Annotated in this window: 56 protein-coding genes (2 of these 56 only partly in view); 26 read left to right on the top strand and 30 right to left on the bottom strand. The window is 66.1% G+C overall.

The features are described 5' to 3' along the window. The 6 genes from FIV02_RS20550 to FIV02_RS20525 all read right to left on the bottom strand — a co-directional run. Window positions 1–366 carry the 5' end (the start) of a DUF932 domain-containing protein gene (locus FIV02_RS20550; RefSeq protein WP_037051478.1) on the bottom strand. The gene continues 603 nt to the left of window position 1, outside the view, so the window shows 366 of its 969 coding nt (coding positions 1–366); the start codon lies at window positions 364–366; the stop codon falls past the left edge of the window. A 90-nt stretch (window positions 367–456) separates the two neighbouring features. Next, window positions 457–786: a hypothetical protein gene (locus tag FIV02_RS20545; protein WP_037051480.1), complete on the bottom strand. Its 330-nt coding sequence runs from the start codon at window positions 784–786 to the stop codon at window positions 457–459. Window positions 787–980: 194 nt separating this feature from the next. After that, a complete protein-coding gene (locus FIV02_RS20540) occupies window positions 981–1,448 on the bottom strand; it encodes a hypothetical protein (protein WP_141239066.1) in 468 nt (155 codons plus the stop codon). A 301-nt stretch (window positions 1,449–1,749) separates the two neighbouring features. After that, the gene (locus FIV02_RS20535) at window positions 1,750–2,955 is read right to left on the bottom strand and encodes an integrase arm-type DNA-binding domain-containing protein (RefSeq protein ID WP_037051483.1); all 1,206 of its coding nucleotides are present in this window, start codon (window positions 2,953–2,955) and stop codon (window positions 1,750–1,752) included. A 203-nt stretch (window positions 2,956–3,158) separates the two neighbouring features. After that, complete coding sequence (ppa, locus tag FIV02_RS20530) at window positions 3,159–3,686, bottom strand: inorganic diphosphatase (RefSeq protein ID WP_013717208.1); 528 nt, start codon at window positions 3,684–3,686, stop codon at window positions 3,159–3,161. 77 nt (window positions 3,687–3,763) lie between these two features. Next, on the bottom strand, window positions 3,764–4,591 hold the full coding sequence (locus tag FIV02_RS20525) for a zinc-dependent peptidase (protein WP_134675779.1): 828 nt from the start codon (window positions 4,589–4,591) through the stop codon (window positions 3,764–3,766). Between the two features lie 114 nt (window positions 4,592–4,705). On the opposite strand from FIV02_RS20525, the gene FIV02_RS20520 reads away from it, so the two are divergent. Beyond that, window positions 4,706–6,289, top strand: coding sequence for a protein kinase (locus FIV02_RS20520; RefSeq protein WP_152489662.1), 1,584 nt, complete (start codon window positions 4,706–4,708; stop codon window positions 6,287–6,289). Between the two features lie 3 nt (window positions 6,290–6,292). Here the strand turns inward: FIV02_RS20520 and FIV02_RS20515 are convergent, their stop codons facing one another. The 4 genes from FIV02_RS20515 to FIV02_RS20500 all read right to left on the bottom strand — a co-directional run bounded on the left by FIV02_RS20515 (window position 6,293) and on the right by FIV02_RS20500 (window position 9,790). Next, window positions 6,293–6,748, bottom strand: coding sequence for a GNAT family N-acetyltransferase (locus FIV02_RS20515; RefSeq protein WP_047591094.1), 456 nt, complete (start codon window positions 6,746–6,748; stop codon window positions 6,293–6,295). A gap of 135 nt (window positions 6,749–6,883) precedes the next feature. After that, window positions 6,884–7,585 carry a GntR family transcriptional regulator gene (locus tag FIV02_RS20510; protein ID WP_256663009.1) on the bottom strand — a complete coding sequence of 234 codons (702 nt, stop codon included), beginning with the start codon at window positions 7,583–7,585 and terminating at the stop codon, window positions 6,884–6,886. Between the two features lie 85 nt (window positions 7,586–7,670). Then, a complete protein-coding gene (locus FIV02_RS20505; protein ID WP_134675776.1) occupies window positions 7,671–8,369 on the bottom strand; it encodes a FadR/GntR family transcriptional regulator in 699 nt (232 codons plus the stop codon). 47 nt (window positions 8,370–8,416) lie between these two features. Further along, window positions 8,417–9,790 carry a C4-dicarboxylate transporter DctA gene (locus FIV02_RS20500; RefSeq protein ID WP_371923190.1) on the bottom strand — a complete coding sequence of 458 codons (1,374 nt, stop codon included), beginning with the start codon at window positions 9,788–9,790 and terminating at the stop codon, window positions 8,417–8,419. 244 nt (window positions 9,791–10,034) lie between these two features. Here FIV02_RS20500 and mpl point away from each other — a divergent pair, with 244 nt between their 5' ends. The 3 genes from mpl to FIV02_RS24855 all read left to right on the top strand — a co-directional run bounded on the left by mpl (window position 10,035) and on the right by FIV02_RS24855 (window position 12,382). Then, the gene (mpl, locus tag FIV02_RS20495) at window positions 10,035–11,387 is read left to right on the top strand and encodes a UDP-N-acetylmuramate:L-alanyl-gamma-D-glutamyl-meso-diaminopimelate ligase (protein WP_152489659.1); all 1,353 of its coding nucleotides are present in this window, start codon (window positions 10,035–10,037) and stop codon (window positions 11,385–11,387) included. Window positions 11,388–11,466: 79 nt separating this feature from the next. After that, window positions 11,467–12,096 carry a flavin prenyltransferase UbiX gene (gene ubiX, locus FIV02_RS20490; RefSeq protein WP_037051506.1) on the top strand — a complete coding sequence of 210 codons (630 nt, stop codon included), beginning with the start codon at window positions 11,467–11,469 and terminating at the stop codon, window positions 12,094–12,096. Window positions 12,097–12,133: 37 nt separating this feature from the next. Further along, the gene (locus FIV02_RS24855; RefSeq protein ID WP_172979230.1) at window positions 12,134–12,382 is read left to right on the top strand and encodes a YceK/YidQ family lipoprotein; all 249 of its coding nucleotides are present in this window, start codon (window positions 12,134–12,136) and stop codon (window positions 12,380–12,382) included. Between the two features lie 13 nt (window positions 12,383–12,395). Here FIV02_RS24855 and FIV02_RS20480 read toward each other — a convergent pair whose 3' ends face one another. From FIV02_RS20480 to FIV02_RS20455, 6 genes are all read right to left on the bottom strand, one after another. Further along, window positions 12,396–12,875: a YbaK/EbsC family protein gene (locus FIV02_RS20480; RefSeq protein WP_152489657.1), complete on the bottom strand. Its 480-nt coding sequence runs from the start codon at window positions 12,873–12,875 to the stop codon at window positions 12,396–12,398. Between the two features lie 163 nt (window positions 12,876–13,038). After that, complete coding sequence (locus tag FIV02_RS20475) at window positions 13,039–13,908, bottom strand: MBL fold metallo-hydrolase (RefSeq protein WP_152489656.1); 870 nt, start codon at window positions 13,906–13,908, stop codon at window positions 13,039–13,041. 116 nt (window positions 13,909–14,024) lie between these two features. Further along, complete coding sequence (locus tag FIV02_RS20470) at window positions 14,025–15,203, bottom strand: acetyl-CoA C-acetyltransferase (protein ID WP_152489655.1); 1,179 nt, start codon at window positions 15,201–15,203, stop codon at window positions 14,025–14,027. A gap of 82 nt (window positions 15,204–15,285) precedes the next feature. Further along, entirely contained in the window at window positions 15,286–17,058 is a 1,773-nt protein-coding gene (locus FIV02_RS20465; protein WP_152489654.1) for an acyl-CoA dehydrogenase C-terminal domain-containing protein, read from the bottom strand. Window positions 17,059–17,262: 204 nt separating this feature from the next. Continuing rightward, complete coding sequence (locus tag FIV02_RS20460) at window positions 17,263–18,636, bottom strand: solute carrier family 23 protein (RefSeq protein ID WP_152489653.1); 1,374 nt, start codon at window positions 18,634–18,636, stop codon at window positions 17,263–17,265. A gap of 102 nt (window positions 18,637–18,738) precedes the next feature. Further along, window positions 18,739–20,358: an acyl-CoA synthetase gene (locus FIV02_RS20455; RefSeq protein ID WP_047591075.1), complete on the bottom strand. Its 1,620-nt coding sequence runs from the start codon at window positions 20,356–20,358 to the stop codon at window positions 18,739–18,741. Window positions 20,359–20,499: 141 nt separating this feature from the next. Between FIV02_RS20455 and FIV02_RS20450 the strand changes: the two genes are divergently transcribed. Both FIV02_RS20450 and FIV02_RS20445 read left to right on the top strand, forming a co-directional pair. Continuing rightward, complete coding sequence (locus tag FIV02_RS20450) at window positions 20,500–22,791, top strand: PAS domain S-box protein (protein ID WP_152489652.1); 2,292 nt, start codon at window positions 20,500–20,502, stop codon at window positions 22,789–22,791. Window positions 22,792–22,878: 87 nt separating this feature from the next. After that, window positions 22,879–23,505, top strand: coding sequence for a response regulator transcription factor (locus tag FIV02_RS20445; protein WP_037051523.1), 627 nt, complete (start codon window positions 22,879–22,881; stop codon window positions 23,503–23,505). Here the strand turns inward: FIV02_RS20445 and FIV02_RS20440 are convergent. Continuing rightward, complete coding sequence (locus FIV02_RS20440) at window positions 23,502–24,224, bottom strand: response regulator transcription factor (protein WP_152489651.1); 723 nt, start codon at window positions 24,222–24,224, stop codon at window positions 23,502–23,504. The genes FIV02_RS20445 and FIV02_RS20440 overlap by 4 nt on opposite strands. Before the next feature lie 235 nt (window positions 24,225–24,459). Between FIV02_RS20440 and FIV02_RS20435 the strand changes: the two genes are divergently transcribed. From FIV02_RS20435 to FIV02_RS20415, 5 genes are all read left to right on the top strand, one after another. Further along, window positions 24,460–24,645 (top strand): hypothetical protein, encoded by a 186-nt coding sequence (locus tag FIV02_RS20435; protein ID WP_150606650.1) that lies wholly within the window; start codon window positions 24,460–24,462, stop codon window positions 24,643–24,645. 217 nt (window positions 24,646–24,862) lie between these two features. After that, the gene (gene aqpZ, locus FIV02_RS20430; RefSeq protein ID WP_047584719.1) at window positions 24,863–25,537 is read left to right on the top strand and encodes an aquaporin Z; all 675 of its coding nucleotides are present in this window, start codon (window positions 24,863–24,865) and stop codon (window positions 25,535–25,537) included. A gap of 20 nt (window positions 25,538–25,557) precedes the next feature. Beyond that, window positions 25,558–26,256, top strand: a complete 699-nt coding sequence (locus FIV02_RS20425; protein ID WP_256663007.1) for a GGDEF domain-containing protein — start codon at window positions 25,558–25,560, stop codon at window positions 26,254–26,256. Between the two features lie 96 nt (window positions 26,257–26,352). Beyond that, the gene (locus tag FIV02_RS20420; protein WP_371923189.1) at window positions 26,353–27,204 is read left to right on the top strand and encodes a FecR domain-containing protein; all 852 of its coding nucleotides are present in this window, start codon (window positions 26,353–26,355) and stop codon (window positions 27,202–27,204) included. Beyond that, on the top strand, window positions 27,194–29,479 hold the full coding sequence (locus FIV02_RS20415; RefSeq protein ID WP_152489648.1) for a CHASE2 domain-containing protein: 2,286 nt from the start codon (window positions 27,194–27,196) through the stop codon (window positions 29,477–29,479). The genes FIV02_RS20420 and FIV02_RS20415 overlap by 11 nt, the downstream gene beginning before the upstream one ends. Window positions 29,480–29,483: 4 nt before the next feature. Here the strand turns inward: FIV02_RS20415 and FIV02_RS20410 are convergent, their stop codons facing one another. The 5 genes from FIV02_RS20410 to FIV02_RS20390 form a co-directional block, all read right to left on the bottom strand. Beyond that, a complete protein-coding gene (locus FIV02_RS20410) occupies window positions 29,484–30,095 on the bottom strand; it encodes a class I SAM-dependent methyltransferase (protein WP_134675760.1) in 612 nt (203 codons plus the stop codon). A 3-nt stretch (window positions 30,096–30,098) separates the two neighbouring features. Beyond that, a complete protein-coding gene (locus tag FIV02_RS20405) occupies window positions 30,099–30,434 on the bottom strand; it encodes a DUF5629 family protein (protein ID WP_152489647.1) in 336 nt (111 codons plus the stop codon). Window positions 30,435–30,450: 16 nt separating this feature from the next. Further along, window positions 30,451–31,092, bottom strand: a complete 642-nt coding sequence (locus tag FIV02_RS20400) for an oxidoreductase (protein WP_152489646.1) — start codon at window positions 31,090–31,092, stop codon at window positions 30,451–30,453. 30 nt (window positions 31,093–31,122) lie between these two features. After that, window positions 31,123–32,847: a C13 family peptidase gene (locus tag FIV02_RS20395; RefSeq protein ID WP_152489645.1), complete on the bottom strand. Its 1,725-nt coding sequence runs from the start codon at window positions 32,845–32,847 to the stop codon at window positions 31,123–31,125. Window positions 32,848–32,992: 145 nt separating this feature from the next. Next, window positions 32,993–33,448 carry a MaoC family dehydratase gene (locus FIV02_RS20390; RefSeq protein WP_047584648.1) on the bottom strand — a complete coding sequence of 152 codons (456 nt, stop codon included), beginning with the start codon at window positions 33,446–33,448 and terminating at the stop codon, window positions 32,993–32,995. A 254-nt stretch (window positions 33,449–33,702) separates the two neighbouring features. On the opposite strand from FIV02_RS20390, the gene FIV02_RS20385 reads away from it, so the two are divergent. The 3 genes from FIV02_RS20385 (at window position 33,703) to FIV02_RS20375 (ending at window position 35,421) form a co-directional block, all read left to right on the top strand. Then, window positions 33,703–34,062, top strand: a complete 360-nt coding sequence (locus tag FIV02_RS20385; protein WP_037051546.1) for a CidA/LrgA family protein — start codon at window positions 33,703–33,705, stop codon at window positions 34,060–34,062. Continuing rightward, entirely contained in the window at window positions 34,059–34,775 is a 717-nt protein-coding gene (locus tag FIV02_RS20380; RefSeq protein WP_037051549.1) for an LrgB family protein, read from the top strand. Before FIV02_RS20385 ends, FIV02_RS20380 begins: the two co-directional genes overlap by 4 nt. Window positions 34,776–34,836: 61 nt before the next feature. Next, window positions 34,837–35,421: an LON peptidase substrate-binding domain-containing protein gene (locus FIV02_RS20375; RefSeq protein ID WP_037051551.1), complete on the top strand. Its 585-nt coding sequence runs from the start codon at window positions 34,837–34,839 to the stop codon at window positions 35,419–35,421. A gap of 3 nt (window positions 35,422–35,424) precedes the next feature. Here the strand turns inward: FIV02_RS20375 and FIV02_RS20370 are convergent, their stop codons facing one another. Together FIV02_RS20370 and FIV02_RS20365 are read right to left on the bottom strand one after the other, a co-directional pair. After that, window positions 35,425–36,741, bottom strand: a complete 1,317-nt coding sequence (locus FIV02_RS20370; RefSeq protein ID WP_152489644.1) for a bifunctional DedA family/phosphatase PAP2 family protein — start codon at window positions 36,739–36,741, stop codon at window positions 35,425–35,427. After that, window positions 36,738–37,454: a DNA-3-methyladenine glycosylase gene (locus FIV02_RS20365; protein WP_152489643.1), complete on the bottom strand. Its 717-nt coding sequence runs from the start codon at window positions 37,452–37,454 to the stop codon at window positions 36,738–36,740. The genes FIV02_RS20370 and FIV02_RS20365 overlap by 4 nt, the downstream gene beginning before the upstream one ends. Window positions 37,455–37,520: 66 nt before the next feature. Here FIV02_RS20365 and FIV02_RS20360 point away from each other — a divergent pair, with 66 nt between their 5' ends. Further along, complete coding sequence (locus FIV02_RS20360; protein WP_152489642.1) at window positions 37,521–38,375, top strand: class I SAM-dependent methyltransferase; 855 nt, start codon at window positions 37,521–37,523, stop codon at window positions 38,373–38,375. A 22-nt stretch (window positions 38,376–38,397) separates the two neighbouring features. On the opposite strand, the gene FIV02_RS20355 is transcribed toward FIV02_RS20360, so the two are convergent. Continuing rightward, complete coding sequence (locus FIV02_RS20355) at window positions 38,398–39,627, bottom strand: alpha/beta fold hydrolase (RefSeq protein WP_152490149.1); 1,230 nt, start codon at window positions 39,625–39,627, stop codon at window positions 38,398–38,400. Between the two features lie 300 nt (window positions 39,628–39,927). Between FIV02_RS20355 and FIV02_RS20350 the strand changes: the two genes are divergently transcribed. The 11 genes from FIV02_RS20350 (at window position 39,928) to lipB (ending at window position 50,134) form a co-directional block, all read left to right on the top strand. Continuing rightward, complete coding sequence (locus FIV02_RS20350) at window positions 39,928–41,193, top strand: glutamate-5-semialdehyde dehydrogenase (protein ID WP_134675754.1); 1,266 nt, start codon at window positions 39,928–39,930, stop codon at window positions 41,191–41,193. Further along, window positions 41,194–41,853, top strand: coding sequence for a nicotinate-nucleotide adenylyltransferase (nadD, locus tag FIV02_RS20345; protein ID WP_152489641.1), 660 nt, complete (start codon window positions 41,194–41,196; stop codon window positions 41,851–41,853). It abuts the gene before it with no gap. A gap of 66 nt (window positions 41,854–41,919) precedes the next feature. Continuing rightward, a complete protein-coding gene (gene rsfS, locus FIV02_RS20340; protein ID WP_037051781.1) occupies window positions 41,920–42,273 on the top strand; it encodes a ribosome silencing factor in 354 nt (117 codons plus the stop codon). Further along, window positions 42,273–42,740, top strand: coding sequence for a 23S rRNA (pseudouridine(1915)-N(3))-methyltransferase RlmH (gene rlmH, locus FIV02_RS20335; protein WP_152489640.1), 468 nt, complete (start codon window positions 42,273–42,275; stop codon window positions 42,738–42,740). Before rsfS ends, rlmH begins: the two co-directional genes overlap by 1 nt. A 13-nt stretch (window positions 42,741–42,753) precedes the next feature. Continuing rightward, window positions 42,754–44,655, top strand: a complete 1,902-nt coding sequence (gene mrdA, locus FIV02_RS20330; RefSeq protein WP_152489639.1) for a penicillin-binding protein 2 — start codon at window positions 42,754–42,756, stop codon at window positions 44,653–44,655. Window positions 44,656–44,686: 31 nt separating this feature from the next. Further along, complete coding sequence (gene rodA, locus FIV02_RS20325) at window positions 44,687–45,790, top strand: rod shape-determining protein RodA (RefSeq protein ID WP_172979229.1); 1,104 nt, start codon at window positions 44,687–44,689, stop codon at window positions 45,788–45,790. 17 nt (window positions 45,791–45,807) lie between these two features. Then, window positions 45,808–46,815, top strand: coding sequence for a lytic murein transglycosylase B (gene mltB / locus FIV02_RS20320; RefSeq protein WP_047584666.1), 1,008 nt, complete (start codon window positions 45,808–45,810; stop codon window positions 46,813–46,815). Next, the gene (locus FIV02_RS20315) at window positions 46,815–47,825 is read left to right on the top strand and encodes a septal ring lytic transglycosylase RlpA family protein (RefSeq protein ID WP_152489638.1); all 1,011 of its coding nucleotides are present in this window, start codon (window positions 46,815–46,817) and stop codon (window positions 47,823–47,825) included. Before mltB ends, FIV02_RS20315 begins: the two co-directional genes overlap by 1 nt. Before the next feature lie 165 nt (window positions 47,826–47,990). Beyond that, complete coding sequence (locus FIV02_RS20310; protein ID WP_172979185.1) at window positions 47,991–49,166, top strand: D-alanyl-D-alanine carboxypeptidase family protein; 1,176 nt, start codon at window positions 47,991–47,993, stop codon at window positions 49,164–49,166. Window positions 49,167–49,226: 60 nt separating this feature from the next. Further along, the gene (locus FIV02_RS20305) at window positions 49,227–49,505 is read left to right on the top strand and encodes a DUF493 domain-containing protein (protein WP_047584670.1); all 279 of its coding nucleotides are present in this window, start codon (window positions 49,227–49,229) and stop codon (window positions 49,503–49,505) included. A 5-nt stretch (window positions 49,506–49,510) separates the two neighbouring features. After that, on the top strand, window positions 49,511–50,134 hold the full coding sequence (gene lipB / locus FIV02_RS20300) for a lipoyl(octanoyl) transferase LipB (RefSeq protein WP_152489636.1): 624 nt from the start codon (window positions 49,511–49,513) through the stop codon (window positions 50,132–50,134). A 60-nt stretch (window positions 50,135–50,194) separates the two neighbouring features. Here lipB and lipA read toward each other — a convergent pair whose 3' ends face one another. The 5 genes from lipA to lptE all read right to left on the bottom strand — a co-directional run. Further along, window positions 50,195–51,247 (bottom strand): lipoyl synthase, encoded by a 1,053-nt coding sequence (gene lipA / locus FIV02_RS20295; RefSeq protein ID WP_047584674.1) that lies wholly within the window; start codon window positions 51,245–51,247, stop codon window positions 50,195–50,197. Between the two features lie 136 nt (window positions 51,248–51,383). Beyond that, complete coding sequence (locus FIV02_RS20290; RefSeq protein WP_152489635.1) at window positions 51,384–52,640, bottom strand: lytic murein transglycosylase; 1,257 nt, start codon at window positions 52,638–52,640, stop codon at window positions 51,384–51,386. A gap of 42 nt (window positions 52,641–52,682) precedes the next feature. Then, window positions 52,683–52,868, bottom strand: coding sequence for an alternative ribosome rescue factor ArfA (arfA, locus tag FIV02_RS20285; protein WP_047584678.1), 186 nt, complete (start codon window positions 52,866–52,868; stop codon window positions 52,683–52,685). Between the two features lie 96 nt (window positions 52,869–52,964). Then, window positions 52,965–53,993 carry a DNA polymerase III subunit delta gene (gene holA / locus FIV02_RS20280; protein ID WP_152489634.1) on the bottom strand — a complete coding sequence of 343 codons (1,029 nt, stop codon included), beginning with the start codon at window positions 53,991–53,993 and terminating at the stop codon, window positions 52,965–52,967. Between the two features lie 57 nt (window positions 53,994–54,050). Next, window positions 54,051–54,221, bottom strand: partial view of an LPS assembly lipoprotein LptE gene (gene lptE / locus FIV02_RS20275; RefSeq protein ID WP_152489633.1) — the 3' end only. The gene runs 441 nt beyond the window's last position; 171 of the gene's 612 nt are visible here — the last part of the coding sequence; its start codon lies off the right edge, out of view; the stop codon is at window positions 54,051–54,053.

Below are 54,221 nucleotides of genomic sequence, written 5' to 3'. Positions count from 1 at the left end.
CGCCCAGAACTTGCGACCGCCCTTGAGCACTCCAGCGGTTTCCAGCTCGTAGCCGGAGACCTCGGTCAGGTCCCGGTAGAACTCCAGCACATCCTTGGGCTGCACGGTGTGGTAGCGGTGCGAGACCACCGACAGCGGTGCCTTGGTGTCCGAACGATAGAGCACCTTCTGTTCGGGGAAAGAATGGATCGCGCCCAGGTGGCCGATGGCGTCCGACTTGAAGTGCACGGGGCTTTCCAGGATCTGCCAGTCCATACCGGCTTCGCGCTGCCAGACTTCGATGGGTTGTTTCTGAGTGAGCTGATTGCCCAGGCCGTGCCACGGGGTGGCGCCAGCGTAGGCCATGGTTTCGACGAGATGTGCCATGTGAGGGATTCCTTTGGATGCAAGCCGGCATAAAGCGCCGCGCGAGGCGCAGCACCGTCCGGACGACTGAGATGAGAGAAGAGGGGGCGATCAGGTCGGGAGGTTGAAGCGATGACCGCAGAGCAGGCAGAGGTTGTGGGCCAGAACGTGGCGGTCGAGTGACTCACCGAGCTGAGCACCGAGAGCGCAGCCCGCGACACCTCCCGCCAGGCCGGCGAGGATGGCGCCTGATACGGAACCGAGGGTAATGCCGACCGGGCCGGCGAATGCGCCGATAACTGCGCCAGCCTGGCCGCCAGCCAGGGCAGCGCTGACGCCACGCGCAACACCGCCTACCGTGCCGATGGTGGCACCAGTTTTCATGGCGTGATGAAAGGAAGCAACTTTGGGGGAGTGACAGCGAGGGCACTGCAATGACATGGGGCGAACCTCATTGGTGTGATGTCATTGCAGTAATGTGTGGCTGAGATTTTTTTGAATCGAATGGCTGTTTTGCAGCTGCGAAACCAAGGGTGCCACTAGCTTTTATCGGTCAGCCAGTCAGCATTTAGTTTTGGTTGGCTGCTTCAGGCTGTAGCCGGCCATGGGTGTGCAGATCCGGCGTCGCCCTCAGATTATGGGTGTTTCCCGCTTGCACACCAGTCATTCCATTCATTGAGTTGTTCGTTCACGATTAGTGCTTCTTCACCCGCCTCTTTCCTAAAGGCAGCAATCCAGGCGTCCACGCAACTTTCGGGTGCTGGATTTCCTGCCTGTACAGGACCTAGAGCTTCGAGGCGAGTGGCCAGAGCATTGTTACGATTGACCAGGGCTATATAGCCGCAGCGTGAGTCACGGCAGCTCGCATCCATGAGCCCCGCCCAGTTTTGATGGTCGAATTCAAGTTGCTGTAGTGCCTCTTGGGTTGTGGCTGGGTGGTTTCGTATTTTTTCATAGAGGCCTTTCATCTTTTGTACTTCTGGAAGGGCTATAGCGTCGTAGCACTGCATTACTGCACGGGGAGTGTCCCGGCTTTCACAATAGCCATTTGCAATTGATGATGTCGAATACAGGGTCGCCAAGACTAATATGGCTGCTCTCATTATTGGTCTCCTTGCTGGTTTTTTGTTCTATTGCTTCATGGATATCGGTTAGGCGTCATGCTTGGCGTGCTCATGATTTATTAGCTTTACGCTGTACTCATTGCTGGTGCTGCCAAAGAAAAAGTCACGCTGAAAGTATGTGTAGCTGAGAAGCTACGCATGCTGACGATTAACCTGGCCTTGAGTCATGAGCCATGGGACTTCGTTGCGCTATGGGGGGCGAAAGCCCACCCCTGAATCGGCTCTCACTTAACAGAGTAGGTCGTTTCAGGGGTGTTGCTTTAGGGGTGATTGAAAACGGTCACTGTTGGCTCGTGCAGAATTCGGCCCAGTCAGTCATTAGTGCCCTGCGTTTTTCCAAGAGGTCCGAGCGTGAATAGGCCGCCTCGGTCTGGTCGCGTTCGTCATGGGCAAGCGCAAGCTCGCACACCTCTCGCGGGTAGTTGGTGCATTCGTTTGCCCAGTCCCGGAAGGTGGATCGAAAGCCATGTCTCGTGATGTCTGCATACCCCAGCTTGTGCAGCAGGTTGCGTACGGCGTTGCCATGCATGACACCAGTCTTCCCTTGCCCAGGGAAAAGATATATTGAATGAGTCTTATTCATGCTTTTCAGCATCTCGACCACCGGGGGCGATAGAGGAATGACGAAAGGTTTTCGCATCTTCATGCGCTCAGCCGGCAGTGCCCAAGTGCCAGCTTCGAGGTCAAACTCGGGCCATTGAGCATGTTGGATCATGTGGTAACGAGCGCCGGTCAGAATCAGCAGCCTGGCTGCGATGGCGTCACGTGTATCGATTTTTGCTAGAGCGGCTATCAGCTTCGGGGTGTCTTTCCATTGCAGTGCTGGAAAGTGCTGGCGCTGCCTGGCCTTCTTTTTCTCTGCCTTGCTCAGCAAGTTGTCCAGGTGTCCGCGCCAGCGGGCAGGATTGTCCCCTTCGCGTAAGCGCCTGGCCTTGGCTGCATCCAGTATTTGCTCGATCTGGCCTCTGATTTCATCAGCAGTCCGGGTCTTGGTTACCCAGATGGGTTGCAATGCAGCAAGCACATGCTCGGTGCTGATGATGTCAGCCGACAACTTGCCCATGGTCGGGAAAGCGTAGAGCTCCAGTTTGCGCAGCCAGCCTTTTCGCCACTTCTCAGACCAACTGCCGCCATGTGCCTGTTGGTATTCGCGAGCGAGATCCTCGAACGTCGTGCGACGCGCTGCAGCCTGGCGTTCGGCCTCGCGCTTGGCTTCCTTTGCCGCATCGCGGGTTGCCAGTGGGTCGCTTCCGGAGGCGAGGAGCTTGCGTTGGTCGGCGGCCAACTGCCGGGCTTGGCTGAGTGTGATGGCGGGGAAGGGGCCTAGCCCCATTTCGCGGCTGCGGCCATCCAGCTTGTAGCGGAAGATCCAGCTGGTGCCGCCGCTCTTGGATACCTGGAAGTACAGGCCATCGCCATCATTGGTTTTTCCTGGCGTTGCAGCCTTGGCTATCGACTCTACGGTCTTGCTGGTCAGCTTGCCCATTACTCGCTCCTACTCCAACCCACACCCCTCAACCCACACTCTGACCCACACCTTGGTTGCGGATTTTATGGATGGCTACGGGATGTCTTGGGACGGATGCTAAGCTGTAAGGCGCGTATTTGCTAGGGCTGTAGGATCTTGCTGGATTTCTTCGGGCAATAAAAAAGCCGGCTTGTGGCCGGCTTTTCGGAGGTGGTCAGGGCTTATTTTTGATAAGCCGCGACTGCCTTGTTGATCAGGCCGCGGGCTTCTTCAGCGCCGCCCCAGCCTTCTACCTTGACCCACTTGCCCTTCTCGAGATCTTTGTAGTTCTCGAAGAAGTGCTTGATCTGTTCGATCAGCAGCGCGGGCAGGTCGGTGTATTCCTGAACGTCCTTGTACAGAACGGTCAGTTTGTCGTGCGGTACGGCAACCAGCTTGGCGTCGCCGCCGGCTTCGTCGCTCATGTGCAGTACGCCGACCGGACGCGCGCGGATCACCGAACCCGGAGCGACCGGGTAGGGGGTCACGACCAGCACGTCGAGGGGGTCGCCGTCGTCAGCCAGGGTGTGCGGGATGAAACCGTAGTTGGCCGGGTAGAACATCGGGGTGGCCATGAAACGGTCGACCATCAGGCAATCGGTGTCGTGGTCGATTTCGTATTTGATCGGCGCGTGATTGGCCGGGATCTCGATGGCGACGTAGATGTCGTTCGGCAGGTCTTTGCCAGCCGGGATCTTGCTGTAGCTCATGGGGGAACTCCCAGGGAGGGCCAAAAAAGTGGGGCGCATTATAGGCGTATTCGCATGGCGTTACTACGTTGGCCTACTCAGCCATTGGTCGCGTTTTCGACCTCCCTGTAATCGGGGTGTTCCGCCTGCAGGCGCTGCAGCCTGGCCAGGGTGTCCTGGCGGTAGAACAGCGACAGCTGCCGGTAGACCTCGGGAAAGGCCGCTGCCAGCAGGTCCGGGGCGGTGAAGAAGTATTCGCTGGTCACGGCGAAGAACTCCGCCGGGTCTTCGGCGGCATAGGGGTCGATGGCCGTGTGGGCCTCGGGGTCGGCATCCAGTTCGGCATTCATCCGTTCATAGGCCGTCTGCATGGCATTGGCCCAATCGAGCACGCGCATGTCCCGGTGCAGGGGCGGCAGGCCGTTGGCGGTGCCATCGAGCATGTCCAGCTTGTGCGCCAGCTCGTGGATGACCAGGTTGTAGCCCTCCCAGCCGCCGCTGGCCACGACGCCGGGCCAGGCCAGGATCACCGGACCCTGTTGCCAGGCCTCGCCGCTGCGGGCGTCATCCCACTCGTGCTCGATGCCGCTGGCGTCGCGATGGCGCTGCGGGCTGAGGAAATCATCCGGGTACAGCACGATTTCGTGAAAGCCGCGATACCACTCCAGTTCGCCCAGGTGCAGCAACGGCAGTTGCGCCTGCACGGCCAGCAGCAGGCGCTCGACCGGACCGAGCGCGAGGCCGGACAGCGTGGTCAGGTGCTTGTCGTGCAGGAACAGCACCGCGCGTTCGCGCAGCAGTTGCTCTTCCTCTTCATCGAGGCCGTCGAGAATGGGCAGGTGCCTGCGCACCTCGGCCCACTGGGCGGGATCGACGGGGTTGTGTTCGAGGGTGCGGCGGCGGCGCCAGGCCTTGAAGGACCACATGCAGACAGGCTCATGGAAAAGACCCGTTCACCATAAGTGCGGGCGGCCTTTGCCACAAGTCGGCACAAAGGCTGCAACGCTGGCAGTGACATCGCTGCTACAGGAGGGCGGGGTATGGCGTTGCAACTGCTCGAACATCCCGGCGTCAGTCTGGCGTCCGGCGCGGGACTGGACTTGCCGCAGCAGGCTGCGCGCACGCGGGCCATGTGGCTGGCGGGCCGGCAGCAGCGCCCGCCGCTGCTGCTGGTGATGCTCCTTTGGGCGCGCCACTGCCCCGATGTGGTGCAGTACCTGGAGCGCCACCTCGATGCCTTGTTCGCCGATTTCCGCTGCACCCCGCAAAGCTGGAGCGAGACCCAGGCCGCGCGCCAGGTGCTGGCGGCGTTGAACCTGCAGCTGTTTCGCCGGCGCCAGAGCGGGCAGGGCGTGGCCGAGCTGCATGCCGGCATGCTGTTGATCCAGGGCGAGGAACTGCAGTTTCTGCAGGCGGGCAGCGTCGGCCTGACGCGGGTTCGCTGCGGCGCGTCGAGCACCCTGGTCGGGCGTGACGGTCAGGCTCTGGGCGGGCAGGCGGAGCTGGCCCTGGTGCAGCACAGTCTGCTGTTGCAGCGTGACGAGCGGGTGTTGCTGGCGCCGCAGCCGTTGCTCGACGTCAGCGATCTGCAGGCATTGTGCGGTCAGCTCGACGCGTCCCCAGGCGAGCTGCTCCAGCCTCTGCTGCAGGCCCCCGGGGCGGCGGTGCTGCTGCGTGCCGGAGCGGGCGAGGAGTGGCCGGTGCTGGCACCCGTGGCGAGCTGCCCGGCATTGGCCGAGGTGGCGTGCGGTCAGCGGATCGACGGTTGGACGCTGCGCCGCGACTGCGCCTATGGGCCTGCCGGGCGGATGTTCCTCGCCCGTGACGAGGCGGGAAGAGACGCGCTGCTGTGGTTTGCCGAAGAGGCCGCCGACGAGGCGTTCTGGCAGCGTGAGTGGGCGTTGCGGCGCAGCACGCACCAGGCGTTGCCGCAGGTGCTGTCGTCGCTGCGTGCCCGCACGCGGGCCTACCTGGTGTTGGCCGCGCCGCCCCGTGGCATGCGCAATCTGGTCGACTGGGTGGCCGCTCAGGGGGCGCCCGATGCGCAAACGCTGCTGAGCGTGCTGGCGCAACTGATCGGCGCCGTGCGCTCGTTGCAGCGCCGGGGCATGCAGGGGCTGTGGCTCAACCCGAGGCAGATCCTGCTGGGCGATGACGGCCGGGTGCTGTTGCTGCCCGGCGCCGCAGCGATTCTGCCCGCCGTAGCGCGTCAGCCGTTGCCCGAGCATGCGCTGCCGCTGGCGCCGGAACTGCGCAGCGGGCGTGCCCTGGATGGCCGCGCCGACCAGTTCGCGCTGGCGGCGCTGGCGTACTGGCTGTTGTGTGGGCAATGGCCCGAGGCAGCGCGAGCGGATGTCGGTCCCGGACATTGCTACGTGCCCCTGGCCAACTTCGCCGTGCGCGCCCCCCAGGGCTGGGATGGCGTGCTGGCGCGGGCACTGGCCCCGCAGCCGCAGGCGCGCTTCGAGGCGCTGTCGGAGTTTCAACTGGCCTTGCAACAGCCGTTGCAGCAGCGCCGCAGCCGGGCCTTGCAGCGGCCTTCGCTGCAGCCTGCGCGGCTGCTGACCCTGGCTGCGCTCGTGCTGCCGCTGTTGCTGGGCCTGCTGCTGAGCCTGGGCGGGTGAGGCTCAGTCGCTGTTGATCGGCAGCACGTAGTTCTTGAACTGCTCGTCTTCGACGAAGCCGATGGACTCGTAGACCTTCTGCGCGACTTCATTGTCACGGCTGGTGGCCACGCGCATGCGCACCGCGTGGGTGTCCTTGGCCATCTGCTTGGCGGTATGCAGCAGGCGGTCGGCTACCAGCTGGCGGCGAGCGTCTTCGGCGACATAGATGTCGTTGAGGATCCACACGCGTTTGAGCGACAGCGAGGAGTAGCTGGGGTACAGCTGGCAGAATCCGAGCAGCTTGTCTTCGTCGTCGGCCAGGGCGAGGTAGATCACCGACTCCTTGCGGCGCAGGCGTTTTTCGAGAAACTTGCGCGAGGACTCCGGGTACGGCAGTTCGTTATAGAACTCGCGGTATTTGACGAACAGCGGGTTCAACAGGTCCAGGTGCTCCAGGGTGGCTTGGACGATGCGCATGGTGGGCCTCGGCTTCTGTCTGTGATGGGGCAGGCGTGACGATGCAGCTGTTGTGCCAGTCGCCCGAACGATGCTGCCTCAAAGCCAGTTGAAAGCGCAATCCAAGCAAGCGTTTGATTCTGTTCGGCTGCGAACCTAGCGTCGGATTCGTGCCGTGGCTCTGCTTGCCAACCTGCCGGCAAAGGCGGCGTGCAGGTCGGTGGTGGGCGGCGGGATGAAGCGCAGGCGGGCGAACAGGTTGCGCAGGTGATGCTCCATCAGGGTTTCAGCACCGGCGTTGTCACCTTCGGTCAGCCGCTCGATCAGTCGCTGCTGCTCATCGCAGGCGCTTGCATCGTAGGGCTGGGTGCGGCTGAGCGCGACATGCAGGGCGGTCTGGCGCAGGAGCCTGGCGAGAAAATCCCGGAGCCAGGGGTTGTCCGCCAGCGTTGCCAGCTGAAGGTGCACGCCGTTCACGGCTTCGATCAGGCCCGCGTGGTCGCGTCGTTGCAGGCAGTCACGCTGGCGTTGTACCTGCCCGCAGAGGCTTTCGAGTTCGGCCTGTTCCAGGCGGGCAGGGAGCAACCTGAGGATCTGCGTCTCGAGCGACAGGCGGGCCTGCAGCAACTTGCCGGCGCGTTTTGCGCAGGGGCGCGTCACCCGTGCGGGTTGGTTGGCTGGCAGTTCCACGGCGCCATCCTGCGCCAGACGTTGCAGCGCTCGCTGCACGGCGTTGCTGCTCAGGCCGAACAATTGGCCGAGCGTCGCCTTGTCCAGCGCTGCCGCCGGTGCCAGGCGGCGTTGCAGTATGGCGCCCTGCAGTGCCTCGTAGAGCGTCTGTTCCGGTGGTCTGCTCATGCCCTGCGGAGGCTGCTGCTGCGCGGGCCTTGGGCCGGGGGTGATGACTCGCATCGCTGAGGATCTCCGAGGGCACGAGCCGCGTTCAGGTTTCTGGCAGTTGCAGCTGCAGGTCGAGACGGCTGCCTTCGTTGAGGATGTGCTGGCGCATGGCGCGGCTGGCCAGCTCGCTGTCACGGCGGCGAATGGCGCGCAGGATGGTTTCGTGCTCTTCGAGAACCTGCTCGGCGTGTTCAGGCTCGCGCAGGGTCGGGCCGTCGCTTTGCTCCAGTGCGCCAGCGGTCTGCTGGGACACGCTGAGGAAGATCGGGTTGGAGGTGATTGCCACCAGCTTGCGATGGAAGGCCGAGTAGGCCGTGCCCAGCGCCTGCGGATTGCGTTCCTCCACCGCTTCGCGCATGTCCAGAACGAGCAGGCGCAGTTGGCTTAGCGCGCTGTCGTCGATCGACTGCGCCACCAGGCCGGCGATGAATGGCTCCAGGGCATAGCGCAACTGCAGCACGTTCTCCAGGGTGGCCGAGCGAGGAATCGCTTGCCGGGCCGCGCCGTCGCGTTGCTGCGGCGAGCTGTCCAGCACCTGCACGCCCTTACCTGGCAGGGAGCGCAGGACGCCCAGCGTTTCCAGCACGGTGATGGCTTCACGCAGGCTGGGGCGGCTGATCTGGAGTTGCTCGGCCAGCTCTCGTTGTCCTGGCAGCATCTGGCCCACGGCCCATTGTCCGCGCTCTATGGGCTCAAGGAGCTTCTGAACGATCGAATCGACTCGTTTGGATGAGGCGAACATTGAGCCTTCCCCTATGGTTGAAATCGTCTGTGGGCCGCCGTCATCCCTCAGGCGTCTGTCTTGCCGGGGCGAGCCAGTGGCGCGTGTGGGCTGCCGGAGGGCTCGGCGTTGCGCGCTTGTGCATGCTCGGCGATGCAGTGCTGGGCCCGAGTGAGGTCCATGTCGTTCTCCCAGCGGGCGATGGCGACGGTCGCGACGCAGTTGCCGGTCAGGTTGGTCAATGCCCGACCGATGCCCATGAACCAGTCGACCGAGAGTACCAGCACCAGCCCGGCTGCGGGGATGGCGGGAACGGCCGTCAGGGTGGCTGCGAGGATCACCAGGGCCGAGCCGGGAATGCCATGGGCGCCCTTGGAGGTGACCAGCGACACCAGCAGAATGGTCAGCAGATCACCTGCCGAGAGCGCGGTACCCGTGGCATGAGCGATGAACACCACGGCCAGCGTGAGATAGATCGAGAAACCGTCCAGGTTGAAGGAGTAGCCCGTGGGGATCACCAGGCCGACGGTGGAGCTGCGAATGCCCATGCGTTCCAGCTTGCGCATCACCTGAGGCAGCACGGCATCGGAGGAGGCGGTGCCGAAGACGATCACCAGTTCTTCACGGAAGTAACGCAGAAACGGCAGCAGCGGCAGGCCGCAGACACGCAGGACGCTACCGAGCACCAGCACCACGAAGAGGATGCAGGTGAGGTAGAAGACGGCGACCAGGGCGCCCAGGTGGCTCAGGGATTCCAGGCCGTAGCGGCTGGTGGTGAAGGCCACCGCGCCGAACACCCCGATGGGGGCCAGGCGCACGATCATGCCCATGATGCGGAAGATCACGTGGCTGACCTCGCCGATCAGCTTCGACACCCCGGCCGCCTGCTCGCCCACCAGGTTCAGGGCGCTGCCGAACAGCACGGCGAACAGCAGCACCTGGAGGATGTTGTTTTCGGCGAAGGCACTGAATACCGAGCTGGGAATCAGGCCGAGGATGAACTCCACCGGGCCGTGCAGGTGGGTTCCCGAGCTGAGGGCCGCTGCCTCGCTGCCGGACAGGCTGGCCAGGTCGATGTTGGCGCCCGAGCCAAGACCCAGGCCGTAGGCGACGCTCAGGCCGATGACCAGGGCGACCGTGGTCAGTACCTCGAAGTAGATCACCGATTTCAGGCCGATACGGCCGACCTTCTTCAGGTCGCCCGCACCGGAAATGCCGTTGACCACGACGCAGAAGACGATCAGCGCGATGAGCATCTTGATCAGTTTGATGAAGCCATCGCCGAGCGGCTTGAGTTGCGCCGACAGTTCCGGCAGCGCAACGCCGGCAAGGATGCCGAGAATCAGGCCGATGATGACTTGCAGAAATATCGAGCGGGAGCAGAGCTTGAGTAGCATGGCGGGGGTCTCCGTTCGGCGCGCTCGCGGTGCCTCTGGCGGCATGGGTGGCGAGCGCTATTCATTATTGTGGTATTACCGGTCAGACCAGTTGAGCCTACTGCCAAGACTTGCCGGTTGGCAAGCGCCGTTTGTCCTGCATGCCGTGCGCAGAATTCTGCGATGTGCCGTGATCTTTTCTGCGCGCGCGGGTCAAACGGCTGCTGCGTCGGGCATGGGGTTGGCCTGGGCGCTGTGCTAACCTGCGGCAAGCTTTCCGGGCTGAAGCGGCCCGTTCTTGAGGTCATCCATGCATATCCACGTTCTCGGCATCTGCGGCACCTTCATGGGGTCGCTGGCCGTCCTGGCCAAGGAACTTGGCCACCGCGTCACCGGCTCCGACGCCAATGTCTATCCGCCCATGAGCACCCAGCTCGAAGCCCAGGGCATCGAGTTGCTGCAGGGCTATGATCCGGCGCACCTGCAGCCAGCACCCGATCTGGTGGTGGTGGGCAACGCCATGAGCCGGGGCAACCCCGCCGTCGAGTATGTGCTGAACCAGGGCCTGCCTTACGTCTCCGGCCCGCAGTGGCTGGCTGACCACGTGCTGCAGGGGCGCTGGGTGCTGGCGGTGGCGGGCACCCACGGCAAGACCAGCAGTTCGAGCATGCTGGCCTGGGTACTGGAGCATGCCGGCATGAGCCCGGGCTTCCTGATCGGTGGCGTGCCGCAGAATTTCGGCATCTCCGCGCGCCTGGGCGGGACGCCGTTCTTCGTGGTCGAGGCCGACGAGTACGACAGCGCCTTCTTCGACAAGCGCAGCAAGTTCGTGCATTACCGTCCGCGCACGGCGATCCTCAACAACCTGGAGTTCGACCACGCCGATATCTTCCCGGACCTGGCGGCCATCGAGCGGCAGTTCCATCATCTGGTGCGTACCGTGCCGGGTGAGGGGCTGGTGATCCATCCGGCCAGTGAAACGGCGCTGGCGCGGGTGATCGAGATGGGCTGCTGGACGCCCGTGCAGACCACCGGCGACGGCGGCCAGTGGCAGGCGCGGCTGCTCGCTGCCGACGGCTCGCGCTTCGAGGTGAGCTTCGCGGGCAAGGTCGAAGGCACCGTGGAGTGGAACCTGACCGGCCAGCACAACGTCGCCAATGCCCTGGCCGTCCTGGCTGCGGCGCGCCATGTCGGCGTGGTGCCGGCCCTCGGCATCGAGGCGCTGGGCCGTTTCGTCAATGCCAAGCGGCGCATGGAAAAGGTCGCCGAGGTGAACGGCATCACCGTCTTCGACGATTTCGCCCATCACCCGACGGCCATCGCCACCACCCTGGATGGTCTGCGCAAGCGCGTGGGTGACGACACGCAGGTGATCGCGGTGATCGAGCCACGCTCCAATTCCATGAAGCTCGGCGCGCACCGTGATGGCCTGGCCGAATCGGCGGTGCAGGCCGACGCGGTGTTCTGGTATGCGCCGGCGAACCTCGGCTGGGACCTGGCCGCCACCGTTGCCGGGGCGAGCAACCCGACCCGCGTGTGCGATTCGCTGGAGGCGATCATCGATGGGGTGAAGGCGCTGGCGCGACCGGGCACCCAGGTGGTGATCATGAGCAATGGCGGTTTTGGCGGCCTGCACGGCAAGCTGGCGCAGGCCCTGGCCTGAGACGCATAACCCGGTGACAGGGCGGGGCAGCCCGCCACCCAGATGAACCGGCGGGGCACACCCGCCCAGTGGAGCATCCATGAGCGGTCCTGAACGCATTACTCTGGCCATGACCGGCGCCTCCGGCGCGCAGTACGGCCTGCGCCTGCTCGACTGCCTGGTGCAGGAAGATCGTGAAGTGCACTTCCTGATCTCCAAGGCGGCGCAACTGGTGATGGCGACCGAAACCGACGTCGCGCTGCCGAGCAAGCCGCAGGCCATGGCGCAGTTCCTCACCGAGTACACCGGTGCTGCGCCGGGGCAGGTGCGGGTCTACGGCAAGGAAGACTGGATGGCGCCGGCGGCATCCGGTTCGGGGGCGCCGACCGCCATGGTGGTGGTGCCGTGCAGCACCGGGACCCTGTCAGCGATTGCCAGCGGTGCCTGCAACAACCTGATCGAACGCGCCGCCGACGTGGCGCTGAAGGAGCGCCGCCAGTTGATCCTGGTGCCGCGCGAGGCGCCCTATTCGAGCATCCACCTGGAGAACATGCTCAAGCTGTCGAACCTGGGGGTGACCATCCTGCCGGCCTCGCCGGGCTTCTATCACCAGCCGCAGACGCTGGATGACCTGGTGGACTTCGTTGTCGCGCGCATCCTCAACTGCCTGGGCATTCCCCAGGACATGCTGCCGCGCTGGGGCGAACATCACATGGTCTCGGACGACTGACGTGCGCCTCGCCGCCCTGGCGCTGGTGATCCTGGCCATGCAAGGCTGCGCCACGGTGCGTACGCTGGATGCGGCCAAGGCCGACGCGCCGGTGGTGTACGCGGGGACGCGGCTGGACTGGTATGCGCTGAACGGTGGCTGTTGCCCACTGGAACGCTTCGGCACCGAGGCGCCACGCTATCCGGGGCTGGACCTGCCGGGCAGTGCGCTGCTCGACACCCTGCTGCTGCCGTTCTCCCTGGCCGCTGCGCTGGGCGTGAGCCTGGGTGTCAGCGGCGGCCTCTAGCTTACGCGGGCGTTCAGCAGGCTTCGGTTTCCACTGCCTGGCAGACATCGACCCATTCGGCATCGACCAGCTCGGCCATGCGCTGCGGCGCGATGCGCACCGCGCTGTGGGTAGCGCCGGCCGCCGGCAGCACTTCATCGAAAGCCAGCAGCGAGCGGTCGCAATAGACGCTCAGTGGCGTGGCCAGGCCGAACGGACAGACGCCGCCGACCGGATGGCTGGTCAGCTCGATCACGGTCTGTGCGTCGAGCATCTTGGCCTTGGCGCCGAAGCACTCCTTCATCTTGCGGTTGTCGATACGCGCATCGCCACGGGCGACGATCAGCAGGTCGCGTTCGGCGATGCGGAAGGCCAGGGTCTTGGCGATCTGTCCCGGCGAAACACCATGGGCTTCGGCGGCCAGTGCCACGGTGGCGGTACTGGACTGCAGCTCGATGATCGAAATGTCGGGCGCCTTGGCGGCGAAGAAGGCGCGTACAGAGGCCAGGCTCATGAAGCGGTTCCCCAGGGCTGTCGAGGTGGACACGGCACCACGGCCAGTCTTCCGCTGACCAGGCGCGAACCCCTCCCTGGGGCGCCGGTGTGGTTGCGACCACGGCTGAAAAACAAGCGGCCATGCTCGCGCTGCATGACCGCTACGTCAAGGCCCGGTGGCGTCAGTTTGCCAGCAGATGCACCGTTTTTACCGCCTCATCGAGACCATAACGGCCTTTTTCATCGCGGCTTACCCGGCCCATGGCGGTGTCCGGGTCATGGGTGAACACCAGCCGGCCGCCACGGCCGAACAGGTCGGCGAGCAGGGCTTCCTTCTCTTCGATCAGGCCTTCGGGAAAGCGGTCGTAGCCCATGGTGATCGGCAGGTGAACCCAGGGCGCGCCGGGAATCAGGTCGCCGGGGAACACCACCGGCCCACCTGGCATGGCCACCTCCGGCAGCAGCTGGCCCGGGGTGTGGCCATCGCTCCAGTGCAGGCGCCAGTCGGCGCCGAGCAGGTCGCAGTGGGTCGCGCCTGCGTCGATCAGTTGCAGGCGGCCACTGGCTTCGAGCAGGTCCAGCAGCTCCGGGATGTACGACGCACGATCACGCGCATGGGGCTGGCGCGCACGCTGCCATTGCTGGCGACCGGTGACGAACTGCGCGTGAGGGAACAGCAGGCGCGGCGGCTGGTCGTCCTGCCAGGCGGCGAGGAGGCCGCCGGCGTGGTCGAAGTGCAGGTGGGTGAGCACCACGATGTCGATGTCGGCGTCGCTCAGGCCCAGCGCGGCCAGGCTGTCGAGCAGCACGTGGCGATCTTCCTGCACGCCGAAGCGCTGTTTCAGCTCCGGGCTGAAGAAGGCGCCGATGCCGGTTTCCACCAGGATGTTGCGCTCCTCTTCCTGCACCAGCAGGGCGCGGCAGCCGAGGTCGATGCGATTCAGTTCGTCGGCGGGCATCCAGCGTTGCCAGAGGGCCTTGGGGGCGTTGCCGAACATGGCTCCACCGTCGAGTTTCTGGCTGTTGCCGGTCAGGGTCGTCAGGGTTCGCATGGGATTCTCTTGTTCTTGTCCGGGATTGCAGGGTGGGGCGGTGCTGCCTGAGCCACCCTGCGAGCGATGCAGGCGCAGGGTGGATGGCGCTTTTTACCGCCACCGGCCCCTTTGTTCTAGCGTTCGAGAGCCAGGGCCACGCCCTGGCCGCCGCCGATGCACAGGGTGGCCAGGCCACGGCGTGCCTCGCGGCGCTGCATCTCGTGGACCAGGCTGACCAGGATACGGCAACCCGAGGCGCCGATGGGGTGGCCGAGGGCGATGGCGCCGCCGTTGACGTTGACCTTGGCGCTGTCCCAGTGCAGCTCGCGGCCCACGGCGATGGCCTGGGCGGCGAAGGCTTCGTTGGCCTCGATCAGGTCGAGCTGTTCCAGGCTCCAGCCGGCGCGCTCCAGCGCCTTGCAGCTGGCGAACACCGGGCCGATGCCCATCACGGCCGGGTCGACCCCGGCGCTGGCGTGGGCCGCGATGCGCGCCAGCACCGGCAGGCGCAGTTCGGCGGCTTTCTCGGCACTCATCAGCAGTACCGCGGCGGCGCCGTCGTTGAGGGTCGAGGCATTGCCGGCGGTCACCGTGCCGTCGCTCTTGAAGGCCGCCCGCAACTTGCCCAGGCCCTCCAGGCTGGCGTCGGCGCGTGGCTGCTCATCACGCTCGACGATCAGTGCTTCGGCACCACGGCGGGGTACGGCGACCGGGACGATCTCGGCGCTGAAGCGCCCGGCCTGGATGGCCGCCTGCGCGCGTTGCTGCGAGCGCAGGGCGAACGCGTCCTGTTCGGCGCGGCTGATGCCGTACTGCTCGGCCAGGTTCTCGGCGGTGATGCCCATGTGATAGTCGTTGAACGCGTCCCACAGGCCATCCTGGATCATCGTGTCGAGCAGTTGCGCATGCCCCATGCGCAGGCCCGTGCGCGCACCGGGCATGACGTAGGGGGCCTGGCTCATGTTCTCCTGGCCGCCAGCGACGATGATCTCGGCGTCGCCACCACGAATGGCCTGGGCACCGAGGATCACCGCCTTGAGGCCGGAGCCGCAGACCTTGTTCAGGGTCATGGCCGGCACCGTGTGTGGCAGACCGGCGAGCAGGGCGCTCTGCCGCGCGGGGTTCTGCCCGCTGCCGGCAGTGAGCACCTGGCCCAGGATGACCTCGTCCACCTGGGCCTCGTCCACGCCGCTGCGGGCCAGCAGCTCGCGGATCACCATCGCACCCAGCTCCGGTGCCGGGATGCGGCTCAGCGCCCCCTGGAAACTGCCGATGGCGGTACGGCAGGCAGCGACTATCACGACTTCACGCATAAGGAGTCCTTGGCGGAGGCCTGTGCTGCCTCCGCTGCTGAATAAAAAAGCGCGGCGCAAGGCCGCGCAACACGCTCAACCTTCAGAATTGCTCGGCGGCCAGGTTGTACAGCGGCTGGCTGCCGGCGCGAATGCTCGCTTCCAGACTCAGGGTGCGCGGCAGCAGGCGGCTGAAGAAGAATTCGGCAGTGGCCAGCTTGGCGCTGCAGAAGGCTTCGTCCCCGTCCTGCTTGCGCTGCGCCACGGCGGCCATGCGCGCCCACATGTAGGCGTAGGCGACGTAGCCGAACAGGTGCAGATACTCCACCGAGGCGGCGCCCACCGAGTTGGGGTCGGCCTTGGCCTGCTCCAGCACCCAGCCACTGACCGCCTCCAGGCGCTCCAGTGCTTCGACCAGACGCTCGCCATGGGGCGACGCGTTGGCGTGGGCGAAAGCACGCACTTCACTGGCGAACAGGCGCAGTGCGGCGCCGCCGTTGGCCACCACCTTGCGCCCGAGCAGGTCGAGGGCCTGGATACCGTTGGTGCCTTCGTAGATCTGCGCGATGCGCACGTCGCGCACCAGCTGTTCCTGGCCCCACTCGCGGATGTAACCGTGGCCGCCGAACACCTGCTGGCCATGCACGCAGCTTTCCAGGCCGGTGTCGGTGAAGAAGGCCTTGGCCACCGGTGTGAGCAGCGCGACCAGGGCTTCGGCGTTCTGCCGCTCGCCGGCATCCTCGGCGAACTTGGCCAGGTCCAGCTGCTGGCCGACGTAACAGGCAAAGGCGCGGCCGCCTTCGTTGAGCGCCTTCATGGTCAGCAGCATGCGGCGCACGTCGGCATGCACGATGATCGGGTCGGCGACCTTGTCCTGATTGACCGGGCCGGTGGCGGCGCGGCTCTGGATGCGCTCGCGGGCATAGTCCACCGCCGACTGGTAGGAGGCCTCGGCGCAGCCGATGCCCTGGATACCGATAGACAGGCGTTCGTAGTTCATCATGGTGAACATCGCCGCCAGGCCCTTGTTGACCTCGCCGATCAGGTAGCCGGTGGCGCCGTCGAAGTTCATCACGCAGGTGGCCGAGGCCTTGATGCCCATCTTGTGCTCGATGGAGCCGCAGCTCACCGCATTGCGCGCGCCCAGGCTGCCGTCGGCGTTCACCATCACCTTGGGCACCAGCAGCAGCGAGATGCCTTTCGGGCCTGCAGGTGCGTCCGGCAGCTTGGCCAGCACCAGATGGATGATGTTCTCGGTCAGGTCCTGCTCGCCGCCGGTGATGAAGATCTTGCTGCCGGTGACCTTGTAGCTGCCATCGGCCTGGGGTTCGGCGCGGGTGCGGATGATGCCCAGATCGGTACCGGCATGGGCCTCGGTCAGGCACATGGAGCCGGCCCAGCGGCCTTCGTACATCGGCGGCAGGTAGGTGCTCTTCAGTTCCTCGCTGGCGTGCGCGTCGATGGCCAGGCAGGCGCCGGAGCTCAGCGCCGAGTACAGGGCGAAGCTGGAGCCGGCGGCGTAGAGCATTTCCTCGAAGGCCACGGCGAGCATCTTGGGCATGCCCATGCCGCCGTACTCGGGGTTGCCGGAGAGGCCGACCCAGCCGCCCTCGGTGTAGGTGGCATAGGCTTCGCGAAAGCCTGCCGGGGTGCGTACCTCGCCTGCGTGCCACTGCGCGCCTTCCTCGTCGCCGCTGCGGTTGAGTGGGGCGATCAGGGTGCCGGTGACCTTGGCCGCCTCTTCGAGGATGGCGTCGGCGGTGTCGGCGTCGACGGTTTCCGCCAGGGCCGGCAGGCGCGCCCACAGGCTCGGTGCCTGGAACACGTCATGAAGGACGAAGCGCATGTCGCGCAGCGGGGCGTTGAATTCGGGCATGGTGCAACCTCGACAGCAGGGGCGCCGCGACGAGCGCGGCGCGTGTGGAACGAAAAAGCGTTAGCAGGCCGTTGAAAACGTAGGCGAGGCAGCCAGTGCAAGGCAAAAACAGGCGAGAAAGCGGAGTTTACGAACTGTAAATGAGCATTTTGAGCCTGTTTTTAACGCAGCAATGGCAACGCAGATAGTTTTTCAACAGCCTGATTAGTCGGCTTCGGCCGTCTCGCTCGGTTTATCCTTGACGCTGGTGAATTTAAGCAGATGGGTGCGCTCGACCAGAATGTACAGCGCAGCGCCTGCGGCCAGGCCCCAGCCCGCGCCGTAGACGGCGAGCACCACACCCATGGTGCCGGCGATACCGCGTTCGGTGTTGTTGTTCAACTGCTCGAAACCGACCATCAGGCAGATGTAGCCGGTGAGGATCAGCGTCAGCGACAGGGCGATCGGCAGCACCGGCTGGAAGAAGCTGACCAGCGGCAGCATGAACAGCGCGGCGAAGCCGGTGATCCAGAAGGTGCCGGCGCCGCTGTAGATCGAGTCCATCGCCTTGCGTCCGTACTTGTAGCGCTCGGCCATGGTCGCCGCCACGGCCGTCCACAACGGCCCGGCGAGGCCAGGGTAGGGCGCGAGGAAGGCGTGCAGGGCGTTGCGGATGGCGGTGACCAGGTGCACGCGGTCGACGTTGTTTTCGATCACTTCATCGGTGCGCAGTTCATCGGCGCGCTGCATCAGCGACTGGCCGACGATGATGTCGCCGAAGGCGATCACGTAGGCGATCACTGCGGTGGGAACGGCCAGCATGAACACGTCCAGGCCGGGGAAGCCGACGCTGAACGGCAGGTAGTTCCACATCTCGCCGAAGGCCGGCGCGGTGATGCCCCACCTGACGTCCGGCATCTTGTACTCGCCCACGGCGATGCCGATGAAGATGGCGATCAGCATCCCGGGCACCATGCCGTAGTTGACCACCTTGCGCGCCAGCGGCAGGCGCTCGGTCAGGCCCTTGAACGACACCGAGAACATCAGGTACAGGCAGATCAGGCTGCCGAGTACCAGCGATATCGGCGTATTGGCCAGGCGTCCGCCGGCACTGATCTCGCCCATCAGGGCGGCGATGCCGGCGCCGATGATGATGCCGCCCTTCATCGAGTTGGGGATCAGCCGCACCAGCGTGCTGCCCAGGCGCGTGACGCCGAGGAAGAGGAAAATCACGAACACCAGGAACTGCAGGGCGAACAGCGCCCGGATGGCCTCCGGGCCCGGTTCGTAGTTGCCGAGAAACAGCAGCACCACGGGGATGCCGGGGGTGATCCAGCCGGGCACGAAGGGCACGCCGAGCAGTGCCGGCAGCATGAAGCCGATGCCGCATACCACCACGTAGGCCAGCGCCACGTCGTAGGGCAGGCCGAGGTACTTTTCCAGCAGCGGGATCATCGCCAGGCTGACCACGAACATGATCAGCGCCTGCAGCATCTCGGCGGTTTCCCAGCGGTAGTGGACGAAAGGCAGGCGCACCTTGAACGGGCCGACAGGCCAGTGCGGTTGCTCGTCGCCGTCACGGCGCTTGAAGATTTGCATGAGGGTTCTCCGTCGGCCGCCAGGGCCGGTTCTTGTTGTTGTGAAAACGGTAGGCTGCGGTCTGTGGGAGGCGCTTTCGGCTGAAGCCCCTCCCACAAAGGGTCAGAGCGCCTTGGCCATGTCGCGCAGGACGAACTTCTGGATCTTCCCGGTGCTGGTCTTCGGCAGCGCCGTGAAGACCACGGTCTTCGGCACCTTGAAGCCGGCCAGGTGCTCGCGGCAGAAGGCCATGATGTCGCTGTCACTGGCCTGCTGGCCGGTCTTGAGGGTGATGAAGGCACAGGGTGTCTCGCCCCATTTCTCGTCCGGGCGGGCGACCACGGCGGCCTCCAGCACGGCAGGGTGGCGATAGAGCACGCCCTCGACCTCGATGGTGGAGATGTTCTCGCCGCCGGAGATGATGATGTCCTTGAGGCGGTCGCGGATTTCCACGTAGCCATCGGCGTGGCACACGCCCAGGTCGCCGGTGTGGAACCAGCCGCCCTCGAAGGCTTCGGAGGTGGCGCTGGGATTCTTCAGGTAGCCCTTCATCACGGTGTTGCCGCGCATGAAGATCTCGCCGATGGTCTGGCCGTCACGCGGGACCGGCTCGAGGGTTTTCGGGTCGGCGACCATGACGCCTTCCAGGGTCGGGTAGCGCACGCCCTGACGCGCCTTGATGGTGGCGCGTTCCTCCAGCGGCAGGTCGTCCCACTCGGCATGCCAGGCGCACAGGGTCACCGGGCCGTAGACCTCGGTCAGGCCATAGACGTGGGTCACGGAGATGCCCATCTCTTCCACCGCGCCGATCACCTTGGCCGGTGGCGCGGCGCCGGCGACCATGGCCTTGACCGGATGATCGATGGCTGCCTTGGCCTCCGCCGGCATGTTCACCAGCGCGTTGAGCACGATGGGCGCGCCGCACAGGTGGCTGACCTGCTCGTCGCGGATCAGGGTGAGGATCTTCGCCGGGTCGACGCGGCGCAGGAACACATGCACGCCCGCCAGCGCGGTGATGGTCCAGGGGTAGCACCAGCCGTTGCAGTGGAACATCGGCAGGGTCCACAGGTAGACCGGGTGGTTACCCATGTTCCAGGTCATCTGGTTGCCCATGGCGTTGAGGAACGCGCCGCGGTGGTGATAGACCACGCCCTTGGGGTTGCCGGTGGTGCCGGAGGTGTAGTTGAGGCTGATGGCCTGCCACTCGTCCGTCGGCCACTGCCAGGCGAACTCCGGGTCGCCCTCGGCGAGGAAGGCTTCGTAGTCCAGGTCGCTGACCGCCTGGCCTTCGCCGTACTCGGGGTCGTCGACGTCGATCACCAGCGGCGGATGGTCGAGCATGCCGATGGCCGCGTGGATCACATCGAAGAACTCGCGGTCGGCGATCACCACCTTGGCTTCGCCATGCTGCAGCATGAAGGAGATGGCTTCGGCGTCCAGGCGCACGTTGAGGGTGTTTAGCACCGCGCCGATCATCGGCACGCCGAAGTGCGCCTCGAGCATCGCCGGGATGTTCGGCAGCATCACCGCCACCGTGTCGCCCTTGCCGATTCCGCGTCCGGCCAGTGCCGAGGCCAGGCGCCGGCAGCGCGCGTAGGTCTCGGCCCAGTCACGTCGAATCGAGCCATGCACCACGGCCGGGTAGTGCGGGTATACCGCCGCCGTACGTTCGATGAAGCTCAGGGGGCTGAGGGCGACATGGTTGACGGCGGCGCGGCCGAGGCCCTGCTCGTAGATCGACATGGCGGATACACCTTTGGCTGATTGTTAGCTCTGGTTATTCCGGTAATGATGCAGGCATTACCGAATCTTTCTGGCGGTAATTTATAGGGCATTTCTAATTTATATGGAAGTTGTACCAAGGTTTTATAGAATAATTACTATATGAGTCATTCGAGTGATCAGGCGGCCGTGCCGCTGCAGGCCTGGCTACGCATTCAGCGCGAGGCGCCGTCCCTCAACGAACGGGCGGCGGCTCTGCGCCGCGCCGTGCTGGGTTGCCCGCAGGTGCGCCAGGCCTGGTACCTGGCCTGGCAGCCGGCCAGCGGGACCTATGCGCAGGAGGGCGGCGGCCCGCGCCTGCCGCCGGGGCAGGGCGACCCCCTGGCTGCTGGCGACCAGGTGCTGTTCGAGGCGCTGCTGGCGCAGCCGAGCATGAGCCTGGACACATTGCGCCAGCTGCCGTGCTGGCTGGCCGGACGCTTGCGCCGCGCCGCCATCCACCATGGCCAGGCGCTGGCGCTGAGCCTGGAGGACGGTGGCGCGGGGCTGTTGCTGCTGCAGGTGGAGGAAGGCGCCGGGCTGGAGTGGTTGCCCTGGCTGCGCCAGTTGCTGGTGCAGCTGGTTGGCCTGGCCGGCGGCATGAGTCGCAGTGCGCCGTTGCTCTCGGCCGATCCGCAGCCGGCGCTGCTGCTCGATGAACGAGCGCGGCCGCTGGAGTTCAACCAGGCCTTGCAGGCGCTGCTTGGCGAGCGCTCGCTGGCGCAGGTCGAGGCCCTGCTGCCGGTCAATCACTTGCCACTGGTGCGTGCCTGCCTGGAGCAGCGCAGGGCCATCGAGGCGGTCGAAGCACAGGATGGCGAGCGCATCCTGATCTGGAGTTTCATCCCCGACCTGGCGGAGCGGCAGGTGCTGGCGCGCTGCCGCGAGGCGACCCAGGAGGTGCGTGATCAGCGGGAAGCCGCGCGTGCGCGTCGCCTGTATCGGCTGATCACCGAGAACACCACGGACCTGATTTCCCGCCACACGCCCGAAGGCGTGTTCCTCGATGCCTCGCCCGCCAGCTGGACCCTGCTCGGCTACTGGCCGGAGGAGCTGCGCGGGCGCAGCGTGGACAGCCTGCTGCATCCGCTGGACCAGACCCAGCAGGCGCGCCAGGCCTATGAGGCGCTGGAGCAGGATGGCTATCACACCATGACCTATCGGATTCGCCATCGGGACGGCCATTACCTGTGGTTCGAGACCGCCAGCCGCGCCATTCGCGAGACCTACACCGGCGCAGTGGTGGAGGTGGTCAGTGTCTCGCGCGACATCACCGCACGCATTCAGGCCGAAGAGAACAAGCGGCGTCTGGCGGAGGTCGTCGAGGCCAATACCGACCTGGTGCTGTTCATCGAGCCGGGCGGGCGCCTGACTCACCTCAACCCCTCGGCACGCCGGGCGCTGGGCATCGCCGCCGAACAGCCGCTGCCGACCTTGCCGCAACTGCTGGCCGAGGCCGATCTGGCGCTGCTCGAACGCGAGGGCTGGGCCCGCGCCGATGCCGGCGGTGTGTGGAGCTGCGAGGCGCGCCTGCTGCCGCTGGCGGGGGGCTCGCTGCCGGTGTCGCTGGTGTTGCTGGCCCATCGTGGCGCCGGTGACGAGCGCTACTACTCGCTGGTGGCGCGGGACATGACCGAGCGCGAACTGCGCGAGGCGCAGCAGCGTCGCCACCAGGACGAGCTGGCGCACACCGCGCGGCTGGTCACCCTGGGCGAGCTGGCCTCGGGCATCGCCCATGAGATCAACCAGCCGCTGGCAGCGGTGGTCAACTACGCCGGCGCCAGCCAGCGCTACCTGCAGGGCGTCGGCGGCGACCCGGCGGCGACGGACAAGGTGGCCCAGGGCCTGGCGCGCATCACCGAGCACGCCAACCATGCCTCGGAGGTGATCAAGCGCCTGCGTGCCTTCCTGCGCAAGGGCCAGCGGCGCATGCAGGCGCTCGATCTGGCCGAGGTGGCGCGCGAGGCGGTGCGCCTCTGTCACTGGGAAGCCGGTGCCGCGCAGGTGGCGGTGCGCGACGCCTTGCCGGACAATCTGCCGCCGGTGTTCGCCGACCGGGTGCTGCTCGAACAGGTGCTGCTCAACCTGCTGCGCAACGCCATCGAGGCCAATCGTGAAGTGCATGCCGGCGCGGTTTCGCAGATTCGTCTGGAGGCCTGCGAGCAGGACGGCAGCCTGGCGATCCGTGTGCTCGACCAGGGGCCGGGGGTCAGTGACGAGCAACTGGTCAAGCTGTTCACGCCGTTCTACACCAGCAAGGCGGAGGGCCTGGGTCTCGGCCTGTCCATGAGTCGCAGCATCGTCGAGGGCTTCGGCGGGGCGCTGGAGGCATTCCCGCTGGAGGGCGGCCTGTGCCTGGAGTGCCGCTTGCCGCTGGGCAGGGACGACGAGTCGTTGTCGAACAGTCGCGGCTAGGGCCCCTCCCACGAAGCCTGCACGCTGTGGGAGGGGCTTCTAGCCGCGAGCGATGAAATGCATAACAACAAGAGGAGCTGCACGCGGATGCAACAACTGGTTTATGTGGTCGATGACGACCAGGGCATGCTCGACTCGACGCTCTGGCTGCTGGAGTCGGTGGGCCTGAAAGGCGTGCCCTTCACCAGTGGCCGCGCCTTTCTCGAAGCCTGCGAGGCGAACGCCAATGCCTGCGTGCTGCTGGATGTGCGCATGCCGGGGATGGGCGGGCTGAATGTGCAGGACGAGATGCGTGCGCGCGGCATCGAGCTGCCGGTGATCTTCGTCAGTGGCCATGCCGATGTTCCCATCGTGGTGCGTGCGTTCAAGGCCGGCGCGGTGGATTTCATCGAGAAGCCCTACAACGAGCAGCTGCTGCTCGACAGTGTGCAGCAGGCGCTGGAGCGTCGTGCGCCGGTACCGCGCCGCGATTCACGTCTGGCCGAGGTGCAGGCGCGTCTGGAGCAGCTCACCCCGCGCGAGCGTGACGTGCTGCTGCCGCTGGTGCGCGGCTACACCAACCGTGAGGTGGCCGAGCAACTGCATATCAGCGTGAAGACCGTCGACCTGTACCGCTCGCGGGTGATGAAGCGCATGCAGGCCGAAACCCTGCCGGAGCTGGTGGGCATGGCCATCGCTGCGGGGCTGGTGGATGCGCTGGCGCTGCGGGGCTAGTGGGCCTGCTCGTCGCCGACGCGCTCCAGCCGATAGCCATAGCCGTAGATGGTGAGCAACTGCCAGCCATGTTCGGGCGACAGGCCCAGCTTGTTGCGCAAACGGTAGATATGGGTATCCAGCGGGCGCGAGGAATGCACTTCTTCATGGGGCCAGAAGCGCTCGTAGAAGTACTCGCGTGATAGCGGGCGGCCGAGGTTGTTGAACAGATAACGCGCGATGCGGTACTCCCGCTCGGTCAGCGTCACCGGCTGGCCGGCGCGGCTGACGCAGAGCTCGGCGTCGTCGAACAGCAGGTCGCCGAACTGGTTGCGTTCGGCCTCTGCCGGGCGGACTCCGCCCCGACGGCGCATCACCGCGAGGATGCGCGCCCGCAGCTCGTGCGGGCGAAAGGGCTTGCAGATGTAGTCGTCGGCACCGGCGTTGAGGGCTCGTACCACGTCCTGCTCGCTGTCGCGGCTGGTGATCATGATCACCGGTGGCGAATCTTCCAGGTGCTCACGGCTCCACTTGAGAATCTGCAGGCCACTGATGTCCAGCACCTGCCAGTCGAGGATGAGCAGGTCGTAGCGCTCGCGCTTGAGCCGCCGGAGCATCTCTTCACCGCGACAGAAACAGTGCGTGAGCCAGGGCGCGCGCTGCGACTCGTTCATGCTCTGCAGGGTCTGCTCGAGGCGCTGCAGTTCAGCCGTCTCATCGTCCAGTATCGCCACGCGCATGGCCTGTCCTCCGTTACTTCGCTGCTCTGATCGCCTGGCTGGCGATGAATTCTCGCTGATTCTGAAGAAATGTGACGGATCCCTCAAATCCCGCGGGGTGCTTGCTAGAGTCCGCGTCAAAGGGAGGGGCCCCGGTGTTGTCTGTGGGGCCTGTATCAGGCCGCCAGGGAGAGGGCGGATGTCTGGAGGCAAAGGGGCGTTGATGCGTACAGGAGTCGTGTTGGCATTGGGGTGCTTGGCTCTGTTGTCGGTCACGCCCACGCGTACTCGGGTGTTCGTCGAGGCAGAAGCGGCGTTGCCACGCCAGCCGGTAGGCCATCTCGAGCAGAGGGTCTGGTCCCGTCCTGCGGTGCCGGAGCATCTGCTGCTGATCGGCGACGACTACCCGCTGGAGGTGGTGAGGCCGCGCTGGGTCTTCTGAAGACCCTGTCCAGGGACAGTTTGGGCATCCGGATTGGGTGTCCGGGCAGGGAGCCCGCATCGAACCGGTCCGGGATGGACCTTGCCTCGTGGCTCAGGGACTGGCCGTCGGGGTTCCTGGCGGTGGACGGCGTGCCATGGAGGCTGCCGTCGGCTGGCCAGAGGGGCGCAGGGAGGCGCTGCCCCTCGTTCATGTCGTGTGTGCTGGAGTGATGATGATGAATAAATACGCTGCCGAACTGCTTGGTACGTTCTGGCTGGTGATGGGGGGCTGCGGTACGGCCATCCTGTCGGGGTTCGGTGTGGGCCTGCTGGGTATCTCCCTGGCGTTCGGCCTGAGCGTGCTGACCATGGCCTATGCGGTGGGGCATGTCTCCGGTGCGCACTTCAATCCGGCGGTGACGCTGGGTGTGTGGGCCGCCGGGCGTTTCCCGTCGAGGGATGTGCTGCCCTACATGCTGGCGCAGGTGGCTGGCGGCCTGTTGGCCGGGGGTGCGCTGTACCTGATCGCCGCCGCCAGCTCGGACTTCGACCTGGTTGGCTCCGGCTTCGCTGCCAATGGCTATGGCGAGCACTCTCCCGGTGACTACCCGCTGCTGGCGGCGCTGATCTGCGAAGTGCTGATGACCGCGATGTTCCTGCTGATCATCCTGGGCGTCACCTCCGGGCGAGCGCCCACCGGCTTTGCGCCGCTGGCCATCGGCCTCGCGCTGACGCTGATTCACCTGATCAGCATTCCGGTGACCAACACCTCGGTGAACCCGGCGCGCAGTACCGCCGTGGCCTTCTATGTCGGTGGCTGGGCCATCGAGCAACTCTGGCTGTTCTGGCTCGCGCCGTTGCTGGGCGCGGTCCTGGGTGCCGGATGTCACCGCCTGATCGGGCGTGAATGAATTCGCAACGGAGGTGGGCGATGGCAACTATCACATCGATCCATGGTGCGGACGTATCACCTCCGCATGGGCCGACGCATGCCCGGTTGCGCCAGTTGCTGGAGGCGCTGCATGCCCAGCAGCACACCGAGCAGATCATGCAGGCGCGCATCGTCAGCCTGCAGGTCGAACTCGACGGATACCGCAAGCGCCTGCAGCGCCTCAACGGGCTGGCCCACCAGCAACAGCGCCAGGCGCTGACCGATGTACTGACGAAGCTGCCGAATCGTCGGGCCTGGGAACTGCGCCTGAACGAAGCGCTGGCCTGTCACCGGCGCCACGGCGGCGAGCTGCAACTGGCATTCCTGGATGTGGATCACTTCAAGCGCATCAACGATGACTTCGGTCATCCGGCGGGCGACAAGGCATTGCGCCTGATCGCCCGGTTGCTGGCGTCGCGTTTGCGCGACAGCGACTTTCTGGCGCGATATGGTGGCGAGGAGTTCGCTATCCTGTTGCCCAATACCGGCCGGGAAGCCGGCTACGCGGTGCTCTCGGAACTGTGCAAGAGCATCGAGTCGGCGCCCTTTCATGTGCGTGGCCGGCGCCTGCGTATCACCTGTTCGGCTGGTCTGGCGTCGTTCTCGGCTGGCGAGTCGGGCGTGGAGACCCTGCGCCGGGCCGATCAGGCCCTGTACAGAGCCAAGAGAAATGGCCGCAATCGCCTGGAGTTGGACTGAGTGACAAGGGAAATGGGGATGCTGGGGTTGCGTGGCGCCTTGAGCGCTGGCGCGTGGTTCTGCAGGGCATTGCTGGTCGTGGGGGCGTGCGCCTGCGTGGGCGCATTGGCCGAGCCTGTCGAGGACGGCGAGCTGGTCGGCCCGCTGGCTCCGCAGTTGCCCGTCTATGTCCAGTACCTGGAAGGGCGAGCCTGGATCGTCGACGCGCGCGGCGCGGAAACGGCGTTGCGCGAAGGCATGCTGGTCGATGACAAGGAAGGTATTCGCACCGAAGACTCCACGTTCGTCAGCCTGGTCAGTGGCGACGGTTCGCGCATCGTCTTGCCGTCCAGCTCCCAGGTCGAACTGCACTGGGAAGAGGAGCACGAACGCCTGCAGATCATGCTGCGCCAGGGCCAGGTCGAATCCTACGTGCGCAAGCAGGCGGAGGACGACGAGCACTATCAGGTGCTGACCCCGGTCGGGGTGCTGGGGGTGCGTGGTACCCACTTCCGCGTGCGCATTGCGGAGGGGGAAACGCGCAGTCTGTCCGAGGTGCTCGAAGGGGGTGTCGCGGCGCGTCGCGTCGATGACGAGCAGTCTGCGGTGCTGGTCGGGGCCCGTCAGGGGCTGAACCTGCTGCCACAGGGCGAGCTGCGTCCGGTCGAGCTGCTACCGGCGCCGCGTCTGCTGGGGCAGGGCGGTCGCGACATGAGTTCGGGCAACTGGACACTGCTGCTGCAGCCGCTGCCCGGCGCCACCCGCTATCGCGTGCAGCTGGCCAGCGACGAACAGTTCCTGCGTATTCGCCAGGAGCGGTTTTCCGAGACGCCGAGCGTCAACTTCAGCGGGCTGCCGGTCGACACCTACCACGTGCGCCTGTCCGCCTTCGATGACAATGGCCTGGAAGGCATGACCTCGGTCTACCAGATCCTCTATCTGCCGGCCTGGCGTCGCAATGCCCCATGAGCCGGGGCGCTCGGGCGCCTTCTCGATGTCCGGGCGGCTGTTCCGGCGCATCGTCCGTGAGTGGGCGTTGCTGGCGCTGATCCTGCTGCCGCTGGTCGCCTTTCTCGCGCAGGGACGACTGAGCACGCTCGACAACCTGATCTACGACCGCTTGCTCGGCTGGACCGCGGTGCCGCAGGACTCGCGCTTGCTGCTGGTGGAGATCGATGACCGCAGCCTGGCGGCCATCGGGCGCTGGCCCTGGCCCAGAGGCGTGCATGCCGACCTGATCGAGCGTCTGCAGCAGGCGGGGGCCGAACTGGTGTTGTTCGACGTGATCTTCACCGAATCGGCCCGTCCTGAAGAGGATGAGCCGCTGGCCAGGGCCGTCTGTCGCTCAGGCAATCTGCTCCTGCCGCTGCTGCGTGACAGCAGGACCCGGCAGGGCCAGGCCCCGGGTGAGATCCTGCCCTTTTCATCGCTGCGCGAGTGTGCGCTCGGCCTCGGTCACATCAATGTCGAGGCGGATGGCGACGGCGTGGTGCGCTCCGTCTACCTGCACGAGGGCCCGCCGGGGCGAACGCGCGCCCTGCTCGCGCTGCAGGCCTTCGCCCATCTGCAGCCGGATGCCGCCGCCGAGTTGCCGGGGCGCCCGGACGGGGAACTGCTGGCCGGCTGGCAGCGGCAGAACAGGATCCGCATTCCATTCTCGCAGCAGTTCCCCGTCGTGCCCTATCTGAGCGTGCTGCGCGGGGAAGTGCCGGACAGCCTGTTGCGCGGTCGCGTGGTGCTGGTCGGCGCCAGTGCGCCGGGGCTGGGCGACCGCTACGTCACTCCCGTGGCCGGTAGTGCGGGCGTGACGCCGGGGGTGGCGATCCAGGCCAGCATTCTCAACGGCTTGCTGCAACGGCGCAGCATCGTCGAGCCCGCCGCCTGGGTCACGGCGCTGATGGCCTGCCTGCCGGTGGCGTTGCTGCTGATCGCCTTCCTGCTGGCGCGCTTGCGTCATGCCCTGGCGCTGACGCTGCTGATGGCCGCCGCGAGCCTGGCGCTGTCCTGGGGGCTGCTGTCCAGCGGCTGGTGGTGGTCGCCCGCAGCGAGTCTGCTGGGGCTGCTGCTGACCTACCTGCTGTGGCACTGGCGGCGGCAGAGTGCGGTCCTGGCCTACTTCGGCTGGGAGCTGGCCCGCCTGGACGCCGAGCCTCGCGTGCTACCCGAGCAGGGCGTGGCGGCCGCCCCCGAGGGGGATGTGCTGCAGCAACGCATCATGGCGCTGGAGCGTGCGCTGGCGCGGGTTCGCGACACCCGCCGATTCATGACCGAGGGGCTGGAGCAACTGCCCGTGGCGACACTGGTGTGCGATCCGCAGGGGCTGATCCTGCTGAGCAGCGCAAGGGCCCGGCACATCGTCGGCGATGCCCGTCTGGGCGGGCAGGTGAACGAGCTGCTGGTCGAGCTTGGCTATCCGCCGGGCCTCGCAGGTGACCTGCGTGACATGGGGGGCGTGGAGTTCCGCAGCCCGTCCGGCCTGCACCTGCGCCTGGAGGTGGCAGCGATGCGCTCTGCCAGCGGAGCACTGGCACTGGGCTGGCTGGTGGCCCTGCTCGACCTGAGCGCCGAGCGCGAGGCGCAGGCGCAGCGCAGCACCATGCTGCGCTTTCTGTCGCATGACCTGCGGGCGCCGCACTCGGCGATTCTCGCCCTGCTCGAGCTGCAGAAACGCGCGGCGCCGGGTGACGACAGCGTGCTGCAACAGATCGAGGGACAGGTCCGGCGGGCGCTGGGCCTGACCGAGGATTTCGTTCAGCTGACGCGTGCCGAGTCCGAGGACTATCGCTTCGAACCGACCCTGATCGGGACGATCGCGCTGGACGCCTTCGAGCAGGCCTGGCCGCTGGGGCGTGCCAAAGGCATCGAGCTGGTACACCGGCTGGACGACGACGAGACGCTGGTCAGCGCCGACCACGGGCTGTTGTGCCGCGCGCTGTTCAACCTGCTGGAAAATGCCATCAAGTACAGCCCGTCCGGAACGCGCGTCGAACTGGCGCTGCGGCTCGAAGGCGACTGGATCTGCTGCAGCGTCATCGACCAGGGGCGTGGTATCGCGGCCGCGGACCTGTCCCAGCTGGCCCTGCCATACCGGCGGCTGGGCGATGTCGAGGCGAGCGAGGGGCTGGGCCTGGGGCTGACCATGGTGCGGGCCGTGGTCGAGCGGCATGCCGGGCATCTGGTCTGCGAGAGCGAGGTCGGTACGGGCAGCCGTTTCAGTATCGTCCTGCCGCGCCTGGAGAGCTGAGCGCTCAGTCTGCCCAGCCGCGATAGACGTGGGTCATGGGCCGTGGACCCTTGAGGTAGCCGCTGTCCAGCTGGCGGATGTGAAAACCACCGGCCTGGATCAGCGCCGGTATGTCACGGTCCAGGTGGCAGCCGCCGGCCAGGGGTTTCCACACCGGCGTGAGGCGTCGCTGCCAGCGCACCACTGGCAGGTCGGGTGCCAGGCCGTGTTCGCAGAACAGCAGGCGACCTTCCGGCTTGAGCACGCGGCGCATCTCCCTGAGCGCGGCGACGGCGTCGGGAATGGTGCAGAGGGTGAAGGTGCAGACGATGTCGTCGAAGCTGGCATCCGCCGCCTGGATCTGCCCCAGTTCCAGGGCGATCATCTCCACCGCGACAGGACAGCGCGCGGCCCGTTCGCGGGCCAGGCGCTGCATGTCGGCAGAGGGATCGACCCCGACCACGACCTCGACCCGCTGCGGATCGTAGAACGCCAGATTGAGACCGCTGCCGATGCCGATCTCCAGCACCCGGCCCCGTGCCAGCGGCACGATCTGCGAGCGGGCCTTCATCACCGCCCCCATGCCGCAGGCGAAGTCGATCAGCTGCGGCAGCACATGACGGTCGTAGAAGCCCATGGCCTAGGCTTCGTCCTCATCGTCGTCGTTGTCACCGCGAAAGGCGGCGAAGCACTTGAGGCCATGGCTGACACCGTCACTCTCGAGGTGCCAGCTGTCGTCCTCTTCGCTGTGGCGTGCGGCCTGGACCGAGGCCAGGGAAAACTTCCACAGGCGCCGTTCGCGGCCATCGATGCAGTGCACCTGCAGCAGGGGCTTGGCCGAACTGTCGCTACCGGCCGTGCCCGCGCTGATCTGTGCCAGCAGTTCGGTGTCGAGGTCGAACTGCCAGGCGTACAGGCCGTCGATCTCCAGCATGTCGGCGTCTTGCAGGGCTTCGATCAGGCTCGTCGGTTTCATCGTTTCATCCACGGCATCAGCGCCCCAGACGGCGCAGGTCGGAGGACTCTATCACGCGGATACCGTCCTCTTCCTCCAGCGCCAGGCGCCACAAGGCACGGGCCAGGGCGCAGGCATCGATGCCGCGGTACTTGCCTGGCAGCCAGCGCAGCAGGGGGGCTGCGAGGCGCTCGCCAAGGCGGAATTCATGGCGCGCCCCGAGCAGCAGCGACGGGCGGGTGATGGTCAGTTGCGGCCAGCCCATGGCCTTCAGCGCTTCTTCGGTCTCGCCCTTGACGCGGTTGTAGAACACCGACGAGTTCGGGTTGGCGCCGAGTGCGCTGATCACCACCAGGTGCCGCGCACCCAGCTCGCGAGCCCGGCGGGCGAAGGCCAGGATCAGGTCATGGTCGATGGCGCGAAAGGCGTCCTGCGAGCCTGCCTGCTTGATGGTGCTGCCCAGGCAGCAGAACGCGGTGTCGACCTGGCCGGACAGTTGCGGCAACAGGCCCTGCAGTTCGCCAACCGGGTTTTCCAGGTGTGGGTGGGCTGCCAGGGGGCGACGGGTTGGCGCCAGCACGCGGGCTACCGTCGGTTCGCTGAGCAGGCGATCGAGCAGGTGTTCGCCCGTGAGCCCGGTGGCTCCGGCGATGAGGATGTGCTGCGGAGTCAGATACATGCACTTGTCTCTTGTTCGTTACAACTGAGCTTAGTCGTTCGCTGCAGGGCTGGCCACGGCACTGAGTGCGCGTTCGGCCTGGCTCTGGCGCAGGTTGCGCCAGTGCTGGAGTACACCACGCGGCGCCCAGATCTGCGGTTCGGAGGGTTCGAAACCGTCGCTCTGCTCACGTTCGGCAACTCTTTCCTTGGCCAGTTCAAACGCTCGTTCGAGATTGTCGGTCTCGCCCAGGGCCTCGGCGAACAGGGCGCGGCCGAAATAGGTGAAGTCGTTCTCTTCGCTGCAGCCGAAGGACACCCGGTCGGCACGTGCCGCGGTCATCACCAGGGTCTTCTCGTCCTTCAGCGGCGGGATGAAGCCGCCGGAGTAGCAGGCGGAGATCACCACCACCTTGTTGCGCTGCTTGAGCGGCGCCAGCAGCGCGGCGAGCTCGCTGGCCGGCAGGTCGGCCAGTTGCAGGCGTGGCTGGTCGAGGCTGAGTTCGTGACGGCGCGAGCCGTGGCTGGTCAGGTAGATGAAGATCAGGTCTTCCTCGCCAGTGCGCTCGGCCAGCGTCCGCACCACCCGGGTCAGGTTCTCGCGGGTGGCCAGCGGTCGGTCGGCGAGGTGGTCGCGGTGGTTGACCAGGGTGATGCTGGAGAAGGCGCCGAAGCGTTCGCGCATCAGGCTGCTGACGTAGTCGGCCTCGCGCATGAACACGCTCTGCTTGCCGTCGCCGGCCAGGCTCAGGGCGTACAGCTCGCGCGCTGGCGTGGATGCCGGGATGGCGGCGATGGTCTCGTCGAGCAGACGTCCCTGCAGCAGCAGGCCCAGTTCGAGGCTGTCCGGCAGCGCCTTGCCCTGCTCGTCGCGGATCAACCGCCCGCGCTGCCAGGTGCCGACCAGGCGGCTGCCATCGGCCTGGGTCAGGGTGCCCTTGCCATTGTATTCCCCGGCGGCGAAGCGCCCCTGGTAGACACTGCCGTCGGCCAGGGTGAGCAGGCCTTCACCGGCGTATTGCCAGTCCTCGAAGTCGCCGAGGTAGCGGGTGCCGTCGCCATCGTTGTATTCGCCGGAGCCCTGCATCACGCCATCGATGAACTCGCCGGCCCAGACTGCGCCGCTGGCGCTCTGGTAGCGGCCCTTGCCGTTGAAGTCGCCGTTGTGGAAGCCACCGCTGTAGGTGTCGCCGTCGGCGCTGCGATAGCTGCCCTGGCCATTGAGCTGCCCCTGGCTGAACACGCCGCTGTACTGGTCGCCATAGGCATCGTCGCGCACGCCCTGGCCCTCGGGCTGGCCGTCGACGAATTGCCCCTGGAAGCTGCTGCCGTCGGCCATCTCCAGTTTGCCCAGGCCATGGAACTGGTCGTTGCGGAACTCGCCCTGGTAGCGCTGCCCGTGCTGTTCGAACACGCCTTCGCCGCTGAAACGGTTGCGCTCGAACTGGCCCTGATAGCGACTGCCGTCGCTATAGGTGAGGGTGCCCTGGCCATGGAACATGCCCTGGTGGAACTCGCCCTGGTAGTGCTCGCCACCCGGTCCCTGCCATTCGCCGTCGCCTTCGAGCATGCCGTCCTGGAACTGGCCGACGAACCAGCTGCCGTTGCGGTAGTCCAGGCGCCCGGGGCCCTGCAGCAGGCCATCGACGATTTCACCACGGTACTGGCCGCCATCCGGCAGGGTGGCGTTGGCGGGCAGCAGCGGACGCGCTTCGTCGCAACCGGCGAGGAGCAGGGCCAGACAGATAGGGAGCAGGCGCAGGGCAGGGGGATTCATCGCGGACATCCAAGTCGGTACGTTGCGAGCAGTATGCCGCAAGCCCGGATGCTTGCGCTGCTGCACTGCACGCTTTGCCGTCGCAAGGTTGCCGCTTCCGGCGGCGAACGCCGGAAGCGACAACGACTCGGTATGCCCGGGGGGCTCAGACGAAGCAGAGGGTCAGCGGTTCGGCGATGTAGGCAGGTTTCTCCTGGCCTTCGATCTCCAGTACGGCGCGTGCCTTGAGCAGCCACTGGCCGGGGTTCTTCTCGGTGGCGTCGGTCAGCGTCACCACCAGGCGTACCCTGGAGTCGACCTTGACCGGCTGGATGAAGCGTACGCTGTCGAGGCCGTAGTTCACCGCCATCTTCAGGCCTTGCGGCATGATCATGATCTTTTCCATCAGCATCGGTACCAGCGACAACGAGAGGAAGCCGTGGGCGATGGTGGTGCCGAAGGGCGTCAGCTTGGCTTTTTCCGGATCGACGTGGATGAACTGGTGATCGCCGGTGCACTCGGCGAACTGGTTGATGCGCTCTTGATCGATGGTCAGCCACTCGGATTTGCCGAGTTCCTTGCCAACCTGGTCCTTGAGCTCTGCTACGGGTACGAACGGCATAGTTCCTCCTTGAGGACGCGGGTGTTTTTCTTGTGTGCGTGAATCCGTTGCGGCCTAGATCATCATGAGGGCAGCAGTCGGTCAAGCCTGCCTTGGCGCACTGAATGACGCGGCATAGGCCAGCCTGACGAAGCAATACGGAGGCCAGTGACGGCGTATCACGCCTATAATGGCCGACATGCCTCAAAGGATGCCCGGAATCCCCTCGTTCAGTCGGGGTGATGGTCATCGCTCGTCTTCTGGAGACCTCAACCATGCTGCTTCGCGGCCTCTCCTGGCTGGTGCTCTGTCAACTGCTCGGCACCGCCCTCAACGTTCTGCTGCTGCCGATGCTGCCCGGCCCGATCATCGGCATGCTGTTGCTGTTCGTCTTTCTCCTGCTGCGTGGCGAAGTGGGTGAGCCGCTCAGCGTCGCCTCCAGCAGCCTGCTGAAGTACCTGCCACTGATCCTGGTGCCGCCGGCCGTTGGCGTGATGGCGTACGCCAGCGATATCGCTGCGGATTTCTGGGCCGTGGTCGGCGCGCTGCTGCTGTCGTTGCTGCTGTCGGTGGCGTTTGCCGGCTGGCTGATGCAGAAGCTGATCGAGCGCCAGCAGCGCCGGGAGGACGCATGAGTCCGGACTGGCAGGGCGCCTGGCAGGCGCTGACGCATCACCCGCTGTTCGGCATCGGCATCACCCTGGGCGCCTACCAGCTGGCGATGGCGGCTTACGAACGTACCCGCTGGGTGTTCCTGCAGCCGGTGCTGGTGTCCATGCTCACGGTGATCGGCATTCTCCTGCTCTGTGGCCTGAGCTTCGCCGAGTACAGGAACAGCGTGGCCGCGCTGACCCTGCTGCTCGGCCCGGCCACCGTGGCCCTGGCGGTACCGCTGTATCTCAACCTGCGGCGGATTCGCCAGCTGTTCTGGCCGATCGTCCTGACCCTGCTGCTCGCCGGAACCGTCGCCACCGTGCTCGGTGCGGGGCTGGCCTGGCTGTTCGGTGCCGAGCACCTGATGCTGATGAGCATGGCGCCGAAGTCGGTGACCTCGCCGATCGCCATGCTGGTGGCCGACCAGATCGGCGGTATCGCGGCGCTGGCAGCGGTGTTCGTGATGATCACCGGAGTCATCGGCGCCATCGTCGGGCCGTCGATCCTGCGCCTGTGCCGGGTCCACCATCCGGCGGCGCAGGGCATGGCGCTGGGCATCACCGCGCATGCGGTGGGGACGGCGCGAGCGCTGCAGGACAGCGATGAGAGCGGTGCTTTCGCGGCCCTGGCCATGAGCCTGATGGGGGTGATCACGGCGGTGCTGTTGCCGCTGGCGATTGCCCTGTTCCTGTGAGAGCCTGCCCCACGACCGACCACACGTCGCCTGCGCGGCGTCGAAAACAGGCTGTGAAACCATGAATCTCCCGCTGTTTCCGCTCAACACCGTGCTGTTTCCGGGCTGCGTGCTCGACCTGCAGGTATTCGAGGCGCGCTACCTGGACATGATCAGCCGCTGCATGAAGCAGGGCAGCGGTTTTGGCGTGGTCTGCATCGTCGAGGGCGAGGAGGTGGGCGAGGCCGCCAGCCGTTTCGCCGCCATCGGCTGCGAGGCGCTGGTGCGCGACTTTCAGCAGCGCACCAACGGCCTGCTGGGGATTCGGGTCGAGGGCGGGCGGCGCTTTCGTGTCGAGCGGGCGCAGGTCCTGCCTGATCAGCTGACCGTCGCCGAGGTGCACTGGCTGGAGGAACAGCCGGACAGTCCGTTGCACGGCGAGCATGCCGACCTCGCCGCCCTGCATGCGGCACTAGCCGAGCATCCGCTGGTCGCCGGGCTGGAGATGGCGGGGGTGGTCAGCGGCCAGCAGCAACTGGCCAACCAGCTGGCCTACCTGCTGCCACTGGAGCCGGGGCAGAAGCTGCAACTGCTGCAGCTGGACGATCCCGGCCTGCGCCTGGAGCAGCTGCACGCCATGCTGGAGCTGCTTCAGGGCGATGCCTGAGCCTCAGTAGGCGTAGCGCAGCAACGCCGTCGACAGTTGCCAGGTGGCCATGCCACCGAGTACCGCCAGGCAGGCTGGCAGCACGATCCACCACAGGCGCGCCGGGAGTGCCGGCAGCGGCTGCTGGCGCTGGCACAGGGCCAGGCTGAGGCCGCAGACGGTCGAGGCCAGCAGGGCGCCGGCGATGATATCGCTGGGCCAATGCACACCCAGGTAGACCCGCGACAAGGCGATCGCCACGGCCGGCAGGCTGGCCACCACCAGCCAGGCGAGCCGCAGGCGCGCCGATTGGCCGCGCCCGGCCAGCACGCCGAGCACCAGGAAGAAGGCGAAGGCCGCCGAACTATGGCCGCTGGGGAAGCTGAAACTGGTCAGGGGTTCGCTCAGCACGTCGGGGCGGGCCCGGGCGAAACCATGCTTGAGCGCCGTGTTGCTCAGCGCCGTCAGCAGCAGGGTGGAGCCGGCGAACAGCAGGTGACGCCAGCGCCGCGCCAGCACCAGCAGGGCGCACAACACAATGGCGGCCGCCAGCTGGGTATGGAAGTCCCCCAGCCGTGTCAGGGTGCCGATCCACTTGTCCAGGTGTGCCTGACGCTGTTCCTGGACCAGGCTCATCAAGCCCTGGTCCAGGGCATCCAGATGCGGCCAGCCGATGACCATGGCCAGCAGCAACAGCAGGCTGAGGCCGCCGCCCAGCAGGCTGGCGCGTGGTTTCTCCGTCAGGCTGGCGTGAATCGTCGCCAGCAGGACCACGCCGATGCCGGCCAGCAGCAACGCGGCTTCGCTCCAGAAACCCTCGGCCATCGGCAGGCGCAGCGCGGCGCCGGTCGCCCAGCCCGGCAGCAGGTAGGCCACGGCCCAGCCAGCGGCGGCGACGAGGCTGACCAGCACGAAGCGCAGCAGCGACATGTCGAGCATGCCGGCCACCATCGGCAACATCGGTCGCAGCGGGCCGATGAAACGACCGACCAGCAGGCTGGCCACGCCATAGCGCTGGAAGTACAGCTCCGCGTGGAGGACCCATTGCGGGTGGCGGCGCAGGATCGGCAGGCGCCCGATGTTGTGCTTGAAGTGCCGGCCCAGCGTGTACGACAGCAGGTCGCCGCACACTGCGCCGGCATAGGCCAGCGCCAGCGTCTGCCACAGGCCGAGGACGCCGCTGCCCGCGAGCAGGGCGACGCTGAACAGCAGGACCACGCCGGGCAGGAGGATGCCGACCAGGGCCAGGCACTCGAGCAGGGCGATGAGGAAGATCGCCAGCCCCAGCCACTGCGGGTGGCCGCCCAGCCAGGTGGTCAGGTTGTCCAGCCAGGCGCTCATCGCTGCCCTCCCTCGGCGTTCAGCAGTCGATAGTCGCGGCCTTCGACCTGGCCCCGGCGCAACGGGTTGCGTGTGCAGTGGCGGGCAAAGGCGGCATCGACGAAGCGGTAGGGCAGGTGCTCGTCACGCCCCAGGGGGATGCCCAGGCGCGCGCACTGGATGATCGCCTGCGGGCGCTCGCCGACATCCTCGACGAACAGCCGCAGGGGATCGAAACGCTGCGCATCCCACTCCGGCACCTTGAGGCCGAGCGTTTTGCACAGCAGGGTCTGTCCGGCGCAGAGGCGTTCGGGCGGGCGTGGCTGGCCGAGGCGGTCAGGGTTGTTGCGCTGCATGGTGGCGAGCGTCTGTGCGTCGCTGATGGCGTCGAACCAGGGGTGTGCGGACTTGATCAGCACGGCATTGCCAGGGCCGCAGGCGCTGAAGTTCAGCGAGTCGCCACCACGGGCGTAGTACATGTAGATGTGCCCGCCGCCTTCGAACAGCGCCTTGCGCTTCTCGGTGTAGCCGAGCGAGGCGTGGCTGCCCTTGTCGACCAGGTAGTAGGCCTCGGTCTCGATGATGCGCGCACTCAGCCACTGCTCGCCGACGCGGTGACGGATCACCTTGCCGAGCAGTTCGCGAGCCAGCAACTGGGCGTCGCGGTCGAAGAAGGCAGCGGGCAGTGGCCGGGCGCCAGGCCAGGGCAAACTTAGGGTGGGTTCGGCGGGCATGATCTGTCGCAGGGACTCGTGGCGTTCTACTCTGGGGCCGCGAGCATAACAACAAGAGCCTTAAAAATGCCTGAACGTGTCCGCGCCAGCAGCGCCCATATCAGTCCCTCGGCGCATTACACCGGATACGTCTGGTATCGCCATCGCCTGGCCGATCCGGCCTTCGTCACGCCATTCGGGCGTTTCGTGCACAAGCTGCTGTGGCCGGTGACCTGGGGCGCGCGAGCCGGCTTCGGGCTGGATATCGAGGCCTTTCTGTTGCAACGCCATCTGCAGATCGATGCACAGCTGACCGAGGCGATAGAGCGGCGGGGCGTGCGTCAGGTGGTGGAGATCGCCTGTGGCCTTTCACCGCGTGGCCGGCGCTTCTGCTCGCGTTACCCAGAGTTGCAGTACCTCGAGGCGGACCTGCCGGCGATGGCGGCGCGCAAGCGCTTGTTGCTGCACGGTGAGGGCTGGCTGGATGGCCGGCATCAGGTGCGTGCGGTGGACATTCTGGCCGAGCGCGGCAATCAGTCCCTGGCGTCGCTGCTAGCCAGTCTCGATCACAGTCAGCCGGTGGTGGTGATCACCGAGGGTCTGGTCAACTACTTCCCGCTGGAGCTGATCGAAGGCTTCTGGAGCCGCCTGACGACAGGGCTGAGCGATTTCCCCGAGGCCACCTATCTCACCGAACTCTACCCGGACCTGCGTGAGCATCCGCGTTATCGCCAGTTGCGCTGGGGCGTCGAACTGATCGGCCGGCTCACCCGGGGCAGCTATCCGCTGCATTACCGCGATCACGCCGAGATCGTCACGGGCTTCCAGCGCTGCGGTTTCGCCCGGGTGCAGGTGCTCGATCCCAGTGCCGATGCCGGCAGCCTCGGCCTGCCACCAGCGCGCTTGCCAGGGCTGGTGCGGGTGATTCAGGCGCAGGTGTAGGGCGGGCGCCTGCCTGCGCGAGTCAGGCGCAGGCGGCAGCAGGCTGTGGTGCGGGTTGGAAGCGTTCGGCCAGCGCCTGGCTGGCCGTGGCATCGCTATGCGCGAACACGAATGCCAGGCCCTGCTCGTCGTTGCGCAGCGGTATCAGGTGCTGTTCAGGCAGGTCGCCGTGGCTCAGTCGCCAGCCCCGCTGCGGTAGGTCGGCGGGCAGGTCGCCCTGCAGGCGGCCGCCGAAGAAGCCCAGTTCGCTCAGCTCGACCGCCCAGCGCTGACCCTCGTCATGCAGCAGCACGGCGTGCTGCTGGCGTGGCGTGCGACGCGGCTCGCAGCGCTTCTCCAGGTTCAGCAGCTGGCCCGCGTGCAGGCGCGTGCTGCCGGGACTGCGTGCCGGCAGCGGGCGTTCGCAGAGAAAGGGGCGATACAGGGCGGCGCAGGCTTCACGCCGTTCGAACTGGGCCAGGTGGTCGGCCTGGTGAATCACGGCGCACTCGGCCATGCCGCAGGCCGCAGCGAAGTGGGCGTGCTCCCAGGGCTGGGTGAAATGGTCGTGTTCGCCGGCAAGCACCAGTGTCGGGCATTGCGGATGGCTGTCGAAGCCGCTGAAGGCCAGCAGGCGCAGGCTGTTTTGCCGATAACGCTCGACCTCCAGAGGCGAGAGGCGCTGGATCTGCCGCAGCAACGCCTTGCGAAAGACCGGTGAAACACCGGTTTCCTGCAGGTGCAGAGGATTGAGCAGACCGGTCAGGGCGCCCTGGGCGAATTCGCCCAGGCGACCCTCTTCGAGCAGGGCCAGGCCTTCCTCCAGCATCCGCCGTGCACCCGGCCGGCCGAAAGCGGTGATGCCGGCCAGCAACAGGCGGGCGCAACGCCGTGGGTGGCGGGCGGCGAACAGCGCGGCCAGCGCCGAGCCATAGGACAGGCCAACGGGCATCAAGGCCGGCAGTTGCAGCTGTTCGGCGAAAGCGGCGATCAGGTCGGCCAGTTGTTCCAGCTCCAGCTCGGGGGCCAGCTGCAGGTTGCCGCCCTGGCTGGGCAGGTCGAGCAGTATCACGGGATGTTCGCCGAGCAGCTCGTCCACCTCCGCGGCGAAGGAGCGAAAGCTCTGGAAGGCGCCACCCAGCAGGAGCACCGGCGCTCGCGTGTCGCGCTGGCGGGTCGAATAGGCCTGGTAGTGCAGGCGCCAGCCCGCGATCTCGATGACGTCGGGCGGGCTGGCCAGCAGGGTGGCGCTGTAGTCGGTGCGATAACGCAGCATGGGGGCACTCCAGTGGCTCTTGTTGTTCTTCTGGGGCGGCACTCGCGCCGCCTCGCCTGGGCTGGCAAACCTCGATTGCAAGGTAAACATCGGGGGGCGATTTGTTTACCCAACCTTCGGGCGGCGCCGTCTGCCGGGTGTCACCGTTGCACCGCCGGCGCCCGTACCCTGCGCTTGCGGCCGTTACCGCCGAGGCTGCGCGGACGAGCTGTCTACCGCTTGCCAGACGCCGCTGGGCGTGGCCTCGCGAGCCCGCTATAATCAGCCCCTTTTTCCAACTGCCAGACCTCCGCCGCCATGACCGAGTCCGTGCACGCTTACATGACCCGCCTGGGCCAGGCCGCCCGCCAGGCATCCAGGGTGCTTGCCCGTGCCAGCACCGCGCAGAAGAATCGCGCGCTGCAGGCTGCTGCCAATGCCCTCGACGCCGCTCGCGCCGAACTGACCGCCGCCAACGAACTGGACCTGGCCGCCGCCCGTGCCAGCGGCCTGGAGCCGGCGATGGTCGATCGCCTGGCGCTCACCCCGAAGGTGATCGACAGCATGATCGAGGGCCTGCGCCAGGTCGCCACGCTGCCGGACCCGATCGGCGAGATCCAGGGCATGCGCTACCTGCCGTCGGGCATCCAGGTGGGCAAGATGCGCGTGCCGCTGGGCGTGATCGGCATCATCTACGAATCGCGGCCGAACGTGACCATCGATGCCGCCAGCCTGTGCCTGAAGTCCGGCAACGCCACCATCCTGCGCGGCGGCTCCGAGGCGATTCACTCCAACCAGGCGATTGCCCGCTGCATCCAGCAGGGCCTGGCCGAGGCCGAGCTGCCGGCGGCAGCCGTGCAGGTGGTGGAGACCACTGACCGTGCGGCGGTGGGTGAGCTGATCACCATGCCGGCGTTCGTCGACGTGATCGTGCCGCGTGGTGGCAAGGGCCTGATCGAGCGCATCAGCCGTGACGCCAAGGTGCCGGTGATCAAGCACCTGGACGGTGTCTGCCACGTCTATGTCGACATCGCCGCCGATCTCGACAAGGCCATCCGCGTCTGCGACAACGCCAAGACCCAGCGCTACTCGCCGTGCAACGCCATGGAGACCCTGCTGGTGCACGAGGGCATCGCTGCCCGTGTGCTGCCGCCGCTGGCCGCCATCTACCGCGACAAGGGCGTGGAGCTGCGTGGCGATGCCGCGACGCGTGCGCTGCTTGGCAGCGACGTGCTGGAGGCCAGCGAGGACGACTGGTTCGCCGAGTACAACGCGCCGATCCTGGCGATTCGCATCGTCGACTCGCTGGGCGCCGCGATCGAGCACATCAATCACTATGGCTCGCAGCACACCGACTCGATCATCACCGAGAACTTCAGCGATGCGCGGCGCTTCCTCACCGAGGTGGACTCCGCCTCGGTGATGATCAACGCCTCCACGCGTTTCGCCGATGGCTTCGAGTACGGCCTCGGTGCGGAGATCGGCATCTCCACCGACAAGCTGCACGCCCGTGGCCCGGTCGGCCTGGAAGGCCTGACCAGCGAGAAGTACGTGGTCTTCGGCGACGGACACATTCGCACATAAATGAACGGACTCGGCGCCCGACGTATCGGCCTGCTCGGCGGTACCTTCAACCCGGTGCACATCGGGCATCTGCGTGCGGCGCTGGAAGTGGCCGAATTCATGGCGCTGGACGAGCTGCGCTTGATTCCCAGTGCCAGGCCGCCGCATCGTGATACGCCACAGGCGACGGCGGAGCAGCGCCTGGCCATGGTCGAGCTGGCGGTGGCTGGCGAGGCGCGGCTCAAGGTCGATGATCGCGAGCTGAAGCGCGACAAGCCGTCGTACACGGTGGACACGCTGGAGTCGGTACGGGCCGAGCTGGCGCCGAGCGATCAGCTGTTTCTGCTGCTGGGCTGGGACGCCTTCTGCAGCCTGCCCAGCTGGCACCGCTGGGAGGAGTTGCTGCTGCACAGCCACCTGCTGGTGCTGCAGCGCCCCGATGCCGACAGCGAGGCGCCGGAGGCGCTGCGCGATCTGCTGGCGGCGCGCAGTGTCAGCGACCCGCTGAGCCTGGAGGGCGCAGGCGGGCAAATCAGTTTCATCTGGCAGACTCCGCTGGCGATTTCCGCCACGCAGATCCGCCACTTGTTGGCAACCGGCCGTTCCGCGCGTTTTCTCTTGCCGGATGCGGTACTGGCCTATATCCAGGCGCACGATCTGTACCGTGCGCCGCATGCTTGATACGCCGTGCACCTGCGCAGGCGTCCATTACACGAGGCAAACGAGTCATTTATGAGCAAGCAGAACATGCCCAGCGACGAGCTGGTCAAGATCGCCGTGGCGGCGCTGGAAGAGATCAAGGCGACCGACATCACCGTGATCGACGTCAAGGAAAAGACCAGCATCACCGATTTCATGGTGATCGCCAGCGGTAGCTCCAGCCGTCAGGTCAAGTCGCTGGTGGAGAACGTGCTGGAGAAGGTCAAGGAACAGGGCGTGCGTCCGATCGGCAGCGAGGGTCTGGACGGCGGCGAGTGGGCGCTGCTCGACCTGGGCGACATCGTCGTTCACGTCATGCTGCCGACCGCGCGTCAGTTCTACGATCTGGAGCGCCTGTGGCAGGGTGCCGAGCAGAGCCGCGCGCAGCATAGCGCCGAGTAATGCGGATCAAGCTGATCGCCGTCGGTTCGCGCATGCCGCGCTGGGTCGAGGAGGGCTGGCAGGAGTACGTCAAGCGCCTGCCGGCCGAATTGCCGCTGGAGCTGGTGGAGATTCCGCTCAACACCCGTGGCAAGAACGCCGACGTCGCGCGCCTGATCCGTCAGGAGGGCGAGGCCATGCTGAGCAAGGTGCAGCCCGGCGAACGTATCGTCACGCTCGAGGTCCATGGCAGGCCGTGGAGCACCGAACAGCTGGCGGCGGAGCTGGATCGCTGGCGCCTCGATGCGCGCAACGTCAACCTCATGGTCGGTGGCCCCGAGGGCCTCGCCCCTGAGGTCTGCGCGCGCAGCGAGCAGCGCTGGTCGCTGTCGCCGTTGACCCTGCCGCATCCGCTGGTGCGTATCCTGCTCGGCGAGCAGATCTATCGGGCCTGGACCGTGCTGTCCGGCCACCCCTACCACAAATAGTCAGCCGTAACCGATGCCGCAGCCGATTCGCCTCAAGGATCACGAAAAGGACGCTCGCCTGGTCAAGCGCCGCGTGCTCGTCGGTGGTGCGGTCATCATCCTCCTGACCTGCGTGCTGGTCATGCGCATGTACTACCTGCAGGTCGTGCAGTACGAGCATCACAGCACCCTGGCGGAAAACAACCGCATCCACGTTCAGCCCATTCCGCCGACCCGTGGCCTGATCTATGACCGCAACGGCGTGATCATCGCCGACAACCGGCCCAGCTTCAGCCTGACGGTGACCCGCGAGCGCGCTGGCGACTGGCTGCAGGTGCTGGATACGGTGGTGGAGGTGCTCGAGCTGAGCGACGAGGACCGCGCGCTGTTCGAGCGTCGTGTGCGCCAGGGGCGGCGGCCGTTCGAGCCGGTGCCGATCCTGTTCGAGCTGAGCGAGGAGCAGATCGCGCGCGTGGCGGTCAACCAGTTCCGCCTGCCCGGGGTCGAGGTCGCCGCGCAGCTGGTGCGCCACTACCCCCTGCAGGAGCACTTCGCCCACTCGGTGGGGTACGTGGGGCGGATCAACGAGCAGGAGCTCAAGCGCCTGGACCCGACCGAATATGCCGGTACCCACCATATCGGCAAGACCGGTATCGAGCGCTTCTACGAAGAGGAGCTGCACGGCGAGGTCGGCTACGAAGAGGTCGAGACCAATGCCCGTGGCCGCGTGCTGCGGGTGCTCAACCGTATCGACCCGAAGCCGGGCAAGGACATCGTCCTGAGCCTCGACTCGCGCCTGCAGGAAGCTGCCGAGAATGCCCTCGGCGGGCGGCGCGGGGCGGTGGTCGCGATCCAGCCGAAGACCGGCGAGGTCCTGGCGATGGTCAGCCAGCCGAGCTTCGACCCCAACCCCTTCGTCACCGGGATCAGCTTCAAGGCCTACGGCGAGTTGCGCGACTCCATCGACCAGCCGCTGTACAACCGGGTGTTGCGCGGCCTCTATCCGCCGGGCTCGACCATCAAGCCGATGGTCGCGGTGTCGGGGCTGGATGCCGGGGTGATCACGCCGACCACGCGGGTGTTCGACCCGGGCTTCTACCAGTTGCCCAACAACAGCCACAAGTACCGCAACTGGAACCGCAATGGCGACGGCTGGATCGATCTCAACCTGGCCATCGCCCGCTCCAACGACACCTACTTCTACGACCTGGCGCACAAGATGGGCATCGACCGTCTGCACGACTACATGAGCCGCTTCGGTATCGGTCAGCGTGTGGCGCTGGACATGTTCGAGGAAACCGCGGGCCTGATGCCGTCGCGCGACTGGAAGCGTGCGCGCTTCCGCCAGCCCTGGTATCCCGGCGAGACGCTGATCCTCGGCATCGGCCAGGGCTACATGCAGACTACGCCGCTGCAGCTGGCCCAGGCCACCACGCTGATGGCCACGCGCGGCAAGTGGATTCGCCCGCACCTGGCCAAGAGCATCGATGGACGGCAGCCGATGGACCCCAATCCGATGCCGGATATCCAGCTGCGTGACCCCAAGTTCTGGGACTACAGCATCCATGGCATGGAAGAGGTGCTGCACGGTGCCCGGGGGACCGCGCGCAAGGTCGGCGACAGTGCCGTCTACCGCATCGCCGGCAAGAGCGGCACGGCGCAGGTGGTGGCGATCAAGCAGGGCGAGCGCTACGACCGCAACAAGATCCAGGAGCGCCATCGCGACCACGCCCTGTTCGTCGGTTTCGCGCCGGTGGAGAACCCGCAGATCGCCGTCGCGGTGATGGTGGAGAACGGTGAGTCGGGTTCCGGCGTGGCCGCCCCCGTGCTCAAGCAGGTCATGGATGCCTGGTTGCTGGACCCGCAGACCGGCCAGCTCAAGGCCGAATTCGCATCGCCGCAGAGTGCTGAGGTCACAGTCAACGATGATCGGTAACTTCGACCGTACGCTTTCCGACGAGGACGTGCTGCGCCGCCGCGCCAGCTTGCTGCAGCGCCTGCATATCGATGGCTGGCTGTTGCTGCTGCTGCTGATCCTCGGTACCGGCAGCCTGTTCATCCTCTATTCGGCCAGCGGCAAGAACATCGACCTGCTGATCAAGCAGGCGTCCTCGTTCGGCATCGGCATGCTCGCCGTGGTGGTCATCGCCCAGTTCGACCCGCGCTTCATGGCGCGCTGGGTACCGCTGGCCTACGTGGTGGGCGTCGGCCTGCTGCTGGTGGTGGAACTGATGGGGCATACCGCGATGGGGGCCACGCGCTGGATCAACATCCCCGGGGTGATTCGCTTCCAGCCGTCGGAGCTGATGAAGATCATCATGCCGATGACCATCGCCTGGTACCTGGCGCGCCACAACCTGCCGCCGCGCTTCAAGCATCTGCTCGTCAGCCTGGCGATGATCGGTGTGCCGGTGGTGCTGATCGCCAAGCAGCCCGACCTCGGCACCTCGCTGCTGATCCTAGCCTCGGGTGCCTTCGTGGTGTTCATGGCCGGCCTGCAATGGCGCTGGATCATCGGCGCGGCAGCGGCGGTGGTGCCGATCGCGGTAGGCATGTGGTTCTTCTTCATGCACGACTACCAGAAGCGCCGCGTGCTGACCTTCCTCAATCCGGAGAGCGACCCGCTGGGCTCGGGCTGGAACATCATCCAGTCCAAGGCCGCCATCGGTTCCGGTGGCGTGCTGGGCAAGGGCTGGCTGCTGGGCACCCAGTCGCACCTGGATTTTTTGCCGGAAAGTCACACGGACTTTATCATTGCCGTGCTTGCCGAAGAGTTCGGTCTGGTGGGCGTCTGCATCCTGCTGCTGTTGTATCTGCTGCTGCTCGCGCGCGGCCTGGTGATCACCGCCCAGGCGCAGACGCTGTTCGGCAAGCTGCTGGCGGGGGCGCTGACCATGACTTTCTTCGTCTACGTATTCGTCAACATCGGCATGGTCAGTGGCTTGCTGCCGGTGGTTGGGGTGCCGCTGCCCTTCATTAGCTACGGCGGAACCCATCTGGTCACCTTGTTGTCAGGCTTCGGGATATTGATGGCGATTCACACGCATCGAAAGTGGATCGCTCAGGTTTGATTGGGAGTTTGGATTCAATGCATTCACTGCGCAGTTGGGCAGCTCGGACGTTCATCGGGGCCGGTATGGTAGGTCTGCTCGGCGCGACGTCTCAGGTGCTCGCGGCCGATTACGACGGCTCGCCCCAGGTGGCCGAGTTCATCGAGGAAATGACCCGCGATTACGGCTTCGCCGGGGAGCAACTGGTGAGCCTGTTCGCCGAGGTCGAGCGCAAGCAGGCGATCCTCGACGCGATCTCGCGGCCCGCCGAGAAGGTCAAGCCGTGGAAGGAATACCGGCCGATCTTCATCACCGACAAGCGCATCGCCCAGGGCGTGGCCTTCTGGAAGCAGAACCAGGCCGCGCTGGAGAAAGCCGAGGCCGAATACGGGGTGCCGGCGCAGTTCATCGTCGCCATCATCGGCGTGGAAACCTTCTATGGCGGCAACACCGGTAACTGGCGGGTGATGGACGCGCTGTCGACCCTGGCCTTCGATTACCCGCCGCGCGCGCCATTCTTCCGCAAGGAGCTGCGCGAGTTCCTCATGCTGACCCGTGAGGAACAGGTCGATCCGATCTCGCTGAAAGGTTCCTATGCCGGCGCCATGGGCCTGCCGCAGTTCATGCCGAGCAGCTTCCGCGCCTACGCGGTGGATTTCGACGGCGACGGCCATATCAACATCTGGAGCAATCCGACCGATGCCATCGGCAGCGTTGCCAGCTACTTCAAGCGCCATGGCTGGCAGGCCGGTGGCCAGGTGGCCAGCCGCGTCGAAGTCTCGGGTGAGCGCGTCGAGGAGGGCATGACCCAGGGGCTCGATCCGGTGAAGAACGTCGCCGAGCTGCGCGAGCTGGGCTGGACCAGCCAGGACGCGCTTGCCGAGGACGTACCGGTCACCGCATTTCGTCTGGAAGGCGCCGAAGGCGACGAATACTGGTTCGGTTTGCCCAACTTCTACACCATCACCCGCTACAATCGCAGCGTGATGTACGCCATGGCGGTCAACCAATTGGCCGAGTTGCTGGTCGAAGCGCGGGGTAACTGATGAATCTGTCCAAACTGCTGCCACTGGCTGCGTGCATGAGCGCAGCCCTGTTGTTGGCCAGCTGTTCTTCCAATCGAGCGCCGCAGCCAGGCACCGCGCCGGGGCAATCGGCTGGCCTGTCCGGGCCGGACGACTTCAACCGTCCGCACAAGGACGGCGCGCCTTGGTGGGACGTCGACGTCTCGCGTATTCCTGATGCGATCCCCATGCCGCACTACGGCCCGGTCAAGGCGGCGCCCTATACGGTGTTCGGCAAGCAGTACTACCCGATCCAGGACGCGCGCCGCTACCAGGCCGTCGGCCCGGCCTCCTGGTACGGCACCAAGTTCCATGGGCAGGCCACCGCCAACGGCGAGACCTACGACCTGTACGGCATGACCGCCGCGCACAAGACCCTGCCGCTGCCGAGCTACGTGCGCGTCACCAACCTGGAGAATGGCAAGAGCGTGATCCTGCGGGTCAACGACCGTGGGCCGTTCTACTCCGACCGCATCATCGACCTGTCCTTTGCCGCGGCGAAGAAGCTCGGTTATGCCGAGAAAGGCACCGCGCGGGTCAAGGTCGAGGGGATCGACCCGCACGAGTGGTGGGCGCAGCAGGGCCGTCCGGTGCCGATGGTGCTGGCCAACAACCAGCCGGCCAAGGCCGCCGTCGCGCCGCCGCTGTCCAAGCCCGCTCCGGTCGTCGAACAGTACGCACCGCCTCCTGCGCAGCACGCAGCGGCCGTGGTGCCTGTGCAGATCGACGCAAAAAAAAACGATTCACTCGGAGCCTCTGGCCTGTATCTCCAGGTTGGAGCCTTCGCCAATCCGGACGCTGCGGAGCTGCTCAAGGACAAGCTGAGCCAGACCACCAGTGTGCCGGTGTTCATCAGCTCAGTGGTGCGCGACCAGCAGATTCTGCACCGGGTTCGCCTGGGGCCGATCAGCAACCAGGGCGAGGCTGAGCAGCTGCAGAGCAGCGTCCGGGTCGCCAACCTCGGCCAACCGACGCTGGTACGCGGCGACTGATTCGACCCCGCAGGGCCACGGCAGGTGCAAGCGCAATTCTTTCCGGGCCCAGGGGCACTAAACCGGCATTGGCCGGACTAACCCACGTGCTGTCATGATTGGCGGCTGGGGAAAGGCCCCTTCGGGGGCTGTTTCACAATCCACGCAACGATTTTCGAGAGACGGATGAACATCACCAGCTTCGCGCAACGTGCCTTTCTCCTCATGACCCTGTTGGTTTCGCCACTGGTCTGGGCCAGCCCGCAGGTCGTACCTGCACCGCCGCAACTGGCGGCCAGCGCCTATGTGCTGATGGATGCCGCCACCGGCCAGGTGCTGGTGGGCGAGAACGGTGACGAGCGCCTGCCGCCCGCCAGCCTGACCAAACTGATGACCGCCTACATCGCCACTCTGGAAATTCGCAACGGCAAGATCGGCGAGAAGGACATGGTCACCATCAGCGAGCACGCCTGGCGTACCGGCGGTGCCGGTTCGGGCGGTTCGACCATGTTCCTGCCGGTCAACAGCCAGGCCAGTGTCGACGACCTGCTGCACGGCATCATCATCCAGTCCGGCAACGACGCCAGCATCGCCCTGGCCGAGTACATCGCCGGCAGCGAAGATGCCTTCGCCGACATGATGAACGCCACCGCCGAGCGCCTGGGCATGAAGAACAGCCACTTCATGAACGCCACCGGCCTGCCGGACCCGCAGCACTACTCCAGTGCCCACGACATGGCGATCCTGGCCCGCGCGATCATCAACGAGGACGCCGACCACTATGCGATCTACTCGCAGAAGGAATTCCTCTGGAACAACATCAAGCAGCCCAACCGCAACCTGCTGCTGTGGCGCGACAAGACCGTCGACGGCCTGAAGACCGGCCACACCAACGAGGCCGGCTACTGCCTGGTGTCCTCCGCCGTGCGTGACGGTGCGCGCATGATCACCTCCGTGTTCGGCACCACCAGCGAGCAGGCGCGTGCCGCCGAAACCCAGAAGCTGCTGACCTACGGTTTCCGCTTCTTCGAGAGCCGCACCTTCTACCAGAAGGGTGCCGAGCTGGCCCAGGCCACCGTCTGGAAAGGCCAGGCCAGCCAGGTCAAGGCCGGTCTTGCCAAGGACCTGGCGCTGACCATGCCCAAGGGCCAGCTGGAGAAACTGCAAGCCAGCATGACCCTCAACCCGCAGCTGATCGCCCCGATCCAGCAGGGCGACGTGATCGGCAAGGTGGAGGTCAAGCTGGGTGACGAGGTCGTGCACAGCGCCGACCTGGTGGCTCTGCAGTCGGTCGAGGAGGCTGGCCTGTTCGGTCGCCTGTGGGACAGCATCCGCCTGTTCTTCTTCGGCCTGTTCAACTGATAGCTCCGGCCGCCCCCATGGGCGGCCCTTTTCTGGACGGGCCGCGAGCCCGCTGATGCCATGACCGATACCGACGTTCAACCGCCAAAAATCGAATTCCCCTGCGAGCGCTACCCGATCAAGGTGATCGGCACCGCAGGCGATGGTTTCGCCGATCTGGTGATCGAGGTCATCCAGCGCCATGCCCCGGACCTGGATGCGTCCACCCTGGTGATGCGCGACAGCCGCAACGGCAATTTCCTCTCCGTGCAGGTGCTGATCACCGCGACCAGTGTCGAGCAGTTGCAGGCGATCCATGTCGACCTGCGTGCGACCGGTCGTGTGCACATGGTGCTCTGACCTCCATGCCTGAACTCGTTGTGCGTCACCTGGGGCTGGTCGAGTATCAGCCGACGCTGGAGGCCATGCGCCAGTTGACCCGTGAGCGCGATGAGCACACGGCGGATGAGATCTGGCTGCTGCAACATCCCAAGGTGTTCACCCAGGGCCAGGCCGGCAAGGCCGAGCATCTGCTGGCGCCGGGAGATATCCCGGTGCTGCAGGTCGAGCGCGGCGGGCAGGTGACCTACCATGGTCCGGGGCAACTGGTCGCCTACCTGATGCTCGACCTGCGCCGTCTCGATCTGGGCGTGCGCGAGCTGGTCACGGCGATGGAGCAGAGCCTGGTCGAGCTGCTGGCCAGCTACGCCATCGAGGCCGCGCCCAAGGCCGATGCCCCGGGTGTCTACGTCGCCGGTGATAAGATCGCCTCACTGGGCCTGCGGGTCAGTCGTGGTTGTTCATTCCACGGCCTGGCGCTGAACGTCGACATGGACATGACGCCGTTCCTGCGCATCAACCCCTGTGGTTATGCCGGGTTGAAGATGGTGCAGATGCGCGATCTGCTGGCTACCCCGCCGGCATTCGACGAGGTCGCGCAGCGACTGGAACAGGTGCTGCGCAAGCGCCTGGGCTACGCTGCCGCGTAGCGCTCGGCCAGGCATGAAAAAGGGACGCCGCAGCGTCCCTTTTTCTTTCGTGCGGATCGCTCAGTTCAGATTGAGCGCCGGAATCAGGCTGCTGTCGACTTGCTGGCCCGGTACCGGAACGGGGGCGGCCAGGCCCAGGTTGTTCTTCTCGAACACCCGGTCGGCGCGGTAGCTGGAACGCACCAGCGGGCCGGCGGCGACTTCCATGAAGCCCTTCTCCAGGCCGATGTCGCGCAGGCGATTGAACTCCTCCGGGCTGACCCAGCGCTGCACCTTGAGGTGGTTGCGGGTTGGCTGCAGGTACTGGCCGAGGGTGAGGATGTCCACGCCGATGGCGCGCAGGTCGTCCATGGTTTCCAGCACTTCCTCGTCGGTCTCGCCCAGGCCGAGCATCAGGCTGGTCTTGGTCAGTACGTCCGGGCGGTGCTTCTTGGCGTGCTCGAGGACCTTGAGGGTCTTCTCGTAGCCGGCGCGCGGGTCACGCACCACATGCGTCAGGCGTTTGACCGTCTCGACGTTCTGCGCGAACACTTCCAGGCCGGAATCCACGACGCGTTCGATGGCCTGGTGATCGCCATCGAAGTCCGGGGTCAGGGCTTCGACCACGACCTGCGGGGTATTGGCCTTGATTGCCCGCACGCAGGCCGCGTAGTGACCGGCTCCGCCATCGTCGAGGTCGTCACGGTCCACCGAGGTCAGGACGATGTAGCGCAGTGCCATGAGCTCGACCGACTTGGCCGTGTTCTGGGGTTCTTCCAGATCCAGCCAGCCGTTGGGGTTGCCGGTATCCACCGCGCAGAAGCGGCAGGCGCGGGTGCACACCGAGCCCATCAGCATGATGGTGGCGGTGCCGTTGGACCAGCACTCGCCCATGTTCGGGCAGTGCGATTCCTGGCACACGGTGCTCAGGCGATGTTCGCCGACGTTGCGCTTGACCGCCTCGAAGCGGCTGCCGCCCGGCGCCTTGACCCGCAGCCACTTGGGCTTGGGCTCGAAGACCTGGGGTTCGGCCGAGGCACGGCGCTTCTGACCATCCTTGATCGCGGTGATGCCTTGGGCAGTGCGGAATTTTTCGCCGCTGGCGACGGATTTGGGCGAGGAGGTATCGGACATCGGAAATCTGGGCTCCGGTAGAGGCTCCGTGGGGCGGGTGGCTTTTGGCCGCCCGCCAGTCTATCACAGAAGCTGTATGCAGACGCCGGGGCCGTCTGTCGACAAAGTGTCCTGTCGCGCTACGGCTGGGCTGCGCTCAGCGAGCGCGCAGCTGTTGCAGCAGCTGGGTGTTGGGATAGCCGTCGGCCGGCCATTTCAGCTGCAGCTGCAGGGCACGAATCGCCTTGCGCGTGTTGGCGCCGATGATGCCGTCCGCCGGCCCGGGATCGAAACCGGCCTTGGCCAGCCGTTCCTGCAGCTCGATGCGTTCGCTGCGGCCGAGCTGGCGTTCGCCTCGGGGCCACTGTCCCTGGACGTCGCTGGGGCGCAGCAGGTTGTCCGCGAGCAGGCCGATGGCCAGGGCATAGGAGGTGGAGTTGTTGTACTTGAGAATGCTGCGGAAGTTATCCAGCAGGAGGAACGCCGGGCCGCTGTGGCCGGCCGGCAGTTGCAGGCTGGCACGCGCGTTGGCGGCGGCACCGGTGGCCGACAGCGGGCGTACGCCCAGCTCGGCCCATTCGGCGAGGGTACGGCGTTGCTCCGGATCGGCCAGGGCATAGTCGAAGCCGGCCGGCAGGTTGACCTCGAACCCCCAGGGCTGCCCGCGCTGCCAGCCGGAGGCCTGCAGGTAATGTGCGGCCGAGGCCAAGGCGTCGGTCGAGGAGTTCCACAGGTCGCGCTTGCCGTCCTTGTCGAAGTCCACGGCGTGCTGGTTGTAGGTCGTCGGCATGAACTGGGTCTGGCCCATGGCGCCGGCCCAGGAGCCGATCATGCGCTCGCCGGAGATGTCGCCGTTCTGCAGGATCTGCAGGGCGGCCAGCAACTGGACGCGCCAGAAGCCCTGGCGTCGCCCGTCATAGGCCAGTGTCGCCAGGGAGCGGATCACGCTGTGACTGCCGATATTGTTGCCGAAGTTGCTTTCCAGGCCCCAGATGGCCACCAGTATCCGCGCGTCGACACCGTACTGTTGCTCGATGCGCTGCAGGACCAGGTTGTGTTGCGCCAGCAGGACGCGGCCGCGACCGATACGGCTCGAGGACACGGCACCATCGAGATACTCCCACACCGGGCGGGTGAACTCCGGCTGGCTGCTGTCGGCCTTGAGTACCGCCGGGTCGGGCGTGATGTCCGCGAACACCCGGTCGAACAAGGCCGCATCGATGCCGGCGGCCAGCGCTTCGCTGCGCAGTGCCTGGCGCCAATCGGCGAAGCTGGGCACCAGGCTGTCGGCATGGACCTGATTGACGGCTGGAGTGACGGCGGTCGGGAGATTTTCGGCTGGAGCCTGAGCGCAGGCAGCCAGTAGCAGGAGAGGAAGCAGGGCCAGGGCGCGACGGGGAAGCTGGTGTGGCATGTCTATCTCAGGGCATATAAGCAGGCCGCTACCTTAGCACGCTCAGGCCGCAGGCTGGGCTATCCATGAGCTGAACAACCCCATAAAGCAAGAAGCCTCCCAATTCTGGGAGGCTTCGCGGCGGTAACTGCCTTTGCCCTTCAATGGTCGTTCCTGACGGGAGCGGAACAGGGGCTGGGCGACGATGGATTTGGCCTTGTTCGGCCGTTTGCCGTTCTTCTTGCTCATGCTGTCTTTCTCCTGGCTCGTCTGCGCCGATGCAGACGGCGCGGACTATGCGCCGCTGTACAGAGAATGTCCAGATGAGGACGGCGGTATCTCGGGTTACAGGCTCAGGCGCTGGCCAGCCAGTTGCAGGCTCAGCAACGCCAGGTTGCTCCAGGGATCGCCGGGCGCCTGGCCCTTGATCTGCGCGTCGATCTGCTGGGCCTGTTGCAGCAGCAGGCCCCAGCGCTTGCTGCTGTGGCGCTGCAGGGCCTTGGAAACCAGCGGGCGGCGCTTGTCCCAGACCGGTGGGCGGGCGCTGGAGAAGGCCTTGTCCAGGGGGATGCCCTGGCTGTGCTGGTGGGCGATGCCGGCGAGCAGGCGTATCTCGCGAGCCAGCGCCCAGAGAATCACCGGGGGCTCGACGCCTTCGCCGCGCAGCCCTTCGAGCACGCGCAGGGCATGCGCGGCGTCACCGGCGAGTGCGCAGTCGATCAGGCCGAAGACGTCGAAGCGCGCGCTGTCGGCGACAGCGGCCTGGACGGTTTCGGCGTCCACCTGGTTGCCTTCGGCAAGCAGTTTGAGCTTCTCGACTTCCTGTGCAGCCGCCAGCAGGTTGCCTTCCACCCGCGCGGCGATCATTTCCACCGCGTCGGCACTGGCGCTCAGTCCGGCCTGAGCCAGACGCTGGCGCACCCACTGCGGTAGCTGGTTGGCATCCACCGGCCAGATCTGGATGAACTGGCAGGCCGGGCCGTCGATCAGCGCCTTGGCCCATTTGCTTTTCTGCGTGCTGCCATCGAGCTTGGGCAGGCTCAGCAGCAGCACGGTGTCTTCCGGTGGGCGGGCGAGGTATTCGAGCAGGGCTGAGGCGCCCTTGTCGCCGGGCTTGCCCGAGGGCAGGCGCAGTTCCAGCAGGCGCTTCTCCGCGAACAGGGACAGGCTGGCGCCAGCCTGCAGCAGGTTACCCCAGTCGAAGTTGGCTTCGGCGTTGAACACCTGGCGTTCGCCAAAACCCTGCTGACGGCAAGCCTGGCGGATGGCGTCAGCAGCCTCCTGGCAGAGCAGCGGCTCGTCGCCACTGATCACGTAGACAGGGGCGAGCGAACCCTGCAGGTGTTTGCCGAGTTGGGCGGGGGCAAGCTTCATCGCGCTGAGGTCATCGAGGCAGGAGGGCAGGGGGCTGCAGGCGCAGCCCCGGGGCCGTTACTGAGCCGGCAGTTCGATGGGCGACTGCTGCGGCGCGACCTGGCTTTCGCGGGCATTGCGCGCGGCTTCCAGTGCCTCGGCTTCTGCCTTGGCGCGCGCTTCGGCGGCCTGCTGCAGCTGGTCCAGCTGAGCCGGGGTGATCTGTTGCAGGCGCAGGCTGAGTTGCTG

This window comes from Pseudomonas sp. THAF187a, assembly GCF_009363395.1.
In the GTDB taxonomy this organism is placed as follows: domain Bacteria; phylum Pseudomonadota; class Gammaproteobacteria; order Pseudomonadales; family Pseudomonadaceae; genus Aquipseudomonas; species Aquipseudomonas khazarica.
This window is presented reverse-complemented; position numbering and strand designations above follow the sequence as displayed.

Excerpts from the sequence above, each read along its gene's own strand:
- FIV02_RS20545 (WP_037051480.1), bottom strand. The coding sequence starts at position 786 with ATGTCATTGCAGTGCCCTCGCTGTCACTCCCCCAAAGTTGCTTCCTTT.
- FIV02_RS20540 (WP_141239066.1), bottom strand. The coding sequence starts at position 1,448 with ATGAGAGCAGCCATATTAGTCTTGGCGACCCTGTATTCGACATCATCA.
- FIV02_RS20535 (WP_037051483.1), bottom strand. The coding sequence starts at position 2,955 with ATGGGCAAGCTGACCAGCAAGACCGTAGAGTCGATAGCCAAGGCTGCA.
- ppa (WP_013717208.1), bottom strand. The coding sequence starts at position 3,686 with ATGAGCTACAGCAAGATCCCGGCTGGCAAAGACCTGCCGAACGACATC.
- FIV02_RS20525 (WP_134675779.1), bottom strand. The coding sequence starts at position 4,591 with ATGTGGTCCTTCAAGGCCTGGCGCCGCCGCCGCACCCTCGAACACAAC.
- FIV02_RS20520 (WP_152489662.1), top strand. The coding sequence starts at position 4,706 with ATGGCGTTGCAACTGCTCGAACATCCCGGCGTCAGTCTGGCGTCCGGC.
- FIV02_RS20515 (WP_047591094.1), bottom strand. The coding sequence starts at position 6,748 with ATGCGCATCGTCCAAGCCACCCTGGAGCACCTGGACCTGTTGAACCCG.
- FIV02_RS20510 (WP_256663009.1), bottom strand. The coding sequence starts at position 7,585 with ATGAGCAGACCACCGGAACAGACGCTCTACGAGGCACTGCAGGGCGCC.
- FIV02_RS20505 (WP_134675776.1), bottom strand. The coding sequence starts at position 8,369 with ATGTTCGCCTCATCCAAACGAGTCGATTCGATCGTTCAGAAGCTCCTT.
- FIV02_RS20500 (WP_371923190.1), bottom strand. The coding sequence starts at position 9,790 with ATGCCGCCAGAGGCACCGCGAGCGCGCCGAACGGAGACCCCCGCCATG.
- mpl (WP_152489659.1), top strand. The coding sequence starts at position 10,035 with ATGCATATCCACGTTCTCGGCATCTGCGGCACCTTCATGGGGTCGCTG.
- ubiX (WP_037051506.1), top strand. The coding sequence starts at position 11,467 with ATGAGCGGTCCTGAACGCATTACTCTGGCCATGACCGGCGCCTCCGGC.
- FIV02_RS24855 (WP_172979230.1), top strand. The coding sequence starts at position 12,134 with ATGCAAGGCTGCGCCACGGTGCGTACGCTGGATGCGGCCAAGGCCGAC.
- FIV02_RS20480 (WP_152489657.1), bottom strand. The coding sequence starts at position 12,875 with ATGAGCCTGGCCTCTGTACGCGCCTTCTTCGCCGCCAAGGCGCCCGAC.
- FIV02_RS20475 (WP_152489656.1), bottom strand. The coding sequence starts at position 13,908 with ATGCGAACCCTGACGACCCTGACCGGCAACAGCCAGAAACTCGACGGT.
- FIV02_RS20470 (WP_152489655.1), bottom strand. The coding sequence starts at position 15,203 with ATGCGTGAAGTCGTGATAGTCGCTGCCTGCCGTACCGCCATCGGCAGT.
- FIV02_RS20465 (WP_152489654.1), bottom strand. The coding sequence starts at position 17,058 with ATGCCCGAATTCAACGCCCCGCTGCGCGACATGCGCTTCGTCCTTCAT.
- FIV02_RS20460 (WP_152489653.1), bottom strand. The coding sequence starts at position 18,636 with ATGCAAATCTTCAAGCGCCGTGACGGCGACGAGCAACCGCACTGGCCT.
- FIV02_RS20455 (WP_047591075.1), bottom strand. The coding sequence starts at position 20,358 with ATGTCGATCTACGAGCAGGGCCTCGGCCGCGCCGCCGTCAACCATGTC.
- FIV02_RS20450 (WP_152489652.1), top strand. The coding sequence starts at position 20,500 with ATGAGTCATTCGAGTGATCAGGCGGCCGTGCCGCTGCAGGCCTGGCTA.
- FIV02_RS20445 (WP_037051523.1), top strand. The coding sequence starts at position 22,879 with ATGCAACAACTGGTTTATGTGGTCGATGACGACCAGGGCATGCTCGAC.
- FIV02_RS20440 (WP_152489651.1), bottom strand. The coding sequence starts at position 24,224 with ATGCGCGTGGCGATACTGGACGATGAGACGGCTGAACTGCAGCGCCTC.
- aqpZ (WP_047584719.1), top strand. The coding sequence starts at position 24,863 with ATGAATAAATACGCTGCCGAACTGCTTGGTACGTTCTGGCTGGTGATG.
- FIV02_RS20425 (WP_256663007.1), top strand. The coding sequence starts at position 25,558 with ATGGCAACTATCACATCGATCCATGGTGCGGACGTATCACCTCCGCAT.
- FIV02_RS20415 (WP_152489648.1), top strand. The coding sequence starts at position 27,194 with ATGCCCCATGAGCCGGGGCGCTCGGGCGCCTTCTCGATGTCCGGGCGG.
- FIV02_RS20410 (WP_134675760.1), bottom strand. The coding sequence starts at position 30,095 with ATGGGCTTCTACGACCGTCATGTGCTGCCGCAGCTGATCGACTTCGCC.
- FIV02_RS20405 (WP_152489647.1), bottom strand. The coding sequence starts at position 30,434 with ATGAAACCGACGAGCCTGATCGAAGCCCTGCAAGACGCCGACATGCTG.
- FIV02_RS20400 (WP_152489646.1), bottom strand. The coding sequence starts at position 31,092 with ATGTATCTGACTCCGCAGCACATCCTCATCGCCGGAGCCACCGGGCTC.
- FIV02_RS20395 (WP_152489645.1), bottom strand. The coding sequence starts at position 32,847 with ATGAATCCCCCTGCCCTGCGCCTGCTCCCTATCTGTCTGGCCCTGCTC.
- FIV02_RS20390 (WP_047584648.1), bottom strand. The coding sequence starts at position 33,448 with ATGCCGTTCGTACCCGTAGCAGAGCTCAAGGACCAGGTTGGCAAGGAA.
- FIV02_RS20385 (WP_037051546.1), top strand. The coding sequence starts at position 33,703 with ATGCTGCTTCGCGGCCTCTCCTGGCTGGTGCTCTGTCAACTGCTCGGC.
- FIV02_RS20380 (WP_037051549.1), top strand. The coding sequence starts at position 34,059 with ATGAGTCCGGACTGGCAGGGCGCCTGGCAGGCGCTGACGCATCACCCG.
- FIV02_RS20375 (WP_037051551.1), top strand. The coding sequence starts at position 34,837 with ATGAATCTCCCGCTGTTTCCGCTCAACACCGTGCTGTTTCCGGGCTGC.
- FIV02_RS20370 (WP_152489644.1), bottom strand. The coding sequence starts at position 36,741 with ATGAGCGCCTGGCTGGACAACCTGACCACCTGGCTGGGCGGCCACCCG.
- FIV02_RS20365 (WP_152489643.1), bottom strand. The coding sequence starts at position 37,454 with ATGCCCGCCGAACCCACCCTAAGTTTGCCCTGGCCTGGCGCCCGGCCA.
- FIV02_RS20360 (WP_152489642.1), top strand. The coding sequence starts at position 37,521 with ATGCCTGAACGTGTCCGCGCCAGCAGCGCCCATATCAGTCCCTCGGCG.
- FIV02_RS20350 (WP_134675754.1), top strand. The coding sequence starts at position 39,928 with ATGACCGAGTCCGTGCACGCTTACATGACCCGCCTGGGCCAGGCCGCC.
- nadD (WP_152489641.1), top strand. The coding sequence starts at position 41,194 with ATGAACGGACTCGGCGCCCGACGTATCGGCCTGCTCGGCGGTACCTTC.
- rsfS (WP_037051781.1), top strand. The coding sequence starts at position 41,920 with ATGCCCAGCGACGAGCTGGTCAAGATCGCCGTGGCGGCGCTGGAAGAG.
- rlmH (WP_152489640.1), top strand. The coding sequence starts at position 42,273 with ATGCGGATCAAGCTGATCGCCGTCGGTTCGCGCATGCCGCGCTGGGTC.
- mrdA (WP_152489639.1), top strand. The coding sequence starts at position 42,754 with ATGCCGCAGCCGATTCGCCTCAAGGATCACGAAAAGGACGCTCGCCTG.
- mltB (WP_047584666.1), top strand. The coding sequence starts at position 45,808 with ATGCATTCACTGCGCAGTTGGGCAGCTCGGACGTTCATCGGGGCCGGT.
- FIV02_RS20315 (WP_152489638.1), top strand. The coding sequence starts at position 46,815 with ATGAATCTGTCCAAACTGCTGCCACTGGCTGCGTGCATGAGCGCAGCC.
- FIV02_RS20310 (WP_172979185.1), top strand. The coding sequence starts at position 47,991 with ATGAACATCACCAGCTTCGCGCAACGTGCCTTTCTCCTCATGACCCTG.
- FIV02_RS20305 (WP_047584670.1), top strand. The coding sequence starts at position 49,227 with ATGACCGATACCGACGTTCAACCGCCAAAAATCGAATTCCCCTGCGAG.
- lipB (WP_152489636.1), top strand. The coding sequence starts at position 49,511 with ATGCCTGAACTCGTTGTGCGTCACCTGGGGCTGGTCGAGTATCAGCCG.
- lipA (WP_047584674.1), bottom strand. The coding sequence starts at position 51,247 with ATGTCCGATACCTCCTCGCCCAAATCCGTCGCCAGCGGCGAAAAATTC.
- FIV02_RS20290 (WP_152489635.1), bottom strand. The coding sequence starts at position 52,640 with ATGCCACACCAGCTTCCCCGTCGCGCCCTGGCCCTGCTTCCTCTCCTG.
- arfA (WP_047584678.1), bottom strand. The coding sequence starts at position 52,868 with ATGAGCAAGAAGAACGGCAAACGGCCGAACAAGGCCAAATCCATCGTC.
- holA (WP_152489634.1), bottom strand. The coding sequence starts at position 53,993 with ATGAAGCTTGCCCCCGCCCAACTCGGCAAACACCTGCAGGGTTCGCTC.